Below are 55,369 nucleotides of genomic sequence, written 5' to 3' on the forward strand. Positions count from 1 at the left end.
CTCAGTCACCGGAGCTCTCGCGCAGGTGCGCGCGAAACCGCTCGAGGGCCTTCGCCACGCCGGTATGGCTGAGACCGCAGAGTTCGGCCACCCGCCGATTGCTGGGCACGTCCCCGGTCGTCTCGATCTGGTCCAGCAGGCAGGTGGCGACCCGGAAGGCCGTCGCATCTCCGCTCCTCCGCACAGCCGACAAGGCCGAGCGAACGAGATCCACCGTGGCGCGGCGCTCGAGTTTCGCCACGACTTCGGCATCAGCGAATTTCTCCGGCAGGTGCTCGGGCGAGACGGTGAACTCCCGCCCGTGCCGGGCGCTCTTGATGTGGTCGATCCCCCCGTGTCGCACAGCGGTCATGAGGTATCCCGGCACCTGCTCGGGGTCGACGCGCGCCTCGGCGACCTTACGCAGTACACCCACAACCGCGTCCGCCGCGATGTCACGCGCGTCGTCGTCTGCGATCGTCGGAAAGCGACGCCGCAAGTATCCCTCCAGAAACCGGAGAGCATCGGCCGTGAGGGCTCGGTCCGGGTCTGGACCGCCGGCGAGCGCCTTGCTGAAGTCCGCCAGACGATCCTGCGTCGCGAAGGGCCCCCTGCCGACCGGATTCTCGTCAGCCACGGACGTTCACCGCATCCTCCGCCATGGAGCGCGCGAATTCCTCGACCGCCGCTCTGACCGAATCGGCGGTGATGGGTCCTAGCCGGTACTGCCGTTCGCGCGCTCGGAGTTCCTCGGCGAGTTCCTGCCAGCTCACGGTGACCATCTCGTCGACCCCGCCCTCGAGCCGATCCAGGAAGTGGGTCACGGCCAGATACTGGAGCTTCTGCGCGGGGTGCAGCGGCCTGGCCGACCGCAGGGCGCCGAGGGCCTCACGCACGGCCGCGACCGACGACTCCGTCCCGAACGCACGTCGGACCAGATGACGATCCCGCGCCTCGGTGCGTGCGAGACTCGCCCTGTCCGACGAGCACGAGTGGCCGAAACCGCAGTCCTCCGACGCCCAGCAACCTCTGGCGATCATGCATTGCCGCTGCCGGATCGCCTCGTTGTCAGCGTCGCTCAGGAGAGCATCCGCGTTGATGGACCGGGGTTGCCGAGCGTAGACCGGCGCGATGAACTCGACCGTCGTGCGCCAGGCGATGCGCTGCACGCTCTGCGTCGGGAGGATCACACCGAAGGCGTCCGCGAGGTACCGCTCCACCGCTTGGATCAATTCATTGCACGCGTGTCGGACCGTGGCTTGATGGTGTCGGCGCATAACACGTACGGAGTAGGCGCGCGAGTTCACCCTCGCGACAGAGGCACGGACCCGACGCCGCGCGACATCTGATCTCCCTCCTGATTGCATCTCGGTCCGCCGCGCCTGAATATCCGTCAGCGCGAGTTCCCCCGTAGGAGACTGATCTTCTCCCATCGGCGGCCCCCCTTCGGACCGCACGTGCTCTATTGGGCAGTCCACCGCTCGGTGATACGGTACGCACACAACGACCGCGACGTGTTAACCCATAAGGGTGACCGTGTTGACCGGGGGCAGCTATGTCGTTGCTGGCAGCAATCATGACCTCCTCGGTCTTCGCATTCTTCGGTTTTCCATTTCGTTACTACGCCTGCTGGTGGTCGTTCTCCCGGCTCGGCTCGACGACGCTGGTCTTGGTCTATTTCTTCGTCGCCGGCGCCGGCGGCGGCTTTCTCGGCTGGCTCCTGGGACGGGCCGCGAACCTGCACCCCACGTCCAGCCTTGCTGCAGACGGCATCTTCTACGGCCTGGCGGGCGCCATCGCTCTGCGGGCCGACTTCGGACCACGGAAACGGCGATCACCGACGGACAGGACCGACCCGGTCCTTCAGGATGTGCGTTCGATCCTCGGGTTCGCGGTGACGTGGGTCGAAAAAGCCTTGGATGACCTGACGGAGATGAAGGCCGGCAACTGGCTGAACAGAATGACAGACGAGAACCTGAGCGAGCAGGCCAACGCGATCCAGTCCCGCATCAAAGGTCGATCCGACGTTCCCGCCAAGGCCAAGAAGCAGATGCGCGAACGGCTCGTCTCCAGCCTCGAGAGCCTCGGGTCCGCCAATGGCGCCGAGGCGCGTGGAGACATCGTGTGGTTCTGCGCCGAGTACTATTCGACTTCACACATCCCTCGTCTGGAGAGTCGATTGCGTCCGCAATCGCGCCGGGTATCGACCACGGCTTGAAACGAGAGGCGTGCTCCGACGAACCTCCAGCGACCGTCGTCCGACCCCCGGGGTCGGCTGATCGCACCGCGGGACACGGCGGAACCTCGCCCCGCGATGACCGTCGAAGGAGGTGACACCGCGACGACGAGCCAGTGGCCCGATCACCTCGACGCCAGGGCGCGGGCGGCGGCGCCCGCGACAACCCCGGCCGGCGGTGCCACCCTGAGGGATGTCCGCAGGGAGGCAGCGCATGACGACGATCTCCGGCGCGCGGGTGTTCGACGGGACCGATGTCCTCGGCACGGCGAGCGTGTCGTTCGAGGACGGCGTCATCACCGAGGTCCGCCCCGGATCGGACCACGACGGGGACGTCGACGGCCGCGGGATGACGCTGCTCCCGGGGCTCATCGACGCCCACGTGCACCTGCGCGGTGCAGGCAACCTCGGGCAGGACATGCGCTACGGCGTCACCACCGTGCTGGACATGTTCTCGGCGCCCCCGCAGTTCACCGCCATGCTGCGACGTCGCGCGGCGCGGCACACCGAGGAGGCCGACCTGCGCAGCTCCGGGCTCATGGCCGGCGCGGTCGACGGCTGGCCCGCGGTCATCCTGCCGCCCGACCCCTCGGGCTGGCGGATGCCCGGGCTCTCGGGTCCCGAGGACGCCGAGCAGTTCGTCGCCGACCGCGTCCGTGAGGGCTCCGACTACCTCAAGGTGTTCGTCGAGAACAGTGCCGACGTCGATCGGCCGGTGCTCAGCCCGGAGACGGTCGCCGCGGTGTGCGCGAGCGCGCGCTCGCACGGCCTGCAGACCGTCGCCCACGCGCCGACCCGCTGGGCTTTCCGCACCGCGATCGAGGCCGGCGTCGACGTCCTCACCCACGTCCCGCTCGACGGCCCGATGGACGACGACCTCGACCTCGCCGGCCTCGTCGTCTGCCCGACCCTGACGATGATGCGGGCCCGCGCCGACGCCCGGAGCACCGACGAGCTGCTCGCCGACCCGCGCCTGCTCGCCGGCCTCGACAAGGAGGTCACCGACGCGCTGCGCGCCGGCGACCGGGGCCACCTGCCGGTCAGCAAGCGCCCCGGCACCGACTACGCGCACGCCGCCGAGAACCTCGCGCGGCTGGCCGAGGGCGGCGCCACGGTGCTCGCCGGCACCGACGCCAACGACGTCCCGGGCCACGCGGCGGCCGTGCTCCACGGCGCGTCGATGCACCTCGAGCTCGCGCTGCTCGCCCGCGCCGGCATGACCCCGCGGGAAGTGCTGCGCGCCGCGACGTCGGTGCCCGCCGCCGTCTTCGGGCTCGCCGACCGCGGCCGCATCGCGCCCGGACAGCGCGCCGACCTGCTGCTCGTCGCCGGCGACCCGCTCACCGACATCACGGCGACCCGCGACGTGCGCGGCGTCTGGCGGTCCGGTGTCCGGTTCTCTGACGATCCCTAGCGCTCTCTCGCGTCCGCGCTAGACAGCGCGAGAATGGGCGAGGAACACGCGCATCCGGGTGTATCGGGCCGTCTCGCGATCACGCTAGACGACCGGAGACAGTCCGAGATCCGCCAGGACGGGCACGGTCATCGGCCTGAACCGCCGCCCGGTCGACCCCGAGGTCGTCGACCAGGAGCCGCTGCTCGACCTGCTCTCCAGCCTCCTGTCCTCGGTGCTCGAGGCCGACACGGCCGCGGTCGACTCGGCGCGGGCCCCTCGAGCGCGCGGTCAGCGAGAGCGAGTCCGACGCGCTGACCGGGCCGTGAGCCGCCGGACCTGCCGACGCTCTAGCCCGTGAGCTGGGCGGTCGCGGTCTCGGCGGCGTGGCGGATGTGCAGGACGCACGCCTCGGCGGCCGCGTCCGCGTCGCGGGCCTCGATGGCGTCGACGACCGCGCGCAGCTCGGCGGCCGCGCGGGCGGGGCGGCCCGGCGCGGACAGCGAGGTCGCGCGCAGCAGCCGCACCCGCGCCTGCAGGCCGGCGAGCGTCTGCTGCAGCGGCCCGCTCGCCGAGCCCTCCATGAGCACCTCGTAGAAGCGGTCCTTGGCGCCGAGGTGGTCCCCGTCGCCGTCGGCGCTGCGCGCGATCTCGTCGACGGCCGCCCGCAGCGCGCGGACCTGCTCCTCGCCCGCGCGCTGCACGAACCGGCGCACCGCGAGCGCCTCGAGCGAGGCCCGCATCTCGTAGATGTCGGCGGCGTCGGACGCCGACAGCGAGGTCACCTCGGCCCCGCGCTGCGGCACGACGGTGACCAGGCCCTCCGCCGCGAGCTGGCGGATCACCTCGCGCACCGTGGCCCGCGACACCCCCAGGCTCTCGGTGAGCTCGCGCTCGATCAGCCGCTCGCCGGGCTTGAGCCGCAGGTCGAGGATCGCCGCGCGCACCCGGTCGGTGACCTGCTCGCGCAGCGGCGCGGCCACCCGCGGCAGCGGCTCGGATCCCCAGACCGACGACCTCACGCGTCGATCGTGCCATCCGCTCCCGCGAGCTCGGCGAGGATCGGCGCGGCGGTCGTCGCCGCGTGGATGCCGACGAGGCTGGCGATCTCGAACATCTCGAGGATCTCGGCGACGGTCGCGCCGTGGCCCAGCGCGTTGCGCAGGTGCAGCTTCAGCCCCGGCACGTAGAGGTGGGTCGCCGAGGCGTCGAAGGCGCAGTAGACGAGCTCCTTGACCTTCGGCTCGAGCGTGCCGGTGTGCCAGGGCACCGAGGAGAACGCGACGTAGGCCTCGAACAGGTCCGGGTCCAGCTCGAGGATCTCGTCCCAGAAGGAGTGCCAGTAGCCGCGGGTCGCGGTGAACTCGGCCTTGAGCCGCTCCTGGCGCTCGTCGAGCGGCGCCGGCCCGTCGCGCAGGCCCTCCTCGACCAGCACCTCGACCAGCAGCGGCACCCCGATGTTGGCGGCGTGGATGCCCAGCGTGCTCGTGAGCTCGAGGACCTCCATGATCTCGGCCGGCGTCGCCCCGGCGTCGAGCGCGGCGGCCACGTGCTGGCGGACCCCGGGCGTGTGGAGGTGGGTCGCGGCCGCGTCGACGGCGATGTGGAGCAGCTCGCGGACCTTCGGGCTCAGAGCGCCGGGCTCGCGGCGCCACGGCACCGCGGCGAAGTCGAGGTAGGCGCGCACGAACGCCGGGTCGAGCTCGAGCATGCGCTCCCAGGGCTCGCCCCAGGTCCCGCGGACGCGGACGAACTCGTCCTTGATGGCCTGTTGCCGGTCGGTGAGGGTCACGCCGTCTCCTTGCGCTCGCGTAGCCAGCGGGCGATCTCGGTGTGGTCCGCGGCGGGACCGAGGGCGGCGAGGGCCTCGTCCCAGAGCGCGACGGTCGCCGCGGCGTGCCGGGTGGGGACGCCGGTGCTCCCGGCGAGGTCGAGGGCGATGTGGATGTCCTTGACCATGAGCCCGATCCCGAAGCCGGCCCCGTACGTGCCGGGCAGGATGTGGTTCGGCCACTTGTTCTCCGTCGAGCCGCTGCGCCCCGACGACCCGTTGACGACCTCGAGCATCACCACCGGGTCGAGCCCGAACTCCTCGCCGACGAGCACCGCCTCGGAGCTCGCGACCAGGTGTGCGGCCGACATGAGGTTGTTCAGCGCCTTGAGCGCGTGCCCGGCGCCGACCGGCCCGACGTGGCGCGGCCGCCCCATCGCGGCGAGCAGGGGCTCCAGCTCGCCCACGACCTCCTCGGGGCCCCCGACCATGATCGCGAGCGTGCCGGCCCGGGCGCCCGAGACACCGCCGGAGACCGGCGCGTCGACCAGCACGCGGCCGGTCTCGGCGAGCTGTGCCGCCAGCGCGCGGGTGCGCAGCGGCTCCGACGAGCTCATGTCGACGACCACCCGTGCGGCGTCGAGCTCGGCCACCACCGCCTCGACGACGTCGGAATTCGGCAGGCAGAGCAGCACCGCCTCGGCGCCGGTGGCCGTCTCCCCCGCCGACCCCACGACCGTCGCGCCGGGCACCGCCGCGGCGAACGCATCACGGGCGTCGGGCGACGCGTCGTACGCCCGGACCGTGACCCCGGCGTCGACCAGCCGCGACGCCATCGGCGTGCCCATGTGCCCGAGGCCGACGAACCCCACGGTGCGCGTCACAGCCGCCCCTCCTCGGCCAGCACCTTCTCGGCGACCCGGAACGCCTCCAGCCCCGCCGGCGCGCCGCAGTAGACGGCCGCCTGGAGCAACGCCTCCTGGATCTCCCCGGTCGTGCACCCGGTGCTCAGCGCGCCCCGCACGTGCACGGCGAGCTCGTGCGAGCGGCCGAGCGCCGTGAGCATCACGAGGTTCAGCAGGCTGCGCGTGCGCCGGTCGAGACCCGGCCGGTCCCAGACCTCGCCCCAACAGGCGCGGGTCACCCACTCCTGCATGGGCCGCGAGAACTCGCTGACGTCGGCCATCGAGCGCTCGACGTGGGCCTCGCCGACGACCTCCTTGCGGACCGCGAGACCGCGCTCGAAGCGGGGATCGCTCCCGTTGCCGTCCCGATGGTCCAGCTCCCCCCTCGGCGTGCCCCCCTGATCGCTTCGTGTCCCGCCGCTCATCGCCCGGCCTGCCCGTACTCGTCGGTGGACACCTCGTGCAGCCAGGTCGTCGTGCCCAGCGAGACGGCGAGGTGGGTCATGATCGAACCGGGGCCGGCGCCGTGCCAGTGCTGCTCGCCCGGCGGCACCCAGACGACGTCGCCGGCCGTCAGCGGCTGCGGCGCCTCGCCGTGCGTGCACACCCAGCCCGTGCCGGCGGTGACGTGCAGGATCTGGCCGCCCTCGTGGTGGTGCCAGAACGTGCGCGCGCCCGGGGTGAACGTCACCGAGTTGATCGTGGTGCCGTCGGTGGTGGGCAGGACGGGGTCGCCCCAGACCGTGCCGGTGAAGGTGGCGCTGCGGGCTTCGGTCGTCGCGCCCTCGGCGCGGCCGTGGACGATCTTCACGAGGCCTCCTCGCTGGTGGACGGCTGCTGGATGCGGACGCCGCCGGCGAGGTCGCCGAGGGCGTCCACGACGCGGTTGGAGATGAGGTCGCCGTAGCCGAGGTGGGCGGCCATCCCGAACGAGGCGACCGGTCCGGCGGCGTTGAGCGAGGGCACGCCGAGGCGGGCGAGCAGCTCGGTGTAGAGCGTGACGTCCTTGGTCATGAGACGGCTGGTCAGCCCGCCCTCGAGGTAGTCGCCCTCGACGATGCGCGGGAAGCGGTTGCTCGACGCGAACGACTGCCCGCTGCCGCCGTTGATCGCCGCGAGCAGGGTGCGCAGGTCCAGCCCGGCGCGCTGCCCCGCGACCATGACCTCGGCGGTCGCGGCGAGCGTGACCGCGTTGAGGAAGTTGTTGAGCAGCTTCGCCGTGTGCCCGGCACCGACCGGCCCGAGGTGGTGCACGGTCGCGGCCAGCGGCGCGAGCACCGGGCGGACCGCGTCCAGGGCCGCGGCGTCCCCGCCCGCCATGATCACGAGCGTGCCCTTCTCGGCCGCCGCCGCGCCGCCGGAGATGCCGGCGTCCAGCACCGTGACGCCCTGCGCCGCGGCCTCGCCGGCGAGCGCGACGGTCGACTCCGGGGACGCCGTCGAGAGGTCGACGACGGTCGTGCCGGCGCTCGCCGCGGGCACGAGCTCGCGCACCACCGGCTCGACGACCGTGGAGTCGGGCAGCGAGAGCAGCACGGTGGAGCACCGCCCCGCCACCTCCACGGGTCCCGCGACCGCCTCGACGCCGGGGCACTGCGCCACCGGGTCGTAGCCGACGACCTCCCACCCGGCGTCGACGAGCCGGCGCGCCATGCGCCCGCCCATGTTGCCCAGCCCGATCATGCCGACCGGCGTCATCGCGGGCTCCCCTCCACGTCGAGCCGGATCACGAGATCGTCGATGCCGGTGCCCTCCAGGCGCCCGGGGAAGCGGCGGCCGACGTCGACGTCGTGCCCGGCGACCAGCACCCGGCCGGGCGCCTCGGTGAGGTCGCGCAGCGTGTCGAACCCGGCGTACATCGCCTCGAGGTCGGCGACGACGAAGAACGGCCGGTCCTGCGTCAGCTCGTCGTAGAAGTGCAGCGCGTCGGCCGCGAGCACGACCTCGCCGCCCGGCACGTCGACCCGGCCGATGAGCTGACCGGGCGTGTGCCCGCCGACCTCGGCCAGCGAGAACCCGTCGCCCACCCCGCAGAGCCCGGAGAACGTCGTCACCCGGCCCTCGGCGTCGGCGCGGGCGAGGGTGGCGATCTCGTCGGCCTCGGTGGAGTGCGCGAACTGCACCCGCCCGGCGTGCGGCCCGGTCCAGAAGTCGAGCTCCCGGGCCGTCATGACGATCTCGGCGGCGGGGAAGTGCGCCAGGTTGCCGATGTGGTCGTAGTGCGCGTGGCTGACCACCAGCCGGTCGACGCCCGCGGGGTCGACACCGAGCGCCCGCAGCGCGTCGACCGGGTCGACGAGCACCTCCCGGCCGCGCCGCCGCCCGACCTCCGGGTCGAAGCCGCAGTCGACGACCGTCGTGCGCCCGTCGCCGCGCACGATCCAGAAGAAGTAGTCCATCCGGAACCAGGCGTCCGGCTCGCCGTAGACGTGCCAGTTCAGGTACGACTCGCCGCGGGTGGTGACGCGGGTGCCGTAGCGGACGGCGAGCACCTCGTTCATCGCAGCTTCTCCAACACCGGCAGCAGGTACTCGAGGAGCCCGTGGGGGTCCTCGGCCATCGGGAAGTGGCCGCGGCCGGTCATCACGACGAGCTCGCCGCCCAGCTGCTCGGCGGCGCGGCGGCTCATCTCGGTGGTGGCGGAGTAGTCGTACTCGCCACTGAAGACGGTCAGCGGGCAGGTCGCGCGGCCGAGCTGGGCGGCGATCGGCGGGAAGTCGATCGAGTAGAACGCCGTGTCGCCCTGGTAGACGCCGGGGCCGTTGCTCGCGTAGCCCCAGAGGGTCTGCGCGCGCGGGCCCTCCGGGCTGGCGGGGGCGATCAGCCCGCCGACCCAGCTGGGCAGGAAGCCGGAGTGGTCGACGTCGGCGCGGTGGGTCCACTCGACGAAGCGCCCGGGGCTGCCGAGCCCGCCCTCGAGCGCGCAGACACCGCGGAACCGCTCGCCGTGCTCGGCAGCGAGGTAGAGCGCGATCGCCCCGCCCATCGAGCACCCGAGCAGGACCGGGCGGTCGAGCTCGAGGGCGTCGGCGACCGCGAGCACCGTCGCGGCGTAGGTCGCGGTGTCGAGGGTGTAGCGGCGGTGCGCCCAGTCGTCGGGCGGGTCGGAGCGCCCGTGCCAGGGCATGTCGAACGCGATCACCTGGTGGTGGTCGGTGACGCGGTGATCCTCCAGCAGCCCGCGGAACTGGCGTGAGTCGGCGCCTGCGGTGTGCAGGCAGAGCAGCGGCGGCCCCTCGCCCGCGGTCTCGACGAAGATCCTGCGGCCGTCCTCGAGATGGAGGTAGCGGCCCACGCTCGGCCCGAACCCCGGCGGCGGCGGCGTCGGGTCGGGGCGGCGCCGGCGCGAGCCGGGGCGCAGGGCCTCGAGGAACCGGTCGACCGCCGGGGCCGCGCGGGCCCAGACCTCGCGCCGGCCGGTGATGCGCTCGCTGCCCCGCGTCGCGACGAGGGCCTGCGCCGACGTGGCGCCGCGTGGGGGCGGGTCGGCGCAGAAGTCGGCCCACTCCTCGTCGGACACGGCGAACCCGACGTCCCAGGTGGCGTTGATGCCCGGCGCACCCTCGTGGCGCAGGGAGCCGTCGACCACGCGGAGGAGGTGGCGCTCGGACCCGATCTCCAGCAGCAGGCTCCAGTCCGGGCCGGGTGGGAGCCCGGCGAGCAGGTCGTCGGTCAGCGAGTCAGTGATGCGTTGCGAGTCCAGCCCCATCGCGCCTCCTCGTCGAGCCCCCGGGTGGTTGACGTCCGGGTACGGCCGACCCTACGTTGCCGATTGTCTGACAGCCAGACATGAGGAGTGGTCTCGATGGCGAGTCACGAGCAGGCCGGGTCGGTGACCACCGCGGCGCCGGAGACCCCGGAGCGCGCGGCCAAGCGGAAGTCGGCGACCCGCGGGGCGTTCTTCGCCGAGTTCGTCGACATGTTCGACATCTACCTGCCGACCGTGGTCCTGACGCCGGCGCTGCTCTACTTCCAGCCCGCCCGGCTCGACCCGGGCACGGCGGCGATCTTCACCTCGCTGGTGTTCGTCACGACGCTCGTCGGGCGCCCGATCGGCGCGGCGGTGTTCGGGGCGCTCGCCGACCGCGTCGGCAGGCGGCGCAGCACGATCATCTCGGTGACCGGGTTCGGCGTGATCACGCTGCTCATCGCCCTGGTGCCGGGCTACACGACGATCGGGATCGCGTCGTACTGGCTGCTCATCCTGCTGCGCTTCCTCGACGGCATCTGTCTCGGCGGCGGCTACACCGGCGCGCTGCCCCTGGCCATGGAGTACTCGACGAAGAGCCGCCGCGGGCTGCTCGGCGGGATCATCCTGTCGGCGTTCCCGCTGGCCTACATCGCCATCACCCTCGTCGCCCTGGCCGGCTTCGCGCTCTTCCCGCTGGCCGGGCCCGACTCGCCGTACGCGGTGTGGGGCTGGCGCGTCCCGTTCGTGCTCGGCGCACTGCTGGCGTTCGTCCTGGCCGCCTACTACGTCCGCAGCGTGTCGGAGTCGGAGATCTGGGAGGCCGCCGAGGCCGCGAAGTCCGAGGGCACCTCGCAGGGCGGGGCCGGGCGCCCGCTGCTCGCCGTGCTGCGCAGCCCGACGTTCCTGCAGGTCTTCGCGATGATGACCGGGTTCTGGCTGACCCAGAACCTCGTCACGCTCTTCCTGCCGACGACCGTGCTGCGCAACCTCGTCGGCCTCACCAACACCCAGCTGACGGTGACGCTGCTGCTGGCCTACGTCTGCCTGGTCGGCAGCTACATCGGCGCCGGCGTGCTGGGCCAGCGCATCGGGCGGCGGCGGTTCTTCGTGATCGGCGGGCTGCTCATCGCCACCGTCGGCGTCGCGCTGATGGCCGTCCTGGTCAACGCGAAGGGCCTGCCGCTCGGGCTGATCATCCTCGTGGTCTGCCTGTTCTCGGTGGTGGTCACGGCGCCGTGGGGCGTCGTCCTGCCCTACATCACCGAGCGGTTCCGCACCGACGTGCGCGCCTCCGGCTTCGGGCTCGGGTTCAGCGTCTCGGTCGTGATCCCGTCGTTCTACGCGTTCTACCTCGAGGGCCTCGGCGCGTTCATGCCCTACGCGACGGCCGTGCTCGTCCTGCTCGCCTTCGGCGGCCTGCTCGGGGCCGGCGGCGCCGCCGCCGGCCCGGAGACCAAGGACGTCGACTTCGAGTGACTCAGGCGTCCCGGTAGGCGCCGGCCGTGATGTCCGCGAGCAGACCGGGGCCGGTCGGCGTCCAGTCGACGACCGCGCGGGTGTGCTCGCTCGACGCCGCGAGGTCCATGGCGAAGAACCCGCCGATGAACCCGAAGTGCTCCACCGCGTCCTCGGGCGCCACCGAGGTGACAGGCACACCCAGCGCGTCGCCGATCGCCTGCGCGATCTCGCGGCTGGGCACCGCCTCCTCGGCGACCGCGTGCAGCCGCGTCCCGGGCCGGGCCTGCTCGAGCCCCAGCCGGACGAGCCGGGCGGCGTCGGACACGTGTACCGCCGACCAGCACGTCGTGCCGTCGCCGACGTACGCGGACACGCCGTGGCGCCGGGCGGCGGCGGTGATCAGGGCGATGAAACCGTGGTCGCCGTGGCCGTGGGTGGTCGGCGCGAACCGCGCGCTGACGGCGCGCACGCCGCGGTCGACGTAGCCGAGCGCGAGGTTCTCCGCCCCGCCGCGCGGGGAGCCGGGCCCGATCGCCGGGGACGGGTCCGCCTCCGTCCCGGGCCTGCCCACGGCGAGGCCGGCCACGCCCGACGCCATGACCAGCGGCTTCCCGGAGCCGACGAGCGCCTCGGCCAGCGCCTCGACCGACGCCCGCTCCGCCCGGTTCGACTCCGCCGGGTTCCCCCAGTCGTGCTTGTTCGCGAGGTGGACGACGCCCTCGGCGTCGGCGGCACCCCGGCGCAGCGCGTCGAGGTCGTCGAGGTCGCCGCGCAGGACCGCGACGCCCTTGGTGTCGAGGGCGGACGCCGACCCGTCGGACCGGGCGAGGCCGACCACCTCGTGGCCGGCGGCGAGCAGCTCGTCGACGGTGGCGGAGCCGATCCAGCCGCTGGCTCCGGTGACGAACACACGCATCGCGCGTGCCTCCTCTACGCTCATGTCAGGTACTGACATCAGCGTACGCCGTGATGTCAGCCGCTGTCATCAGTACGCTGTGGCCATGGTCCGCTGGCAGCCCGGGGCGCGCGAGCGCCTGCAGGCCGCCGCCCTCGAGCGGTTCGCCGCGGAGGGCTTCGACGGCACCACCGTCGCGGAGATCGCCGCCACCGCGGGCCTCACCGAGCGGACGTTCTTCCGGCACTTCGCCGACAAGCGCGAGGTCCTCTTCGCCGGTCAGGACGAGTTCGAGCGCCTGTTCGTCGCCGGGATCGAGGACGCTCCCGACGCCGACCCGATGACCGTCGTCGCGACCGCCCTCGAGGGCGCGACCGCGTTCTTCCCCGAGGACCGGCGGTCCTGGTCGCGCGCGCGGCAGGGTGTCATCGACGCGGACCCGGGCCTGCAGGAGCGCGAGCTGCTCAAGCTCTCGGGGCTCGCCGTCGCGATGACCGACGCCCTGTGCCGCCGCGGCGCCGACCCGATCGCGGCGGCCCTCGCCGCCGAGAGCGGCGTCGCGGTGTTCAAGGTCGGGTTCGCGACGTGGATCGCCGAGGGCGAGCAGCGTCCGCTCGCCGCGATCCTGCGCGCGGTGCTGGGCGAGCTGCGGTCACTGCTCGCTTCCTGACCGCTGCTGCTCGGCCAGGAAGTGCGCCGCGTCCACGGTCGCCGGATAGAGCGCGCGGTAGTGCTCGTGGAAGGCGTCGTAGCGGGCGGTGCGCTCGGGGTCGGGGACGACGGTCGCGACGATCGGGTTCCAGGTGCCGACGTCCGCGGGCAGCCCCAGCGCCTGCGCCGCGAGCAGCGCGTCGCCGAGCGCCGCGCCGGTCGTGTCGGCGGGCACCTGCTGCTCGCGGCCGGTCACGTCGCTGACGATCTGCGTCCACAGCCCGCCACGGGTGCCCCCGCCGACCGCCACGAGCCGCGGGTCCGGGCCGCCGGCGTCGCGGAACGCCTCGAGGTTGTGCCGGACGCCGTGGGCGATCCCCTCCAGTGCGGCGCGGTAGAGCTCGGCGCGTCCGTGCCCCGTGGTCAGGCCGAGCAGGAGCCCGCGGGCGTCGGGGTCGAGGATCGGCGTGCGCTCGCCCGCGAAGTAGGGCAGCAGGAGCAGGCCGCGCGCGCCGGGCGGGACCTCGGCGGCCTCCGCGACGAGGGTCGCGTAGTCGGCGCCGACCAGGTCGCGCAGCCAGGCGGTGATCGCGCCCGAGGTCGCCATCCCGGCCGCGGTGGTGAACGAGCCGGGCGGCACGCCGCGCGTCGCCCACAGCGCCGGGTGCCGGGCGGGCACGTCCGTGACCTGCACCAGGAACATCGTCGTGCCGTACATGACCATGGTGTCGCCGGGCGCCCGCACGCCGACGCTCGCGGCCTCGGCCCAGGCGTCGATCGTCCCGGCGATGACGGGGGTGCCGGCTCTCAGGCCCGTGGCCTCGGCCGCACCTGCCGTCACCGTCCCCGCGATCTCGCCGGGCCACAGCAACCGGGGCAGCCGGAGGCCGGGCGCGACGGCCTCGGCGAGGTCGGGCGCCCAGTCGGCGGCCTCGAGGTCGTACATCGGGTCGCACTGGCTCGCCGAGTGGTGGTCGAGGACGTACTCGCCGGTCAGCCGGTGCACGAGGTACGAGCTCGCCATGAAGAAGTACCGCGTCGCGTCCCAGACCTCGGGCTCGTGGCGCTGCAGCCAGCGCCACTTCGGACCGACGGCCTGGCTGGACAGCGGCGTGCCCCCGCGCGCGACGATCTCCTCGGCGCCGATCTCGTCGGTGAGCTCGGCGATCTCGCGGGTGGCCCGGGTGTCGACGCCGTAGAGGATCGCGGGCCGCAGCGGACGCCCGTCGGCCTCGGCAGGCAGGAGCACCGGCCCGATGCCGCTGAGGCCGACCGCGTCCGGCGTGCCGTGGGCCAGCAGCTCGCGGGTCAGGGACGCGAGGTCGGCCCACCAGACGCCCTCGGCGTCGTGCTCGACCCACCCGGGACGCGGGAACGACGTCGCGTGCTCCACCTCGGCCCGCGCGAGCACCCGGCCGTCCTCGGCGTCGACGAGCACGCCCTTCGACGACGACGTCCCGATGTCGATCCCGAGCACGAGCGTGGCGTCCGGCACGGTTGCCGACGATAGGGCCGCCCTCACCACGCCAGCGGCAACCGGTGCAACCCGTAGATCAGGGTGTGATGGCGGAACTCCGGCTCGCCGGCGAGCCGCAGCCCCGGGAAGCGTTGGAGCAGCGCCGGGAATGCCACGCGCATCTCGATCCGCGCCAACGGTGCGCCCAGGCAGTGGTGGATGCCGTGCCCGAAGGCCAGGTGCGCGACCGGCGGACGGGTGATGTCGAGCGTGTCGGCGTCGTCGACGAGCGCCGGGTCGCGATTGGCGGCGGCGAGCGAGGCGATGACGAGGTCGCCGGCCGCCACCGGATGCCCGCCGAGCGTCGTGTCCTGCATCGCGGCACGCGGGAAGCCGCCGTGCACCACCGTCAGCCACCGCAGCAGCTCCTCGACCGCCCCGTCGACCGCCACGGGGTCGTCGCGGACGCGGGCGAGCTGGTCGGGGTGCTCGAGCAGCGCGAGCGTGCCGAGAGACAGCATGTTCGACGTCGTCTCGTGGCCCGCGACGAGCAGCAGGTTGCCGATGCCGATCAGCTCGTCGTCGGTGACCTCGTCGGAGTGCTCGCGGATGAGCATGCCGAGCAGGTCCTCGCCCGGCGCGGCGCGGTGCCGGGCGACGAGGTCGGCCATGTAGGCGCGGGACGCGTCGGCCAGGCGCATCCGTTCGGGCGCGGAGATCGTGCTGTCCAGCGAGCGGGCGCTGCGCTCGGTGAACTCGGCGCGGTCGTCGTACGGGACCCGAGCAGCTCGCAGATCACCATCGAGGGCACGGGCAGCGCGAAATCGTCGACCAGCTCGGTGAACGGCCTCCGGCGCGTCAGCTCCGCTTCGCTGCGTGCCGCCTGGTCGGCCCGCCGCTCCATCGCGTCGAGGTGCTCGGTGACGATCTCCTCGACCCGCGGGACCAGCCGCTTCATCCGCTTGACCGTGAACTCGCCGGTGAGCATCCGGCGCAGCCGGGTGTGATCGGGCGGGTCCTGGCCGAGCAGGTTGCCGGCCTGGCGACGGCGGAACTCCGCGTTGTCCCGGCCCGCCGCGATCAGCGCCGGCGGCGCCCCGACCGCGTCGAGGCGGAAGCGCTGCGGGTCGCCGTGCAGCTCGCGGGCGTCGGCGTAGCGGCTGACCATCGTCGCCTGGTGCCCGAACGGCGTCGTCACCCGCGCCGTCTCCCCGGACTCGCGCAGGGCCTCGATCTCGCGCAGCAGCGAGAAGCCCTCGCGCTGCTCGGACACCTCACCGGTCCACCCCTCGGCCATGCCTCGATGGTGCTCCTCGCGGTCAGGCTCCGCCCGTCCCCTGACCGGATCCTCCGGAATGCACCCGGACGGCGATCCCGTCGAGGTAGGCGCCGACCGCGCGCTCGAGGATCCCCTGCTCCTCCAGCACGTCGTCCCTGTCGAAGCCGCCCGCGTACCAGAGCCGGGTCATCGCCGGATAGCGCCGCTCGTCGAAGTAGCGGCCCCAGAAGACCGCGTTGACCGAGCGCCAGTGGTCGTCGAGGCCGACGCCGGTCCGCCGGGCCTCGTCCTGCTCGCTGCGCGAGTCGCGGGCGATCCCGGTCACGAGGGAGCGCAGCGCGATCGCCGCGTTCGCGGACTCGACGGGCGCGAGCCCGATGTCGAGGAACACCGCGAAGAAGGCGTCCTCCATCGCGAGCACGTGCGGCCCCATCGGCAGGCGGCTGCCGTGGTCGAGGATCCACGGGTGGCGGCCGTAGAGGTCCCACAGCGCGCGCGCCTGGCGGGCCGCGGCGTCGCGCCAGTGCTCGCCGGCGTGGGGGTGGAGGTCGCCGGTGATCTCCGCGAAGGCGTGGTCGGTCATGAGCGCGACGAGCCCGTCGCGGCTCTCGACATGGGTGTAGAGCGACATCACCCCGACGCCCAGGTCGGCGGCGACCGCGCGCATCGACAGGTCGGCGAGCCCCTCGGCGTCGGCCCGCGCGATGCCCGCGGCGACGACCTGCTCGCGGCTCGTGCGCGCCGGCCGCCCGCGCCCGCTGCCCGTGCCGTGGCCCCAGAGCAGGTCGAGGTGGTGCTCGAGGCGGGCCTGGTCGTCCATCGCGACCTCCCTTGCTTTTCCGGACAGCGTCAGCTTAATCTAGCCGGACTTTCCAGACGGTGTACCGAAAGGATCGGGACCGTGATCCTCACCGAGGACCTCCGACGGACCTTCCGACGACGCGGCGCGGTGGTCGAGGCGGTCCGCGGCATCTCGCTGCGGGTCGAGCGCGGCGAGCTCGTCGCGGTGCTCGGGCCCAACGGGGCCGGCAAGTCGACGCTGCTGCGGATGCTGACGACGCTGCTCGCGCCGACGAGCGGGTCGGCGCGGGTCGCGGGCGTCGACGTCGTCGCCGACCCCACCGGCGTGCGGCGTCGGATCGGCTACGTCGGCCAGGGCAACGCCGGCGGCCACAACCACCGGGTGCTCGACGAGCTGGTCACCCAGGGCGCGCTCTACGGCCAGACCCGCGCCGCGGCGCGCCGGCGGGCCGGGGAGCTGATGGAGACCCTCGACCTGCGCGGGCTCGAGCGCCGCACGGTGTCGTCGCTGTCGGGCGGCCAGCGCCGGCGCATGGACGTCGCGATCGGCCTCATGCACCACCCCGAGCTGCTCTTCCTCGACGAGCCCACCACCGGGATGGACCCGCAGGCGCGCGCCAACCTCTGGGAGCACATCACGGCGCTGCGCGCGGCGACGGACACGACCGTCGTGCTGACCACCCACTACCTCGAGGAGGCCGACGCGATGGCCGAGCGGATCGTGGTGGTCGACCACGGCGAGGTCATCGCCGACGCGGGCAGCGACGACCTGCGCGCCCGCCACGCCGAGGACCGGATCGTGCTGGAGGTCGAGCGCCCCGCCGAGGTGGTGGCGCTGCTGGGCGAGGGATCGGTGGCCGGCGCGCGCGTCGAGCTGCGCCTCGCCGACGCGGCGCGCCGGATGCCCGGCATGCTCGCCCGCCTCGACCGCGCCGGCGTCGCCGTCCACGCCGCGCACCTGCACGAGGCGAGCCTCGACGACGTCTTCCTCGCCCTCACCGGACGCAGCCTGCGCGAGGAAGGAGCGGCGGCGTGAGCGTCACCGTGGCCGTGCGACCCGAGACCGACACCGTGCCGACCGGCTTCGTCCGCGACACCGTGACGATCTTCCTGCGCGAGTTCCAGCTGGTGCTGCGCGACCCGTTCTCGCTGATCTTCTCGCTGCTCCAGCCGCTGGTGTTCCTCGGGCTGTTCGCGCCGCTGCTGGCGGGCTCGCTGTCGGCGGACCAGCTGGGCGGCGAGTCCCCGCTGACGTGGTTCCTGCCCGGCGTGGTCGTGATGATCGCGCTGTTCGGCACCGGGAGCACCGGCGCGAACCTGCTCTACGAGCTGATGACCGGCAGCTACGAGCGGGTGCTCGCCACCCCGGTGTCGCGGCCGGCGATCCTCGTCGGGCGGGCGCTCAAGGAGCTGGCACCGCTGGTGGTCCAGGCCGTGATCATCACGCTGGCGGCGCTGCCGTTCGGGGTGACGTTCTCGCCGGCCGGCGTGGCGGTCGGGCTGGCGATTCTCGGCGTGTTCGGCGTCGGGCTCGGCGCGCTGTCGTACGCGCTGGGGCTCGCGTCCCGCAACCGCGAGTGGCTGTTCTGGGGCGTGCAGCAGACGCTGATCTTCCCGCTGCTCATCCTCTCGGGGATGATGCTGCCGCTCGAGTCCGGGCCGGCGTGGATGCAGGCCGCGGCGACGGTCAACCCGCTGACCTACGTGGTCAACGCCGAACGCGCCGCGTTCACGGGCGCCCTGACCGACCCGGCGATCCTCCACGGCGCGATCGCCGCGGCCCTGACCTGCGCACTCGGCCTCATCGTCGGCGTCCGCGCGGTCCTCCGCAGCGCCGGCTGAGAAAGGTGTGCCCCGGTGCGAGCGATGCGGCATCGCTGGCATGTGACGCCAGGATCGCCACATGCTCGCCTACGCGACACGCCGGTGTGCGGGAGTCGCAGCGTGGCGGCCACGCACACGCTGAACGTCGGTGTCGCCACCAGCTCGATCAGCTCAACGGTCGCGCGTGGTCCCGGAGGTCGACCCACGGGTCGGCCTTCCGGGCCAGGCGGCGCGGGATCGACCGGACGTCGTGCTGGTCGGGGGTGACGCGGGAGAGCTCGTCCCAGTCCAGCGGGGTCGCCGTCGGTCCGCCGGGGCGGGCGCGCGGCGAGTACGGCATCACCGCGGTCTGCCCGTAGGCGTTGCGCCCGACGTCGAGAAACGTGCGGCCGTGGCGGGCGTCCTTGCGGACCTCTGTCGTGAGCTCGTCGGGATGGTCGGCGGCGACGGCGTCGGCGATCTCGGTCGCGGCCTCCTTCACCGAGTCGTGCCCGGCGCTGCCGTCGAGGGGTGCGACGACGTGGTAGCCGCGGCTGCCGGTGGACTGCAGGTAGGCGACGAGGCCCCGCCCCTCGACTGCCGCCCGCACGGCGCGCGCGACGTCGCGGATGCCGGCGAGGTCGATGTGCTCGCCGGGGTCGATGTCGACGATCAGGCGGTCGGGGTGCTCGAGCGACCCGGCGACGGCGTTCCACCCGTGCAGCGCGACGGTCCCGAACTGGACGAGCCGGACGAGATCCGCGACCTCGGCGACCTGCGGGTGGTGGACGACATCGTCGCCGCCCTTGTGCTCGCGGCGCGGCGTGTCCACGGTGTGCAGGCCCTTCGGCGCGCGCTTCCCGGCGTCCTGCTGCACGAACCCGCCGGCGTCCAGACCGTCGGGGAAGCGCTGGAGGGTCAGCGGGCGGCCCGCGAGGTGCGGGAGCACCGTGCCCGCGATCGTCGCCCAGTAGTGCGCGAGGTCGGCCTTCGTCACGTCCTCGCCGCCCTCGCGCGCGGGCAGGAGCACCTTGTCGGGGTGCGTGACGTCGACGCCCTCGACCGTCTCGCTGCTCATACCCGGGCGTTTGCCTCCGACCGCCGCGCGACAAACCCCGCCCCCGTGGACAGGGTGCGCCTCTCCAAGCGCATGTCACGCGCGGTGCGCCACGACCCGGCGCGCGTCGGGCTGGTCCTCGACGCAGCGGGCTGGACGCCGGTCGACGCGCTCTGCCGGGCGCTCGGGGTGTCGGCCGGCGAGGTCGAGGACGTCGTGGCCAACGGGTCGAAGCAGCGCTACGAGCTCGCCGACGGGCACATCCGCGCCCGCTACGGGCACTCGCTGCCCGGGCACGTGGACATGCCGCCCGCCGCCCCGCCGCCGGTCCTCTTCCACGGCACGGGCGAGAGCACGGTCGAGGCGATCCTGCGCGAGGGTCTGCACGCGGGCGGGCGGCAGTACGTGCACCTGTCGCCGTCCGAGGCCACGGCCTGCGAGGTCGGTACGCGCCACGGCCGTCCCGTGGTCCTGACCGTCGACGCCCGGGCGGCGGCCGCCGACGGCGCCGTGTTCCGCCGCGGCAACGACGACACCTGGCTCACCGACGACCTCGACCCGCGCTACCTCCGGCGCACCTGACGGTGCGAGCGATGCGGCATCGCTGGCGTCTTGAGCCAGGCGCGCCACATCCTCGCCGGCACGACACGCCGCGCTCAGCGCAACGCCTGCACGAGGTCCGCGAGCGCCCGCGGCCGGACGTCGACCGCGTGCAGGCCCTCGACCCGGTGCCACCCGGCCGCGAGGTGCGCCTCCTGGCTGACCGGGTCCTCGATATCGATCGTCACCGCGAAGACGTGGTTGATCTCGTGGTGCTCGTCCCAGACGTTCTCCAGCTCCCCCAGTCGCTCCCCGACCGTCGCGCCGACGTCGAGTTCCTCGCGCAGTTCGCGCACCAGCGCCGCCTCCGGCGTCTCGCCCGCCTCGATGTGCCCGCCGGGGAAGAACCAGTAGCCGACCGCGAGCTCCTGCATCAGCAGCACCCGACCGTCCCGGACCACGACTCCGCGAACGATGACCTCCACCGCCCCGTCCTCCCCAGATCACGAAAAGGTCACGGCGTCACTGAACGGCACCAGCGCCTCACGCCGCGTCCCTAGCGTCCGCAGCCATGACCGAGCGCGGACGGGCGTGGGCGATGGGGCTGGCGATGCTCCTGCTGATGCCGCTCGTGGCCCTCCTGCTGTCCGTCGCGTCGCCGCGCCTGGGCGATACCGTCACGTGGGCCAGCGCGTTCGGGCTGGTCGGCGCGGTGCTGATGGCGCTGATCGTCGCCCTGGTGTCACGCGTGCGGGGCCTGACCCGACTGCTCGGCGTCGAGATCAGCAACCGCCTCCACCGCCGCGTCGGGGTCGCGGCCGCCGCCTTCACGATCGCCCACGTCATCACGGCGGTGGCGCACTCGCCGCGCGGTGTCGCGATGCTCGACCCGTTCGCCGTCGGCTGGCCGCTGAAGACGGGCATCGCCGCGACGGCGCTCCTGCTGGTCGGGGCCGTGGTGCTCCCCCTGAAGTCGGTGCGCCGGTACGGGCAGGTCGCGCGGGTGCACGCGGTGCTCGGCGTCCTCGTGCTCCTGCTGACCGGCGCGCACGTGTGGCTGTTCGGCAGCCTCGCCGTCAACCCGCTGATCGGCGTCCCCGCCGCCTGCCTCGGCGCCGTGGTCCTCGTGATCCTGGTGCGGCGCTGGATCGTCCGACCGGCCCTCGGCCGCGGCGCGTACCTCCTCTCGGCGGTCCGCCCGGAGTCCGGGAACACCTCGACCGTCGTCCTCGCGCCCGCCGGGCCCGCCCTCGACCCGCCGCCCGAGCCCGGTCAGTTCGTGTGGGTGCGGCTGCGGCGGCTGCCGGTCGCCGAGGAGCACCCCTTCACCATCGCCGCCTCGACGCGCTCGGGCGTGCTGGAGCTGACCGTCCGCGACCAGGGTCCGTTCAGCGGCGGCCTCCTCGACCTCGAGCCCGGCCGCACGGTGTGGGTCGACGGCCCGCACGGCGCGTTCGTCCCCTCGCCGACGACCGCGGACGGCGGCCTCGTGCTCATCGCCGGCGGCGTCGGCGTCACCCCGATCATGAGCATCCTGCGTGCCCACGCCGCCGCGTCCGACCCCCGCGCGCACGCCCTGCTGCTCGCCGAACGCGAGGGCGAGGCGCTGTTCGCCGCCGAGATCCTCGCACTGTCCCGGCGCCTCGACCTCTCCGTCCTGCGCACCGGCGGCCGTCGCCTCGACGCCGGCATGCTCCGGGCCGTCCTGCCCGCCGGCACCCCGCCCAGCCACCAGTACTTCGTCTGCGGTCCCCCGCCCCTGGTCGGGGCGGCGATCCACGGCCTCGGGAGCCTCGGGGTCCCCGCCGGCGCGATCACCACGGAACGCTTCGGTTGATCAGCCCGGCAGCTGACCGAGCTGCCCCATGATCGTCATGTTGTCCCAGGTGACCCACAGCTCGGCGAGCTTGCCGTCCTGCACCCGGAAGATGCCGCCGAAGTCGAACGACACCTTCCGGCCCGTCGGCGGGATCGGCCCGAGCGGTCCCTGCTGGGTGCCCTCGTAGGTCACCCAGATCCCCGCACGGTCACCGTTCTCGACGATCTGGACGAACGTCTGCACGTTGTCGGGGAACGACGCCGTGTTCGACCGCAGGAAGTCCTTGAAGTCCTCGCGGCTGCGCACGTCGAAGTCGGGCGTCGCCTGGCAGTGCCGGACGAAGTCCTGGGCGACGATGTCGTCGAGCAGATCGAGCTCCCGCGAGTTCATCGCGTCCTCGAGACGCTGGAGAAGATCGCGGATGGATACGGCGTCCGACATGGCCCCTGTCCCCCCTCGCCGAGCAGCGACCTTCAGGGTGAGGCCACTCCCCCGCCCGGTCGATCGGCCACGAGGCGGCACCGCTTGCACCGAGAACTCCGCGCCACCGGTCGGTGGGTCCGACCCGATCGGGCGACCGCGTGCACGAGGATGAGTGCGTGCGGCAGTGGCGGCGGGCGCTCGGCGGGCTGGCCGTCGTCCTCGCCCTCGCCACCGCGTGCGGCGACCCGACCCCACCGCCGCCCCCCGATCTGCGCGTCATGACCTGGAACGTCCAGACCGGCGCGCACGACCCCGACGAGTGGGCGCCCGTCGTCGCCGACCTCCGCCCGGACGTCCTCGGGCTCCAGGAGGTCTGCACCCGCGATGCCGAGGAGCTCGCCGACCTCCTGCGCCGCGACCACGGGCTCGACTACCAGGTGGCGCGGGGACCGATCCGCCCGCCGACGTCCGGCGAGGCGTATGCGCCGGTCAACGCCGCACTGGGCCCGGCGTGCGACACCGGCCCGACCGACGTGCTCTACGGCGTCGCGGTGCTCACCCGGCTGCCGATGAGCCCGCCGCGCGTGGTCACGTTCCCGCCCGACCGGCGCGACGAGCAGCGCGGCTACCTGGCGATCGACGTCACCACCTCGTCCGGGCCGGTGACCGTCTACAACGCCCACATCGGTCTCGACGGTGTTCAGGCCGACCAGCTGCGGCGTCTCGCCGACAGGGCCGCCCGACCCGGGCCGGCGGTCGTGCTCGGCGACCTCAACGTCGGCCCGACCCGACCGGAGCTGGCGCCGCTGAGGCAGGGATTCACCGAGGTCGACCCGGCGGGGCAGTACGCGACCTCCGCCCACGGGAAGATCGACTACATCTTCCTGCGCGGCCTGGTCCCGCTCGGTCCGCCGCAGATCCCGGAGGTCACCGCGTCCGACCACCGACCGCTGGTCGCCGACCTCGGGCGGTGACGCGTCAGGACGGGAGCGCGCCGATCCTCACGCACGACCCACTCCTCGACGAACGTCCCGTTCTCGATCCGGCTGAGCAGCTGGCCCTCGAACATCACCGAACGCCCGGTCGGGGCGGTGTTCTCGATCTCGCCAGGCGTGCGTGCCGCGCAGCGACCAGAACGACTCGACCAGGTCGCCCTCGGCGAGCTGCACCGTTCCTACCGGTTGCGGGGCCGCGTCCGTTCGTCGTTCCCGCACCATGGGGACATGGCGAACCGGTTCGTCGTCCAGCGCCACCACGCGTCGAGCCTGCACTTCGACGTGCGGCTGGAGATCGACGGCGTCCTCGTGTCGTGGGCCGTACCCAAGGGCCCGTCGACCGACCCGGCGCAGCGCCGCCTCGCCCGCCGCGTCGACGACCACGCCCTCGACCACATCGACGTCGAGGGCCGCCTCGGCACCGGCACCGTGATCGTCTGGGACACCGGCACCTACGAGCAGCGCACCGAGGGCACCGCCGCCGACGCCCTCGCGGCCGGCCACCTCACCGTCGTCCTGCACGGCGAGAAGCTCGTCGGCGGCTACGCGTTCATCCGCACCGGCGGCGACGACTGGCTCCTGATCAAGACCCGGGACGACGAAGCCGGCCCGGCGACCCCCGACGACCGGTCCGTGCTCACCGGCCGCACCAACGACGACTACGCCTGAGCCGGCACCACAAAGACCTCGGACACCGGCGTCGCCGGCCGCCCGAGCAGGCGGGGCAGAGTCGGGTCGACCGTCGCGAAGTCGCCGCGCCGGCTCGCCGCGAACATCCCGAGCAGCATGTCGGCGCCGCCCTCCGGGACCCCGCGCTCGACCAGCGCGGCCCGGTACTCGGCGTCGGGCACCGTGACGTGGCGGATCGTGCGACCGGCCGCGTCCGCCGCGAGGTCGGCGAGCTGCTCCATCGTCACGGCCTCGGGCCCGGTGAGCGGTGGGGTGATCCCGTCGAGCACGTCGTCGGTGAGGGCGAGGGCCGCGACGGCGGCGAGGTCGCCGTGCGTGGTCCACGCGAACGGCCCGGCGTCGGGGACGCGGAGCTCGCCGGTGTGCCAGGCGCTGCTCAGCAGCATCGGGATGGTCGAGGCGTAGAAGCCGTGGCGCAACGCGGTGTACGGCGCCCCGCAGCCGCGCAGGACCTCCTCGTTGGCGGCGTGCTGGGGCATCGGCGGGAACGGCGAGTCCGGGCGCGCGCCGGCGTGGCTGGTGTAGAGCACGCGCTCGGCGCCCGCCACGACGGCGGCCTCGATCGCGGCGCGGTTCTGCCGGAGGCCCTCCTCGCCGAGCGTGTTCGCCGAGACCACCAGCACGCGTGACGCCCCGTCGAACGCCTCGGCGAGGCTCGCGGGGTCGGCGTAGTCGCCGCGGCGGACCCGCACGCCGCGCTCCGCGAGATCGCGCACGCTCGACGGGTCGCGGACGCTGGCCCCGACCTGTTCGGCGGGCGCGCGGTCGAGCAGCCGCTCGAGGACGGCGTGGCCGAGCTGACCGCTCGCGCCGGTAACGATGATCATACCAACTCCGTTCCAGTGATAACACCGGCACGCTATCACCGGAAACGCCGTCGCGTTATCGTTGTCCCGTGGACACCGACGACGGCCCGCGAGGGCGGATCGTCGCGGCCGCCCTGCGGCTCCTCGAACAGGACGGCCCCGACGCGGTGTCGACGCGCGCGGTGAGCGCCGCCGCCGGCGTCCAGGCCCCGACGATCTACCGGCTCTTCGGCGACAAGCAGGGCCTGCTCGACGCGGTCGCCGCGCACGGCTTCGCGGCGTACCTCGCGAACAAGACCGCCGCCGAGCCAGGCGACGACCCGGTGCAGGACCTGCGCGCAGGCTGGGACCAGCACGTCGGCCTCGGCCTCGCCCACCCCGCGCTCTACCGGCTGATGTACGCGCGCACCGCGCCCGGGTCTCCGGCCGCGGCCGCCGCCGTCGACGTCCTGGGCAAGCACATCCGGCGCATCGCCGAGGCCGGGCGCCTGCGCGTGCCCGAGGAGCGCGCTGTCGGACTCGTCCGCGCGGTCGGCGAAGGGACGACGCTGACGCTCATCGCCACCCCCGAGGACCAGCGCGACCCCCAGCTCGCCGAGTCCGCGCGCGAGGCCGTCATCGCCGCGATCACCACCGACGCCCCGGCGCTGCCCGACCCCGGACCCGTGCCGGCGGCAGCGGCCCTCCGAGCCGCGCTCCCGGACGTCGACGCCCTGAGCCCGGCCGAGCTGGGCGTCCTGCGCGAGTGGCTCGACCGGATCGTGGCGGCGGCCGACCGTCGATGACGCCGTGCCGCCCTGACTCGATCTGCAGCACGCTGGAACCATGACCGCCGACTACGGCCCCCACGGATCGAGCCTGCGCGACCTGCCCCGTCTGCGGCGCACCCGCCGGCGCCGGTCGTCGAGCTGGGACCGCACGGGCGGCAACGACGACCGCGCGACCCTGCGCCCCGGCGAGACCGCGACGCTGCTCGACGTCGCGGGCGCCGGCGTCGTCACCCACATCTGGGTCACCGTGGCCACGTCGCGCAGCCTGCGGAACCCCCTCGGGAAGGCCGACGACCTGCTCCGACGGCTCGTGCTGCGCGCCTGGTGGGACGGCGAGGAGCACCCCAGCGTCGCGGTGCCCCTCGGCGACTTCTTCGGCGTCGGGCACGGCCGCACCACCAACTTCGTCTCGCTGCCGCTGCAGATGAGCCCGGAGGACGGCAAGGCGTTCAACTGCTGGTTCGCGATGCCGTTCGGGTCCGGCGCGCGGATGGAGATCACGAGCGAGGTCGACGACGCCGACGTGCTCGTCTACTTCTACGTCGACCACGAGGAGCTCGACGCCCTCGACGACGCCATCGGCCGCTTCCACGCCCAGTGGCGCCGGCAGAACCCGACCGCGGGCGTGACGCCCGGCCCGTCGAACGCCGCCTACCAGTTCCACGGCACGAACCTGACAGGTTCTGACAACTACACGATCCTCGAGGCCGAGGGCCACGGGCACTACGTCGGCTGCGTGCTCAACATCCAGAACCGGCGCCGCACTCGCCGCTGGAACTGGTACGGCGAGGGCGACGACATGATCTTCATCGACGGCGACGTCTGGCCGCCGACGCTGCACGGGACGGGCACCGAGGACTACGTCAACACCGCCTGGTGCCCGACGCAGAGCTATTCGGCGCCGTACCACGGGGTCACGCTCGCGGGCGGGAGGAACTGGCGCGGGCCGGTCAGCCTGTACCGCTTCCACGTCGAGGACCCGGTGGTCTTCGAGCGCTCGATCCGCGTGAGCATCGAGCACGGGCACGCGAACAAGCGCAGCGACGACTGGTCGTCGGTCGCCTACTGGTACCAGGCCGAACCCCACCGCACCTTCGATCTCGTCCCGGTGGAGGATCGACTGCCGATCCGGTGAGCGGGAGGTCACTGCCCATTTGGGCAGGGTCACACCCCTCTGCACTGGCAGGGCCGGCCCTGCTGCTCGCACCATCGGGCATCGACCACGGAGGTACGCGATGAACGACCAGGAACGCTACGACCGCTTCCTCTCCGCCCTCGGCTTCCGCGCCCACCTCGACGGGACCCCCGCCGACGGCGTGGACCTCACCGACCTCGACGGCGAGCCCGTCGACCCGGCCGTGCGCCTGCACGTCTGCCCGCAGCGGCTCGCGCGGCACGTCTCCGACGACGAGGGCGTCGCCCCCAGCGCCCGACCGACGCTCGACGACGACCCGGACGCGCTCGACGAGGCCGAGGCGGCCTCGCTGCAGTCGCTGCTCGCGCAGATCGAGGAGGCGATCCTCGTCCGCGAGCCCGGGCACGACCACCTCGTGCTCGTCGACGGCGCCGTGCGCGCGGTGGCGGCCGACCAGGTGCCGGCCTGACGTCGCCCCCTCGCGGGGGATCATGACGCGGTGCCCGCAGGCCTGACGAGGACCCGGCAAGCCACCGAGATCGGCGAGGGCCTCGCCGTCGGGTGTCTCGTGGCCGGTGTTCACGCGATCGGCACCGCGGCGGCGCTCGACACCGCGCTGGTGCGCGCGCTCGAGCCGTGGCCGTGGGCCGCGCGCTACCCCGCCATACGTCGCACCCCGCGACTCGACGACGTCCTGCGGCGTAGCTCTGGCCGCCGGTCGAGCCGCATCGCCCGCTGGAGCTCGTCGAGCGGGCAGTTCGTCCCGCAACTCTGCGATGACGAGTGGGACCTGCCCGCCGCCTGCTCCGAGCTCGAGGACGCGACCGCCGTCCCGGCCCGTCGTTGGTGCGAGCTGGCCGAGGTGTTCCTCCGCGGACTCGACGAGGACCACGTGTGGCGCGGCCGGCCGCTCGATGGGCTCGAGGGGTTCTGACGTGCCTCAGGCCTCGTGCGGGATCTCGACGAATGAGGTCGGACGCGCATCCCGTCAGCCGACGAGCAGGGGGGTCGACGTCGGGCCCGGAGTCACGTGACGTGACACGCTGACGGCATGGTCGAGGCGGTCGCTCGCGTGGCGTCCCTGACGGTCTTCCCGATCAAGGGCTGCGCGGGGATGGCGGTGGAGCGCCGCGAGGTCACGACGACCGGGCTCGCGGGCGACCGACAGTTCATGGTCGTCGCGCCCGACGGGCGCTTCAAGACGCAGCGGCGGCATCCGCTCCTGGCCACGGTGCGGCCGCACCTCGACGGCTCCCGCCTCGCGCTGTCGGCGGACGACCGGGGCCCCTGCACCCTCGACGTGCTCGACGACGGCCCGCGCCGGCAGGTGGAGATCTTCAGCAAGTCGCACCCGGCCGTCGATCAGGGCGAGGACGCCGCCGGGTGGCTCTCCGAGGTGCTCCGCGTCGAGAGCCGGCTCGTCGGCGTGACACCCGAGCACCACCGCGCCACCGACGGCCTCGTGCCCGGCCTGTCCGGCTGGGCCGACAGCGGCTCACTGCTGCTGCTCTCCCGCGCCGCCGCCGACGACCTCTCAGACCGTGCCGCCGAACGCACCGGCGAGCCGATCCCCCTTGAACGCTTCCGCGCCAACGTCGTGCTCTCCGGCTGCGACGCCCACGCCGAGGACGAGCTCGACCGCGTCACCCTCGGCACCGCCGGCCTCGCGTTCTCCAAGCGCGCGGTGCGCTGTGCCGTCGTCACCGTCGACCAGCGGACCGGCGCGCGCGTCGGCCCCGAACCGCTGGAGACCCTCGCGACCTACCGCCTCACCGACAACGGCATCGTGTTCGGCGCGAAGTACACGGTCTTGACGCCAGGCGTAGTCGCGCTCGGCGACGAGCTGTCTGTGGGGCCGGCCGAGGTCCGGGTTGTCTGCGACCGCTCCTGACCGCCCTGCTCCCGGCACAGCTTCGACCGGTGGCTCCCCCTCTGGCCAGCGCCAAGCGTTGAGCCAGCCGACGCACATGCACACGCTTGGAGATTATGCACATGCACCACCTGAAGTCGCACCCCGAAACAGTCACGGCTCACCCGTAAGGCACGATCAGATCCACAGTCAACGGAGCGGGACTGGAGGGTCGACGCGCACCGCATCCATTCCTTCGGACACATCGAGCATCGCGCAAGACCTCGCAGCCACACCTGGAGGCCTGATCGTCTTGTCTCAAGCGCCCACAGCTCCTGAGACCGTCTCAGTTCGACCGGGAGTCGGCATGCTCGCCCTCTTCCCTTCCATGAAGTACAAGCCGTGGTACGCGCTCGGCGAGCTCGTGGACAACGCCATCCAGAGCTACGTCGAGAACCGCGACCGACTTCGGGCCATCTACGGCGACTATCGACTGCAGATCGACATCGAGGTCGGGCCCGACTCCATCAAGGTCTCGGACAATGCCGCTGGCATCCCGGCGACCGAGCTCGCGCGAGCGCTAACCCCCGCACAACCGCCCCCCAACTCATCGGGCCTGTCCCAATTCGGAATCGGAATGAAGAGCGCTGCCTGCTGGTACGCCCGCAGGTTCAGCGTCACGACGTCCACCTACGGCGAGAACGAGTCGAGGCGGGTTCTCGTCGATATCCCGAGAATTCTCGAGACCAAGACCGATGAAGTCGGTGTCGAGCGACACTACTGCGACCCACCGGTGCACGGCACAACCGTGCTGCTTGAACATCTGAACCAGCCGTCCCCTACGGGCCGGACTCTCGGGAAGATCCGCAGCTACCTTCGAAGCATGTATCGCGTATTCCTGCGATCGGGCGAACTTCAGTTAACCGTCGCGAACGTGCAGCTGGAGTATGTCGAACCGAAGGTGCTCGTATCTCCGCGATGGGATCAACGTCGCGGCCAAGAACTCCGCTGGGCGAAGAACATCGACGTCTTTCTCCCTGACTCGGGGCGGCGGATTCGAGGATGGGTCGGCATTCGCGAGAAGGGGTCCACATCAGAGGCCGGCCTAGCGCTTCTCTACCGAGGCAAGGTCGTCGTAGGGGCCGGGAGCATGGCGCAGGACGCCGAGGGCAGTTACCGCCCGGAGGAAGTCTTTGGAAGGACCAACTCCTTCGCCTACCAGCGAATCTTCGGTGAGCTCGACGTCTCGGAGCTCAACGTTGCTTACTCCAAGGACGAACTCATCTGGGGTGGCGAGGAGGACGAGTTCCTCAGGATCCTGCGCCACGAACTCGACTCCGAGCCTCTTCCGCTCCTCAAGATGGCCAACGGCTACCGCAAGTCCGAGCACGGCCAAGACGTCGATGTGGTCAATGAGGTCCGAAAGGCGGTGCAGGCGACAGCCGCAGCTGCGGCTGCGGGCTTCGTTGCCCAGAACGGTCGCACCGGATCGCCAGCTCCCACTCCGCAGCCACCGCCTCGGGCCGCGGACCACGTCGCTACACCGCCGATCTCGGTTGGACTGGCCATTCCGGCTGCCTTCGGCGACGACATCAGACTCGAGCTGGTGGACGAGAGCTTTGATGCGAAGCTCCTGAAGATCAAGCGGGCAGGCAGCGTCGAGACGATTCAGATCAACAGAGCTGCGCCCTTCATGAACTCCTTTGCCAACTTCCCAAGCATGGAGATCGAGCCAGTAATGAGGCTGGCACTGGCCGTAGGACTCTCCGAGATCGAAGTCAGGCGCGCAGGGGTTCCGCAGGCCGCCATGTTGCGCTCACGCCTGAACGAGCTCCTGCAGGGCCCTCTCGCTCATCGAACGGTGGAGAATTAAATTGCGCGACATGGTCAGCGCCTCTGTGATCAACGAGCCCAGCGACGTTCCGCTCTACATCGGCGCCAATGCAGACCGTCTCCTAACCGGAGTTCCGCCAACTGCCCGCCCCGGAATACAGGAGGAGTCTCTCCGAGTGTTGACCCGGGCTTCGGTCACCGGGAACACCGAAAACCCGCGGGCGTCAGCACAGTTGGTGGTCGGCGAGGTCCAGAGCGGGAAGACGCTATCGTTCACTACAGTCATGGCGCTGGCCCGCGATAATGGATACCCGCTCCTCGTCGTCATCGCCGGCACCAAGACGAACCTCCTTCAGCAGACAGAGCGGCGGCTTCGAAACGATCTCCGCATGTCGGGCGACGGTGGTCCGAATCCGTGGCGGACCTGGACAAACCCGAGCGCGGCAGACGCAGACAAGCTCCACCAGCTTCTGTCCGCATGGTCAGATCCGCATGTCCCGGACCAGTTTAAACAGACTGCTGTCATATTCGTTCTGAAGCATTCTGGTCGTGTCGAGACGGTGGCAGACCTGCTCCACTCCGTCTTCGGTGAGCGGCTCGCCGCTCCCGTCAAGGCGCTGGTAATCGATGACGAGGCAGATCAAGCGAGTCTCAACCTCAAGGCTGGAAAGGACGGAGAGAGTTCCGTCTATGCCGCAATTACCCACCTGCGCGCCAACTTGAGCAACCACACCTATCTCATGTACACAGCCACCCCGCAGGCGCCGCTGTTGGTCTCGATCGAGGACGCGCTCGCGCCCGACAAGGTAACGGTTCTGACGGCAGGCGGGGATTACGTCGGCAGCAAGGAACTCTTCAGCGCGTCCCGGGAGAAGTACCTACGGGAGATCACATCAGGAGAGCTCGAGACCGCCCTCGACCCTGAGTCCGACGCTCCACCGCGATCGCTCCTCGATGCACTCGCCTTCTGGACGTTGGCCCTCGTTCTCGCCCACGAGAGGGGCAAACCGCGGCCGCTGACGATGCTCGTCCACCCTGCTTCAGCCCAAGATCTGCACACCAAGTACGACGGGTGGGTTCGGGGCATCCTTGACGGCTGGCGGGCGGTCCTCAAGGACCGAGACGACGTCGCGTACCACGACCTGGTCGCGGACGTTTTCGAGGCAGCCTACGAGGATCTGAGACGGACGGTGCCGGAGCTGCCCGACGTCAACGAGTCGCCGCAGAGGTTGAGTGACATGCTCGCGGTCGCCCGCTACTACTTGAACCAGATAGAGCAGCGTGTCGTCAATAGCTCGACGCAGGCGGAGATTCCCGAAGAGGAGTGGCTACAATACCCGGGCTGGATCGTGATTGGAGGCAACAAGCTCGACCGAGGCTTCACGGTACAAAATTTGGGCGTTACCTACATGCCCAGGGGCAAGGGCGTCGGGAACGTTGACACCATCCAGCAGCGTGGTCGATTCTTCGGCTACAAGATGCCGTATCTTGACTTGCTCCGCGGATGGTTCTCTGCTGAAGTCGCACAAGCCTTCACCGCTTACGTGGAACACGAGAAGACCATGCAGTCCGAGCTGCGCAAGGTAGACGCGAGCGACAGTTCACTTAAGGAATGGCGCCGGAAGTTCCTCCTGGCTCCTGAACTCAAGCTCACTCGCCGCCAGGTCATGACGCTGCCAACCGTCAGCTCGGTGGTTCGACAAGGCTGGGTCTTTCGGCAAGCAGAGCTCTTTGAACCCGGCTTGAGCGAAAAGAACTCTGAGATCGTCGCTGCCATTCGCGAGACGGTGAAGCAGAGAGGACAACGTCATCCAGCCGACCTGCGGTCGGGAGACAGAGTCCATCACATCGCGTCATGTACCTACGAAGAGTTGACGAGCTACATCTACCAATGGGCATGCTCGGCCACCGAACGCGAGGACCTGGACAAGGTACTGTTCCTGCTCGCCAACATCCTCGACGAAGAGCTTGATGTTCCACCAGTAGACGTGATCGTCATGGATAACTACCAGAAGCGTGATCGGCGTGCCATCGAGCCCCGAGGTACGCGACGGATGGCGCCAGCGCGCATCAACAATCTCTTCCAGGGCCGTGGCTCCACCAGCAACTATCAGGGCGACCAGGCCTTCCTCTCTGACAGCGCCATCACTCTACAACTTCACGCGGTGCGTCCGTTGCGAGAGGGAGCTGATGAATGCGAACCCCTCGTCCCGGCGCTTGCAATGGCACTTCCTCTAAGCTCGGAGCGACGAATCGTCTGGGAGACATCCGAGTGATCGACGAAGCCCTGCTACGGTCAGCGTTGAAGGACGCGCGCCAGCTGCAGACCCACTCCAGCAGTTCAGGAACAGTTGCCTTCACCCTCTCGCCCGAGCTGGGGACGAGCAGCTGTCGAATAGGCCTCAACTCAGACGGCCACATCGTGCTCCTGGTTCCAGCGCAGCAGACACACGGAGTGAAGCTCGCCAGGTTCCACTATATGCCCGCCGCTCCGATCAGTTTTCAGGACCTAGCCCATGGATCGTGGAGCGGCTCATACGGCTTCGTCGCGTGTGATGTCGAGAACGCAGCGCAGGAGCGGGTACTGCTCGGCATCTTTGTCCAGATCGTCAATGCTCTCGACTCGGGGCAGGATGCCAAGATCGTCACTGGATACGTTGGAGCGGTAAGGGCGCTATTTTCTGCTCTCGAGCGACCGTCGCAACGAGCAGAGCTCGGGCTCTGGGGCGAGCTCTTCGTCATCGCTCGATCGCGCGAGCCGCTCACGCTCGCAAGCGCTTGGGTCGACGATGCCAACAGTGTCTTCGACTTCGCGACCTCCGGCCACAGGCTCGAGGTCAAGACGACCACGGGCGCATGGCGTCAGCACATCTTCTCGATCACGCAGCTCGAGCAGGCACAAACCGCCGACACCGCCGTAGTGTCCGTCATGACGACCGAAGTTGAGTCCGGCACCAGCGTGCCCGAACTTCTCATGAAGTCGCAGAACAGGCTCAGGCACAACCCAGAGCTTCAGCACGCAATGCTCGAGAAGACCGTTCGCATTGCCGGCAGCTCGCTTGGCAATCCCCGCCGCTGGGACGAGGACCAAGCGATGAGCACGGCGCGTGTCCTGGCCTTCGACAGCATCCCACGTCCCGGTCTCGAGCCCGGCATCATCGACTTGAGCTGGACCGCTCGGCTTGCCACAAAAATGGAGTCAGACGTCGTTACCGACAATCCGTTGGTGGCAGCCTTCCAGCTTGAGGCCGCGTCCTGATGGCGGTCGTGCGCAGCTTCGAGAACGTCGAGAGCTCGGGCCGGGTTCACCCGACAGTCGTTGACTGCGGTTTCTCTGTCTTCGTCAGCGACGGTGCGCCCTACCTCCAGCTTCAAACGTACGGGTCCGAGAACCGCGTCAGCGACAGAAAAGTCAGTCAAACTATTCAGTTAGACAGACGGGCGATGCTAACCCTTCTCGGGATCTTGGCGAGCACACTTGCCGCACAGGACGGCACGCCTACGTAGGCACTCCTCAGCGCTCGCTCGTCGAGGACCTGGCTAGCGGGCCGAGTGCCGCTAGTGGCTGCGGCCAGTCGTTGAGGCCGGTGCCGCCCACCATTCAGGTGGGCCGGCGCTCGAGCACCGCACACTGGATGCGTTGGGCAGCCTCCTCTGGGTCCTCGTGCTCCCAGATGCGCACGACCAGCCAACCGACCTCCTCGAGACGTCGGTCCGTGTCGGTGTCGCGCTCGCAGTTGCGGGCAATCTTCGGTGCCCAGTAGTCGGTGTTGGTTCGTGGGATGTTGCCGTGCAAAGGACACCCGTGCCAATAGCAACCGTCGATCATGACCGCCACTCGCGAGCTCGGGAACAGCAGGTCAGCTCGTCGGCGAGGCATGCCGGGCAGCGGATGGTCGACCCGGTAACGGAAGCCACGCGAGTGGAGGAGGCCTCGAATCTTCAGTTCAGGCGCAGTACCCCTCCGCCGCTGCGCGCTCATCCGCTGCCGCCGTTGCGGGGAAGTCTCGGGAAAGACTCTCCGCCCTGCTCCGTCCGCGTCGCCGGCCATCTCGACCTGCTTAGTTGATAGCGGCTGCGGCCATGAGGGCAACTTGTCGGCCGAGCTCTGGAGGGACGGAGTTACCCAGCTGAGCCTGGGCACTCCGTCTCGAGCCGACGAGTTCAAAGTCGTCGGGGAAGGTGAAGAGCCGTTTCACCTCTGCGAGACGAAGCCGTCGGTTGTCCCAGTGGAAAGGCCCTACATTTGGACCAGGCTGAGCCTGAATGGTGGGACTGGGCTTGGCCGGATCGAGCTTTAATAGAAAGCTCCAATATCGACTGCGCCAGCGGAATAGCGGCTCAGGATAATCTCTCTCGGCGGTGTAGTGCAGATAGTTCTTCCCCGGTGGGATACCAGGAAGGAGATGCGCGAATTGCCCTCCAACTACCTCCTCGGGTTCCGGATCTGAGACCAGTCCCTCGAGTGCGGCGCCGGCGCTGATGTGCGCGCGGTCAGAGCTGCCTGTAGTCCGACGTTCCCAGACTCCGCCGTGGGTCGGCCGCAGAGGATCGGGTAGGTCGGTACCTTTAGGTACGCCGACGACGAAGAGTCGCGGGCGAGCTTGTGGAACACCGTAATCTGCTGCATTGAGGACCATGTAGCGGCAGTGGTATCCGGCTTGCTCGATCTCGCGGCGCAGTCGCTCGTACGATGGTCGCGATGCCTTGTTATTATACGTAAGAGCGTAGACATTCTCCAGAATGAAGCTTCGAGGGCGCGCTTCACGCAGGACCCTCGTGTAACTCTGCAGCAGGCTTGCCGTCGGATCGAGTCCGTCGCGCTTCCAGTCCAACCAGAAGCCGGACTTCGAGAACGGGGTGCAAGGCGGGCCCCCAATAAGGAGCTCTGGCGTCGAGGAACCAGTCAGCCCAGCCGCCGCAAGAATGTCGGCCGTCGGTACATCAAGAATGTCCTTCCGGATGACGGGGCTGACAAGTGTCGGGAAGTTCTTCTCCAAAGTCGCTGCCGCATCGGGAGCGCGCTCGACAGCCGCCGCCACTTGGAAGCCCGCCTGTTCGGCGCCCAAGTCGAGTCCGCCCGCGCCCGAGAACAGAGAGATCGCGACGCCCGCCTGCCCTGACATGAGGAGCAGCATGCCACGGGCGGCCGACACGCCCTGACAGCTGGCGTCGCTGCGCGGACACTTTAACCAGAGGCCCTAGTAGGCGCGCGGGCCCTCGCCCCGGTACCGCTACCTCTTCCGAGGTCGTCGGCCGCGGCAAGGAGAGTGGCCGCCGTCTCGCCAGGACGAGATCGTGCCGTGGTGGAGGTCCCCTTCAATGGGTGGCCGCTGCATACCGGCGGCCGGACGTAAGGTAGGCATTCCCTGTCTCGAGGAGGGGGAGCGCGTGACTGTGGAGCCCTACGGCATGACGCCAGATGACGAGCGGCACTGGCGGACCGTTCAGGAGTGGAAGGCCAAGAAGCTCAACTCGAGCACGCGCGAGATAGTCCCTGCGAAGTGGCGAGAGAAGGCCTCAAAGGCGTCCAGCAAGGCTTGTGAGCAGTTGGGCGCCGCCGCATCGAAGGTCCCGAACGCCGAGGAAGCACGGCCACGCCGTCGAGTCGATCACCGACGTCCGCAAGCTCGAGATTGCCGACATGCACAAGGCTAAGCCACGACTCGACATCGCCTACTCGCGGGCTCCGCCGCGCAGGGCGCGGGCACCGGTCTTGTGGCCTCGGGCGGCACAATCCTCGCGGCCGGCGGAGCAGTCGGCTCAGGCGGCGTCGCTGCCGCACCCGGCGTGGGGACCGTCGTCGGCGCTATGGCGGCGGACGCAGCGGCGAGCATCGTGACCAGCAATCGCGCCGTCGCTCACATCGCCGCCTACTACGGCTACGACATCGACGACCCGGCAGAGCGCATCTACGCCCTCGGCGTGCTCAACATGGGGCTGGCCGAAGACGCGGGCAAGATCGTCGCGTACCGCGAGCTGAACAATGTCGTGCAGGCGCTGGCACGTCGCCAGACCTGGAAGCAGCTCAGCGGCAACCAGGTGACCAGGGTCGTGAGCGCGGTCTACAAGGCGCTTGGCATGCGCCTGACGCAGCGGAAGCTGGCGCAGGCGGTACCCGTCGTGGGGGTCGTCATCGGGGCGGGCCTCAACGCCCGAGCACTCTCTCGCGTGGTCGACGAGGCCGAGCACCTATACATGGAGCGCTTCCTCCGCGACAAGTACGGGATCCCCCTCGAGGCCGAGGAACTACCGGAAGCCGGCGCTCTTGTACAGGTCATCGAGGCAGAGATCGTCGAGCGCGGCGACGACGAAGACCTGGACCACACGGGAACGGGCTGACGTCGGGCGCTACGACCAGCTCGTCGGCTACCTCGCGGCCGAGGGCGCCGTGGACGAGGACCGCGAGCAGGGACTCGTCGTCCTGATCGCGTTCGATCACCGGCCGCTCCCGGTGCCTCTCCGCCTGCACATCACGCCGGAGTCGTTCGACGACCACCTGCGGACGCTGGCTCCCGACGCCGCTCTCCTCTTCCCCGACGTCGATCCACTCGAGGCGGCCTGGCGCCTCTTCCTCATCCACCTCGACGAGGCCGTGCAGACGGTGGAGCCCGACGAGACCGAGCTCCTCGTAGCCGCCAACGGAGTGCGCTCCCAGCGTCGTTGAACGCTGCGGAGCCGGTCCCTGACCCGCTGCAACGGACCTGCACTGCCGCAATCGCCTCACCACCCGCTCGTAGCCGAGATGTGACCCACGTCACTCGCGAGACGGCAAGGCTGCTCCGCGGGCGTACGACTCGGAGGGGGAGTCATGGGCAGGTTGGACGGCAAGGTCGCGATCATCACCGGTGGCGAGAGCGGGATCGGGCGGGCATCGGCGAGCGCGATGGTCGACGAGGGCGCGCAGGTGCACCTCATCGGTCTCGACGCCGACGCGCTGAAGCGGGCGGTCGCCGAGCTCGGCGACGACAAAGCCGCGTCCACCCAGGCCGACGTCACCGATGAACAGGCGGTGCAGACGGCCGTCGCCGAGGCGGTCGAGCGGTTCGGGCACCTCGAGGTCGTCTTCAGCAACGCCGGCAACACCGGGGCGGTCGCGCCGATCGAGGAGTACCCGTCGGACGAGTTCGCCCGCACGCTCCAGATCCACGCCCTCGGCGCGTTCCACATGATCAAGCACACCTCGCCGCACCTCGGGGAGGGCGCGAGCATCATCATCACCTCCAGCGTCGTCGGGCTCATGGGCTTCGGCGGGATCAGCGGCTACGTCACCGCGAAGCACGCGCAGGTCGGGATGATGAAGGCGGCAGCGAAGGAGCTCACGCCGCGGAAGATCCGCGTCAACTCCCTGCACCCCGGGCCGACGTCGACCCCGTTCCAGGACTCCATCGAGATGCGCGCGACCGGGCTCGAGCAGCAGGAGGCGGCCGCGGCGTTCGACGAGCTCGTCCCGCTCGCCCGGCACGCGACGCCGGCCGAGATCGCGAAGACGGTCGTGTACCTCGCCTCCGACGACAGCGCCTACATGACCGGCGCGACGGTCGCGGTCGACGGTGGCCTGACGATCTGACACGAACGGGCGGTCTTCGTCCTCGCGGTCTGTCACCCGGCTGCTCCGTCCCGCTGCAATGTGCCGGCCGGGACGGCCGACCGAGGGGGCGACATGGCGAGCACGGAGACCAAGATCGGCGGAGCGTGCGGGATCCTGGCCGCGGTGGCCATGATCCCGGCCTACATCGTCGGCACGCCGAACCAGCCGCGCACGCTCGAGGAGGCGGCCGGCTACTACGAGAGCGCGGCCTTCTTCGTGACGGCGAACGGCTCGCTGCCGCTGCTGCACGTCCTCCTGGGCCTGGTGTTCCTGGGCGTGCTCGTCCACGTCCTGCGCCGGGCGGCGGGCCCGTCGGGCGCCGTCTACGTCGCCCTCGCCGGCGGGGTGCTCTTCTTCGCCCTGACGTCCGCGGGCTTCGCGGCCGAGGTGGCCTACCCCGCGGCGGTCGTCCGGTTCGGCGAGATCGTCCTGCCCGCCCTCGCGCAGCCCCTGCTGGCGCTGTCGGTCTGGAGCTACCACTACGCGCAGATCGGGGCGGCCGCGATGATCCTCGCGACCTCGCTCGTCGCGTTCCGGTCCACGGCCCTCCCGACCTGGGTCGCGGGCGCCGGCGTGCTCGGCATCCTGCCGCTCCTGCACCTCTGGCTGCCCCTGGTCGCCGCCCTGAGCAGCCTGCTCTGGTTCGCGGTGATGGGCGTGGCGCTGCTCGTCGCGCCCACCCCGAGCACCACCACGGACAGGCCGGCCGCCCCGGCGACCGTCTGACGAGTCGACGCCCGGGAGGCGTGGCCACCGGGACCGTACGGGTACTGGCGCGACGGAAGCTTGCCGTCGAGAAGGAGGCCACGACCGTGTCCCACCAGCCGCCCGACCCCTACGAGTTCCTGCCCGACGTCGCGTCGTTCACCGTCACCAGCACCGACGTCGCCGACGGGCAGACGCTCCCGAACGCGCAGGTCAGCGGGATCATGGGCGCCGGGGGCGAGGACGTGACGCCGCAGCTGGAGTGGTCCGGCGCACCCGAGGGCACGAAGAGCTACGCCGTCACCTGCTACGACCCCGACGCGCCGACGGCCAGCGGGTTCTGGCACTGGGCGGTCACCGGCATCCTCGCCTCCACCACCAGCCTGCCCGCCGACGCCGGCGACCCCGAGAAGGGCTTGCTGCCCGAGGGAGCCATCACGCTGGCCAACGACGCCGGCGCCAAGCGCTACATCGGCGCCGCCCCGCCGCCCGGGCACGGCGCGCACCGCTACTTCTTCGTCGTGCACGCCGTCGACGTCGAGGACCTCGGGGTGGGCGCCGACGCCACGCCGGCGTTCCTCGGGTTCAACCTCTTCTTCCACAGCATCGGGCGCGCGATCATCACCCCGACCTATGAGATCCAGGGCTGAGATCGAGGGCTGAGCACGACGGGGGGCGGCGGTGGAGGGTGACGACGGCCGGCCGCTGCCCTCCCTCGACCGCGTGTCGGCGCTCAGCGACGGCATCTTCGCCATCGCGATCACGATCCTGATCCTGCCGCTGACCGACGTGCAGGTCCGGGACGGGCAGGTCCTCGGCGACCTGCTCGCCCTGGGCCACCAGTTCCTCGCCCTCGTGGTGAGCTTCGCAGTGATCGGGGGCTTCTGGATCCTCCACCACGACGACCTGACGGCCCTGACCGGTGCGAGCCGCCGGCTGCTCGTCGCCAACCTCGTGTTCCTGTTCTTCGTCGTCATGCTCCCGTTCCCCACCGCCCTGCTCGGGGACGGGGACAGCGTCACCGCGACGATCATCTACGCCGGCTCGATCATGGGCACGGCGCTGAGCTCGCTGGCGCTGTGGCGGATGGCGGAGCAGGACGGCCTGGTCAAGGAGGGGTGGGCGCGGCGCTGGGGTCACGGCAAGTACTGGGGGACGGCCGCCGTCGTCGCCGGGTTCCTGCCGTCGATCCCGCTCGCCTTCGTGTCGCCGACGTGGGCCCGGGTCAGCTGGGCCCTCGCGATCCCGTTCGGCATGATCGCCGACCGGCTCGAGGCGCGGACGGCGGTGGACCGGTGACCGACCAGGTCCACCCCGACGACGTCGACGCCTGGCGCGCGTGGCTCGCCGAGCACCACGACCGCGGCGAAGGCGTCTGGGTTCGTCAGCTGGAAGGCCCGCACCGGGCGCCCGACGGTGAGTTACGAGGAGGCCGTCGAGCAGGCGCTGTGCTTCGGCTGGATCGACAGCACCGCCCGCTCGATCGACGACGAACGGTCGATGCTGTGGTTCAGCCCCCGCCGGCGCGGCAGCGGCTGGGCCCGGTCGAACAAGCGGCGCGTCGAGCGCCTGGAGGCCGCGGGCCTCATGGCGGAACCCGGGCGGGCGATGATCGACGCCGCCAAGGCCGACGGCAGCTGGACGAAGCTCGACGACGTCGAGGACCTGGTGGTCCCGCCCGACCTCGCCGCGGCGTTCGACGCCCACCCCGGCTCCCGGGAGCAGTGGGACGGCTTCTCCCGGTCGGCGCGGCGGGCGATGCTCGTGTGGCTCGTCGAAGCCAAGCGCCCGGCGACGCGCAGCAACCGCGTCACGCAGATCGCCGCACGCGCGGCCGTCGGGGAGAAGGCGCACCCGAAGGCGTGAGGCACGGACCCGCCGGGGTAGCCGGGCGCCCATGATGACCGTCATCACCCACGTCACCCTCACGCCCGGCCGCGAGCCGGAGTGGGACGCGGCGATGCGCGACCGCCTCGAGACCGCCCGCGAGAAGGAGGGCTGGGTCGGCAACCAGCTCGTCATCCCGCTCGACGCCCCGCACGAGCGCACGGTGATCGGTACCTGGACCACCCGCGCGGCGTGGGAGGCGTGGCACTCCGACGAGACGTTCCTCGAGACCCGCGAGCGCATGGAGGGGCTGCAGGACGGGCCGAGCGACATGAGCTGGTACGAGGTCGTCTCGGACGAGCGCGCCTGATCAGGGCACGTCGACCCGACGCGACACGATCACGCGGTCGCTCTCGTTGCCGCGGGCCCGGCGCAGGTCGGGCGGGCGGGGGCTGAAGTCGGGCACGGTGAACAGGCCCACGCTCTGGTCGTCGACGACCAGGCTCGCCGGGCCCGCGAGCTGCAGGTCCACGAGCGCGCCCTCGCGCGGGACGTCGTCGAGCTGGAGCCGCAGCGGGCCGCCCGTGAGCGGCACCGACACCGGCGGGCGCCCCGGGTACGCCACCGTGACCGCCGAGGCCGGGGTCGAGGAGCGCACCGCGATCGTCGGCGCGCCGCGCGGGGACGACACCTGCAGGCGCACGCCCCCCGGGGTCCTCTCGGCGACGGCGGTCGGCCCCGGGGCCGGCAGGACCGGCGCCGGCCCCGTGCTCACCGGCTCGTCGAAGCCCGGGAGCGCGGTCGGCGGGCCGGGCGCGTAGCCCCGCGTCCAGTCGGCCGGCGCGGTGTCGGGGGTGACCCACCGGGCGACGCCCGTGTCCGCGTCCAGCGCGTACGACAGGCTCGCGCCCTGCGGCGTGCGGGCGTCGGGGCGGTCGAGGAACAGCCCGCCCGCGGCGAGGATCAGCACCCAGACGAACGCCAGGATCGGCAGCGCGTAGCCCCGCACCTGCCCGGGCCGCGGCAGCGCCGAGAGCCCGGCGGCGACCGGCACCCCGACCAGCGTGAACAGCGCGACCGGCAGCCCGTCGGACACCCCCGCGACGCCGTAGGACGCGACCGCGAACGGGATCAGCAGCGCCACCGCCGGCACCGCGCCGAGCACGAAGAACGGCCCCGCGAGCCACGGCCGTTCCCCGGCCAGCGCGACGACGATCAGGCCGAGCGCGAGGCCGATCACCGGCCACGCCAGCATGAACACCGAGCCCGGCGCGACCACCGCGAGCCCCACCGCCAGCAGCGCGAGCACCAGCAGCGACCCGGCCGCGAACGCCAGCCCGCCGGGCCGGCGCCGCAGCAGGCTCACCATCAGGGTGATCACGACGAACGCCGCGATCCCGGCGGCGATCTCGTACATGAGCGGGCGGCCGACGAAGGGGCCGGTGTCGGCGTAGGACGGGCGGATCGCGACCAGCGACTGCCAGAACCCGATCCCCACCGCCAGCGCGAGCACCAGCGCGAGCACGTAGCCGAAGAACCCGCCGACCACCCCGCCGAGCGTCGCCTTCCGCCGCGCCCGCGCCACCACCACCAGCGCGACCGCGAGCAGCAGCGCCAGTCCGGCGACCGGCCAGGCCCACCCGCTGTCGTAGGTCACCGTGCGGCCGAGGACGGTGAAGTAGGTCGCGTCGCCGCTCGGGGGCAGGCCGGAGGCCAGCGGGGCGAGGTCCTCCGACCCCAGGGTCCGGGTCAGCGCGAGCGCGTTGCCGCCGTGGTTCTGCAGCGAGGCCCGGCTGAGGTTCGGCGGGACGTCCCCGGGGGTGTGGTACTGCTCCGCGCCGTCGATGAACGCCGAGTTCATGCCCGGCCGGCCCGCGTCGAGCACGGGGGTGAGGTCGGTGTCGTTGGGCAGGAACCGGTAGATCTCGACCTGCGACGAGTCGCCCCGCGGGTGGGGGACGGACCGGGCCCAGGCGTCGACGAGCCCGGCGTTGCCCGGCGAGGTCTGGAACAGCATCGACGGTCCCGAGACGCCCCGCGCCTCCCAGTTGAGGACGACGGTCGGACGGTCGCTGTCTCCGGCCTCCGGCGCGGCAGCTCCGCTGCGCTGCGTGCCGCCCTGCAGGGCGTCCCGGACCCAGGCCCGCGCCCCGAGCAGGCCGGCCTCCTCGCCGTCGGTCAGCACGACCGTGACGTCGTTGCGCAGCGGCGGGCCGGCCCGCAGGGCCCGGACGGTCTCGAGGATCGTCGCGACGCCGGACACGTCGTCGGCGGCGCCCGGACCGGCGGTCACCGAGTCGTAGTGCGCCATGAGCACGACCGCGCCCGTGGGGTCGGTGCCCGGCAGGGTGGCGACGACGTTCTCGACGCGCGCCGCCCGCGCCTGCCCCTCCTCGGCGGCGATCGACGCCGTCGCCTCGACCCGCGGGGCCAGGCCCTCGGCGGCCAGCCGCCCGACCAGCGCGTCGCGGGCCGCGTCGGAGGCCGGGCTGCCGATCGGCCGCGGCTCGCGCGCCAGGGTGTCGACGACGCCGAAGGCCCGGTCGGCGCTGAACTCCGCCGGCGGCGCCGACGCGGGCACGGGCTCGGGCGGCCCCTCGAGGACCACGGCGTAGACGCCGACGACCGCGAGCAGCACCACCGCCACCAGGCGCCCGATCACGGTGAGCACGCTGCCGTACGCACCCCGCGCCCGCCAGCGACGGTCCGCGGCGAGCAACAAGATCGGCCGTCCGGCCGTGGCGTGATCGTCGTGGTGTGCGTCACGGTAGGGGGACGACGTTGTCGAAAGCTAAGGAGCCGCGAGCATGGGACAGCTCGACGGGAAGGTCGCCTTCATCACCGGAGCCGCCCGCGGACAGGGCCGCAGCCACGCGCTGCGCCTGGCGCAGGAGGGCGCCGATATCATCGGTGTCGACCTCTGCCAGCAGGTCGAGACGGTGCAGTACGCGATGTCCACGCCCGCGGACCTCGCCGAGACCGCGAAGCGGGTCGAGGACCTCGATCGCCGGATCGTCACACGCCAGGCCGACGTCCGCGACCGCGGCGCCCTGCAGGCGGCGTTCGACGAGGGCGTCGCCGAGCTCGGCCGGGTCGACATCGTGCTGGCCAACGCGGGCATCGCCAACCAGGTCGGCGGCGAGCCCGACGACGAGGAGCGCGGCTGGCAGGACGTCATCGACATCAACCTCACGGGCGTCTACCACACGGTGCGGGTCGCGGCGCCGCGCATGATCGAGCAGGGCGACGGCGGCGCCATCGTGCTGACGAGCTCGACGCAGGGCCTGTCCGGGCGCGGCGGCGACGGCGGCGGCGCGATGAGCGGCTACGCGGCGGCGAAGCACGGTGTCGTCGGGCTGATGCGGACGTTCGCGCACTGGCTCGCCCCGCACAACATCCGCGTCAACACCGTGCACCCCACCGGCGTGAACACGCCGATGGTCGTGAACCCGCAGCTCGAGGCGTGGATGAACGAGAACCCGGAGAAGGGCGACGCGCTCGCGAACCTCCTGCCCGTCGAGATGGTGGAGGCCGTCGACATCTCCAACGCGATCCTCTACCTCGTCAGCGACGCGGGCCGCTACGTCAGCGGCGTCACGCTGCCGGTCGACGCGGGGTTCAGCGTCAAGTGATCGACGATCTCGCCGACGTGCGGGAGAAGCTCGCCGCGCGGATGGTCGGCCGGGAGCGGGAGCTCGACCTGCTCCTGGCCGCCGTCGCGGCCGGGCGCGACGTCCTGCTCGAGGGCCCGCCGGGGACGTCGAAGTCGACGATCCTCGCCGCGATCACCGCGGAGTGGGGCGTGCCCATGGTGTTCGTCGAGGGCAACGCCGACCTGACCCCGACGCGGCTGGTGGGCCACCACAGCCCGGCGCGGGTGCTGCGCGAGGACTACTCGGCCGAGACGTTCGTGCCCGGGCCCCTGGTGGAGGCGATGCGCGGGGGCGGCTTCCTCTACGTCGAGGAGTTCAACCGCGCGCCCGAGGACACGCTGAACACGCTGCTCACGGCGATGGCCGAGCGTCGCCTCGCCGTGCCGCGCGTGGGCACCGTGGACGCGACGCCGTCGTTCCGCGTGGTCGCGACGATGAACCCGTACGACACGATCGGCACGACGCGCCTGTCGACCTCGGTGAGCGACCGGCTCTGCCGCCTCGCCGTCGACTACCAGGACGCCGACGCCGAGCGGGCGATCGTCGAGGCGCGCACCGACCTCGACGCGCCGCGCCTCGTCGCCGACGCCGTCGCCCTCACCCGCGCGACCCGCGCCCACGAGGCGATCCGCCAGGGCAGCAGCGTGCGCGGGGCGATCGACCTGGCGCTGGTGGTCGACCGGCTCGCCCGGCTGCGGGGGGTGGACATCCCGGACGACGGGTCGCTGCGGGACCTGCCCGCCGCGTACACCGAGCTGGTCCTCGACGGGATGCTGCTCGCGCTCTCGGGCCGCGTCCATCTCGACGAGGTCGTCGAGGCGACGCCCGAGGCCGTGCTGCGGTCGATCTGGGAGTCGTACTACGTGCTCGACCCGGCCCGCGCCGAGCCGGGTTGAAAGCAGGTCGCGGCGGACGGTCCGCTCGTGCACCGGTCGACGCGCCCGCTGCGCCGGAAGCCGAAGAAGCTCACCGACGAGCCGGCGCTCTACGAGCGTGCCGGCGCGGGCGGGGGGCTCGTGCTCTCGGAGGGCACGCGGCGGCGCCGGCGCGGTGACCGGTCGGTCGGCGGGCCGACGGCGCCGGGGGCGTCCGACGAGCCGGCCGAGCTCGTGGCGCTGGAGGACCTGGGCTCGTCCCGCGTCGATGATGTCGCCCGCGCCCGGTCCCGGCGGATCGCCCGGCGCCTGAGCCTGCGCCCGCCGACCGCGGAGGACCGGCACACCGGGGTGGCGGGCGAGCTGGTCAGCACCCGCTGGCACGGCGCGGGCGACGACCTCGATCTCGACCCGACCGTCGAGGTGCTCGCCACCAACCCGCTGCCCGAGGACGAGGACCTCATCGTCCGCGAGCGGCTGCGCACCGCGCGGACGGTGGTGCTCGCCGTCGACGTCTCGGGGTCGATGACCGGGGAGCGCGCGCTGACCGCGGCCGCGACCGTCGGCGCGCTGGCCGGCGAGCTGGGGCGCGACCGGCTGGCGGTGGTCGCGTTCTGGTCCGACGCCGCGGTGCTCGTGCGGCCCGGCGAGCGCGTGGCCCCGCTCGCGGTGCTCGACCTCCTCCTGCGCGTCCCCACCCGCGGGCTGACCAACGTCGCGTTCGCGCTGACCACGGCCGCGCGGCTCATCACGCAGGCCGGGTCGGGCGACGCGCGGGTGCTGCTGCTCTCCGACGCGGTGCACAACGCGGGCCCCGACCCGCGCGGGATCGCCGGTCGCCTGCCGCGGCTCGACGTGCTGCTCGACGTCTCCGGCGAGCGCGACGTGGAGCTGGGGCGCGAGCTCGCCCGCGTCGGGCGGGGACGCTGCCGGCTGGTGCGCGACCACCGGGACGTCGCGCCGGCGCTGTCAGCGCTGTTCAGCCCCATGTGAGCGAACTTCGGGCCGATAACCCCGAAGTTCGCTCACATGGGCGGCGACCACGACCGGCCAGATCGCCTGGGCGAGGATCACGATCCGCTGGGAGAGGCCGTACCAGGTGCCGTTGGTGACGAGCTGGGCCGTGAACCACACGACGAGCGCGGCCAGGACGACGGTCGCGATCGCCGAGGCGAGGCGCAGCCGCCGGTCGAGGGTCGGCGCGGCCACGAGGCCCAGGGGCCAGAGCGTGTAGGCCGCCCAGGCCAGGCCGCCGGCGACCATGTGCACCGCCGAATAGCCACCGACGGGCTGCGGGCTCAGGCCCGCGACCACGAGGAACGCGCCGCCCGCGGCGAGCAGGCGCCACGACGTCGACGGGACGCGGGGGCGCAGGCCCAGGGCGGTGAGCACCGTGAGGGCGCCGACCAGCACGAGCGTGCCGGCCATGATCCAGCGACTCGTCGCGCCGAGGCTCGACAGCGCGCTCGCCGACTGGTTCCACGGGTCGGGCAGCGGCTGGGCCGCCTGCGCGGCGAGGAGGCCGGCGACGAACACGACGGGGCCGAGCACCGCGAGGACGGCCGGCGACGGGCGGACACGGCGCACGGGCCACCCCACGACGACGATCGGCCACACGGTCTCGCCGAGGATCAGCGCGCGCTCGGCCACCCCGAGCCAGGTCCCGTCGGTCCAGGCCTGCGCGCACAGCCACGCGAGCAGCCCCAGCATGCCGGAGACGGCCACCGCGGAGCCACGCCGCAGCGCGGGGTCGAGGCTGCGGTCGGCGATCAGCGGGACGGGCCAGAGCACGAACGCGACGGCGGCGGTCACGGTGCCGGCCATGTGGATCGTCGAGCTGCCGTGCGCGGGCTGGACGGCGAGCGCGGCGACGATCACGGCGACCCCGCCGCCGCCCAGGATCGCCCGCGCCGCGGTGGGGACGCCACGCAGCCCGGCGGCGATCAGCACGTAGAGCACGCCGAGCAGGGTCAGGGCGGCGCCCATGATCCACCGGTCGGTCGCGCCGCGGCCCGCGAGCGTGCTGATCGTCTGACCGACCGCGTCGTAGGAGCCGACCGGCTGCACGGCCTCCGCGACGAGCGCGCCGGCGATCAGCACGACTGGGGCGGCGAGGGCCAGCGCGACGAGCGTCGGGCGGCGCCGACGGCCGAGCGCCTCGGGCATCAACGTCACGATCGGTCCCCCCTCGCGAGATCCTGTCAGGCCACCTCGCGGAGCATCAGCCACGTCCGGGGACCGGCGGTGTCCGGGACGGCCTCGCGCGCGACCGTGAAGCCGACCCGCTGGTACCAGGCGACGTTCGCCTCGCTCGTGGTCTCGAGGTACGCCGGGAGGCCGCGACGATCGGCGTCGGCGAGCGTCGGGGCCAGGAGCGTGGTGCCCACCCCGCGGCGCTGCCACACGGGATCGACACCGAGGGCCAGCAGGAACCAGTGCGGGTCGGGGACGAGCGCCCGGCGCTGCCCGTCGAGCCAGGACGTGTAGGCGGCGAACCGCCGGAACGCGCCCGGCCCGAGTGTCACGGGGAAGGCGAGCATGCCGGCGCGGGCCATGCCGACCAGGGACATGCCCGTCGCGCCCGGCGGCAGCCAGATCGCGACGCCGGCGCGCTCGGGTGTCGTCAGCGCGCGACCCGCGAGGCGGCCGTAGCGGACGGCGCCGCGGAAGAAGCGGTCGAGCTTGGCCGGACGCGCGGCCGCGTCGGGGAAGACGAACGTGAACATGCCGTCGTCGGCGAAGGCCCGCGCCGCGGCGGCCGCGGCTCCGGCGACGTCGTCCTCCCCCACCGGTACCGCGTCCCCCATGTCCCGGATGGTGCTCCGGGGAGGGCATGGGGTCCAGATGCCGACCCGTGTCCTCGGGACGCGGGTCAGCGACCCAACGTCGTGCTCGGCGCCTCCCCGAACCGTGTCCGGTACTCCGCCGCGAAGCGTCCGGCGTGCGCGAAGCCGTGCCGGTGGGCGACGTCGGCGACGGTCGTGGCGCCCGCCGGGTCGAGGTCGACGAGCTCGCGGTGGACGGCGTCGAGGCGCCGGCGGCGCAGGTAGGTCACCGGCCCGACACCGAACTCCGCGTGGAAGATCGTGCGCAGGGTCCGCTCACTGACGCCGGTCAGGCGCGCGAGCTCCGGCGCGGTCGGGGGGCGGGCGGGGTCGGCGGCCGCCCGGTCGAGCACCCGGCGCACCACCGTCGACGACGCCGGCGGGGCGGGCGCGCGCAGGGCGTCGGTGAACGAGTGCGGGTGCCCGAGCAGCAGCGCGGTCGACGCCGCGTTCTTCAGCGCCGCCCAGACCCGCGGCGGCGGGCCCTCGGGACCGGCGGCGGCGCACGTGCTGCGCACCAGCTCCGCCGCCCCGCTCACGGTGCCGCCGGCGCGCGGCATCTCGAGGTCGAAGGCCAGCGGGCCGTCGGGCGGCCGGCCGAGCAGGGCGCCGAGCTCGCGCTCGAGGTCCGCCCGGTCGATCTTGAGGACGAGCAGGTCGAGGCCCGCGTCCCACCGCATCGTCAGCGGTCCGGACGACGAGAACACCGCGCCGTACGCGGTGTCGGCGCGCACGCGCATGCCCCGGTGCTCGGCGCGGAAGCCGCCGCGCACGGGCAGGTGGACGGTGGCGAAGGCGTCGAGGGGATGGGAGCGGATCTCGACGGCAGCGCCGTAGGAGAACCGCAGCAGCCCCAGACCCTCGCCGGCCACCCACCGGACGTCGGCGCCGAACGCGGCCCCGTCGCGGCTCACGGTCATCCGGTGACCGGTCATGAGCTGCTCTGTGCGCTCGTGGGCCTCATCGGGGTGGCTGGTGCGGAAGCCCCCGCGGAGGACCGCCGTCGCACCCGCCATGCCCCGCACCTCCTCGTGCCGCGCCCGACGCTGGCCGGGCCCGGAGAGGGTGTCAAGGGCCACAGCCACGCGGCCGGAACCGGACGCCCTCGCCGGAAGCGGCTACCGGCCATCGGTGACCCGCTCCTAGCGTCCGTCGGCACCGCACCCCCAGCACGAGGACGTGAGCCGGTGACGACCACGGAAGAGTCGACCACGGTCGTGCCCCTCGGCGAGTACGCCGACGGCGACTTCTACCCCGGGTACGAGCCGCGGCTGGAGTCGCGGCCGTTCCTCGCCGAGCCGCTCGCGCCGTTCACGCGCGCCGACGAGGGCCGCTTCTGGATGCGCGACTCGCAGCACTTCGCCGAGGGCATCACGCCGGCGAGCATGGGGCTGCTCGAGGACGCGCAGACCTGGGGCACCCAGTACGGCGCCGAGATCGTGGGCATCCCGCCGACCGCCGGCATGGTCAACCGGATCGCCGGCGTCCACGTCTACCTCGGCCAGTGCCCGATCACCTCGCTGTGGCAGATGGGCGCCCGCGCCGAGCGCTTCGGGGCGTTCGCCGGACCGCGCCTGGCCGACTTCGCGGGCTACTGGGCGGGCTACCGCGCCGAGCTCGAGGCCGCCTACGCGCACTTCGACGCTCTCGACGTCGAGGCCATGGGGCGCGACGAGCTGCACGCTGCGCTGGTCGACGCGATCGCCTTCCACCGGCGCGGCTGGGGCGTGCACTTCGAGGTCATGTACCTGCTCGCGGCCAACTACGTCGCGCTGTTCCAGCTGGTCACCGACCTCGGGCTCGAGACCGGACAGATCCCCAAGTGGCTCGCCGGCGAGGAGACCGCGTACCTGCAGACCGACGAGGGGCTCTGGCGGCTCGCCGGGCGCGCCCGCGAGCTCGGTGTCGACGGGGCCCTCGCCGAGCCCACCGTCGAGGGTGTGCGCGCGGCGCTGGACGGGACGCCCGGCGGCGCCCGGTGGTGGGCGGAGCTCGAGGCGTTCCTCGCGGTCTGGGGCCAGCGCACCGACGAGACCGCGACGATGGACCGGCCCTCGTGGGCCGAGCACCCGGCGACGCCGCTGGGCACGATCCGCGAGTTCCTCACCCGGCCCGAGGGCCACGACTTCGCCGCGGCCCGGCGCGAGGTGCTCGCCGAGCGCGACCGCCTCGTGGACGCCGCGCGCGCGGCGATCGCCGAGGAGGACCGTGCCCGCTTCGACGAGGCGCTCGCCTCGAACCGCTCCGCGAACTTCGTCTGGTGGAACGAGGAGCACAACTTCCTCATCGACCGCCGCATCCACCTGCCGATCCGGCGCCTGACCCTCGCCGCCGCCGACCGGCTGGTCGCCGACGGGGGGCTCGACGCGCGCGAGGACGTCTTCTTCCTCTTCCGCCACGAGCTGCTCGACCTGCTCACCGGCGGCGGCCCGGCCGACTGCCGCTCGCTGGTCACCGCGCGCCGCGACTACTACGACCACTGGTCGGCGCGCGGGAGCGAGCTGCCGCCCGTCGTCGGCACCGTGCCCGACGCCGTCAACGACCCGATCATGACCGAGCTGTTCGGCCTCACCCCGGACTACTTCGCGACGATCAAGGGACAGCAGGCGACGGCGACGCTGTCCGGGTTCGCCGCCGCGCGCGGCACCGTCGTCGGCACCGCGCGCGTGATCCGCGCCGCGCAGGACATCGACCAGGTCCGCGACGGCGACATCCTCGTCTGCGGCGGCACGACCACCGAGTGGACGCCGGTGTTCGGGCTGGTCCGGGGGTGCGTCACCGACACCGGCGGCACCCTGTCGCACACCGCGATCATCGCCCGCGAGTACGGCCTGCCCTGCGTGGTCGGCACGGGGGTCGCCACCTCGACGATCAGGACCGGCGACCGCGTGCGCATCGACGGCGACCGCGGCGTGGTGGAGGTGCTGGGGTGACGCCCGACCTCGCCGAACTGGCCGGCGTGGCCGAGCGCGCCGCCCGCGCCGGTGGCGCGGTGCTCCTCGAGTACCAGGACAAGATCCTCGAGGTGACGCTCAAGGACACCCGCGTGGACGTCAGCTCCTCGGCCGACCTCGCCGCGCAGGAGGCCGTCATCGCAGCCATCACGGCCGAGCGGCCCGACGACGTCGTGCTCGGCGAGGAGGACGCGCCGGACACGAGCACCCCGGCGGCCGGCCTGCGCTGGTGGGTCGACCCGCTCGACGGCACGCGCGCGTTCATCGATGGCTTCCCGTGGTTCGCGACGGCGGTGTCGGTGACGCTCGACGGCGACCCGGTCGTCGCCGCGGTCTACGACCCGCTGCGCGACGAGCTCTACGCCGCCGTCCGCGGCGGGGGCGCGACGTGCAACGGGCGCCCGCTGCAGGTGTCCCCGGCGACCCGCGCCGCCGAGGTCGTCGTGGTGGTGCAGGCGCAGTCGTCCGACCCGGTCGTCATCGCCGAGTTCGCCCGGCTGATGCGGGCGATGCTCACGGTGTCGGGCGGCGTGCGCTTCCCGGGCGCCCCGGCCCTGGTCATGGCGCACATCGCCGCCGGTCACCTCGGCGGCTACGTCGAGCGCGACATGCCGCCGTGGGACGTGGCGGGCGGGCGGCTGCTCGTCGAGGAGGCCGGCGGGCGCGTCACCGACTTCGACGGGCAGCGCCGCGACGCCTCCACCCGCTACGACGTCGTCGCCAGCAGCGGCGGCGGCGTGCACGACGAGATCGTCGCCGCCACCGGCATGCGCTTCGAGGAGGGCTGATGACCGTCAACACCGAGATCGCGGTGACGACGACCGGCGGCTGGGCCCGTCCGGGCTGGTGGGACGTCGTCGAGCCGGCGGAGGCCGCGGGACGCCTCGGGCCCGACGACGAGCGCGAGCTCTACGACGACTACTGCCGCCTGGCGATCGACGACCAGGAGCGCTGCGGGCTCGACATCGTCACCGACGGGGAGCACCGGCGCCGCGGCTGGATCGAGAACATCACCGCCGCGCTGCCCGGCCTCGAGCTGCAGCCCGCGCCGCGGCGTCTCGGCGCGCTGGGCTACGACATGCTCGACGTCTGGAAGGTCACCCAGCCGCTCGACGAGCTCGCCTGGATGTGGGACTTCGTCGGCGAGTACCGCTTCCTGCGCGCCGCCACCGACCGACGCCCACGCGTCGGGATGCCGGGGCCGTACGGGATGACGACCGAGCTGGACTTCCGCGACGTCTACCCGTCGCGCAAGGCCTGCGCGGAGGCGCTGGTGCCGGCGCTGCGCGGGCACATCCGCGAGCTGCTGGACGCCGGCTGCGACTACATCCAGCTCGAGGAGCCGATCACCCCGGCCGTCGCGGACGACGACCGCAGCCCCGCGTCGATGGTCGAGATCATCAACAAGGTCGTCGACGGGTTCGACGGCTGCACCTTCACCGTGCACATCTGCTTCGGCTCGTTCCGGCGCCTGCCCTACGCCAAGCGGACCTACCGCTGGCTCTTCCCGACCCTGCTCGACGCCCACGTCCACGGGTTCAGCCTGGAGTTCGGCGGGCGGGAGATGGCCGAGATCGACCTCGTCGGCCAGTGGGACCCGGGCCGGATCCTCTCGGCGGGTCTCGTCGACATCAAGACGCACTACGCCGAGACCCCCGACGACCTCGTCGAACGCCTCCGGACGTGCCTGAAGTACCGGAGCCCGGAGGCGCTGGAGATCTCGACCGACTGCGGGCTGCGGCGGGTGCCGCGGAACCTGGCCATCGCGAAGATGACCGCCGCCGCGCAGGCCGCCGAGAGGGTGCGTCGGGATGGCTGACGTGACCATCAGGGCCGAGACGGTCGGCAGCTTCCTGCGGCCGCCCCTGCTCCGGGACGCCATGGAGATCGGCGTCACCGACCTCCGCCCGCTGCAGGACCAGGCGGTGCTCGAGGTGCTCGAGCTGCAGCGATCCGTGGGGCTGCCGGTGGTCGGGGACGGCGAGATGCGTCGGCGCATCTGGCACGGCCCGGTCCTCGACGTCACCGACGGGTTCGACCCCGAGGGCTTCACGCGGACGTGGACGAGCGATGACGGGCGGACCGCCTCGCACACCTCGCCGGTGGTGGCGTCGCGCCTCACCGAGCGCGGCAGCCTCGTCGACGTCGAGGCGGGGTTCGTGCTGACCCACGCCGACCGGCCGGTGAAGGTGACCCTGCCCGTCCCGACCAACTTCCTGAGCTACTGGACCGCCGGCGTCTCCGACCGCGCCTACCCGGACCCGCAGGAGTTCCTCGACGACCTCGTCGCGATCATGAACCGGCAGGCGCGGGCGCTGGCCGACGCCGGGGTGCGCTACCTGCAGCTCGACGCGCCCAAGTACACGTTCCTGGACAACCGGCGGCTCTTCCCCGACCCCGAGCGCTGGCAGGAGCGGCTGGCCGAGTACGTGCGCACCGACCGGCGGGTGTTCGACGGTCTGCCCGACGAGGTCGTCACCGGCATCCACATCTGCCGCGGCAACTACCGCAGCATGTACGAGAGCACCGTGCCCTACGACGAGATGGGCGAGGTCCTGTTCTCGGAGGCGCGCTACGACCGGCTGCTGCTCGAGTACGACGACGCCCGCGCCGGCGGCTTCGGCGCGCTGCGCCACGTGCGGCCCGACAGCACCGCGGTCCTCGGCCTGGTCACCACCAAGCACCCCGAGCCGGAGTCCGTCGACGACCTGCGCCGGCGGATCGACGAGGCGGCGTCGGTCCTGCCCCTGGGGCAGCTGGCCCTCAGCCCGCAGTGCGGGTTCGCCAGCACCTGGGAGGGCAACGAGCTCTCGGCGGACGACCAGCGACGCAAGCTGGAGACGGTCGTGCGGACGGCGGAGCTGGTCTGGTCGTAGGTCGATCGAACGACACGTCTGTGGTTCCAGTGGTCACGATCGGGTCACTGAGGTATTGCGGACAGGGGGTGATGACGCGCGAACGGGTGAGCTATGGTCCGCCTTGTGAGCCAGTCGGGTGACGCCACTCAGATCAATGTGTTCGACCTGACGAAGCGGGGTTACAACCCGAACCAGGTCGACGGACACGTCCAGGCCCTGCTGTCGCGGGTCGAGGTGCTCGAACACGCGCACCAGCAGGAGCAGCAGCGCGCGGACGAGGCCGAGGCGGAGCTGACCCGCCTCCGCCGGAACGAGCGTCCGTCCGACGGCGAGGGCGAGGCCGTGCAGAACGGCTTCGGCCACCGCATCGAGCGCGTGCTGCGCGTCGCCGAGCAGGAGGCCGCGAACGCCCGCGCCACCGCGGCGCGCGAGGCGTCGGCGCTGATGGAGCCCACGCGCAAGGAGGCCGACTCGCACCGCCAGGACATCGAGCAGAACCTGGCCGCCCGGCGGGCCGCGCTCGACGAGGAGGCCGCGCGACGCCGCGCCGACCTCGACGAGCGGGAGCGCGAGCTCGACGAGCAGGCCTCCGCCACCCGCGAGGAGGCCGAGCAGACGCTCGCGGAGGCGCGGATGGGCGCCGAGCAGATCACCCGCGAGGCCGAGGCCGAGGCCCAGCGCCGTCGCGACGACACCGAGTCGAGCATCCGCCGGCGCCACACCGAGGCCGAGAACGAGCTCCAGCGCCTCAAGGGCCTGCACGACGGCGTGCGCACGGACCTCGGCCGCCTCCTCGAGTCGCTGTCGGGCCAGCTCCCGCACCGCGACGGCCAGCGCCACCTCGCCGTCGCCGCGGCACAGGGTGACGCGAACACCGCGGTCCACCCGGTACACGCCGACCACGGCGCGCGGATCGACGAGACCGGGCGGACGTGACCGCCGGGCGGGCGGCGCCCTCGCGGTGGGGCGCGGTGACCGTGCCCGGAGGGTCGCGCGCGTCCGTGCCGGCGAGCGACCGGACGGTCGTGATGGCGCCTGGCGTCGCCCCGCCCCTGGTACGGGCCCAGCAGGCCCTCGAGGGCCTGCCGTCGGTGCAGCGCCGGGCGCTGGTCCTGCGCTGGTCGCACGGCATGGCGGTGCCCGAGATCGCCGCGCTCGACGCTGTCCCGCCCGACGTCGTCGAGCGCCGTCTCGTCCACGGTGCGCTCGCGTTCGCCCACCTCCTCGGTGTCCCGTCCGGGGTGACGAGCCCCGGTGTCGTCGCGGCCCGCGAGATCGCCGCCCTGGGTCCGCGCGCGGAGCTGCCGCACGCGGCGGGTCGTGCTCCCGCGCGCGTGTCGGTCGTGGCCTCGGCACCCGTGGTCGACGCGGCGGCGACCGGACCGGCCACCACCCCGCCCCTCGACGAGTCGCGGGACCGCCGCCTGCCGTTCGCCGCCGCCTGCCTCGCCGCCGCCTCCGCGGCCGCGCTCGGCGTCGCGGCCGCCACGGCGAACATCGACGCGACCGGGCTCGCGGGCGACTCCGCCGGCCCGGCCGCGGGCACCGGCCCGGCGCCCGGGCTCGGCGCCGTGATCCCCGGCCCCGGCGCGGTGGGCGCCGGCCCGGCCGCTCCGGCGATCGACGATCTCGGCCCGGGCGGGGCGCCGCCTGCGACAGACGGCGCGGGTCCCCCCTCGCTCGCGGCGGCCAGCGGGCCGGGACCGGGCGGAGCGGTCGGCGTCGTGCCGGGTGGTGGTGGGCCCGTCGGCAGTGGACCCGCGGGCGCCTCGGCCGTCGGCGGTGGGCCCGTCGGCGGCGCAGCCGCGGGTGGCTCGCCGGATGGTCGCGCTCCTGGCGGTGGCTC

General features: G+C 72.3%; 60 protein-coding genes (1 of these 60 only partly in view). 35 read left to right on the forward strand and 25 right to left on the reverse strand.

From position 1 onward, the window contains the following. Position 1 precedes the first annotated feature (1 nt). Positions 2–616, reverse strand: a complete 615-nt coding sequence (locus PHK61_RS12800; RefSeq protein WP_274281363.1) for a sigma factor — start codon at positions 614–616, stop codon at positions 2–4. After that, positions 609–1,199, reverse strand: coding sequence for a hypothetical protein (locus tag PHK61_RS12805; RefSeq protein ID WP_274281364.1), 591 nt, complete (start codon positions 1,197–1,199; stop codon positions 609–611). Before PHK61_RS12805 ends, PHK61_RS12800 begins: the two co-directional genes overlap by 8 nt. A gap of 356 nt (positions 1,200–1,555) precedes the next feature. Between PHK61_RS12805 and PHK61_RS12810 the strand changes: the two genes are divergently transcribed. Together PHK61_RS12810 and PHK61_RS12815 are read left to right on the forward strand one after the other, a co-directional pair. Further along, a complete protein-coding gene (locus tag PHK61_RS12810) occupies positions 1,556–2,197 on the forward strand; it encodes a hypothetical protein (protein ID WP_274281365.1) in 642 nt (213 codons plus the stop codon). Positions 2,198–2,429: 232 nt separating this feature from the next. Then, positions 2,430–3,629, forward strand: coding sequence for an amidohydrolase family protein (locus PHK61_RS12815; protein WP_274281366.1), 1,200 nt, complete (start codon positions 2,430–2,432; stop codon positions 3,627–3,629). Positions 3,630–3,958: 329 nt separating this feature from the next. On the opposite strand, the gene PHK61_RS12820 is transcribed toward PHK61_RS12815, so the two are convergent. From PHK61_RS12820 to PHK61_RS12855, 8 genes are read right to left on the reverse strand one after another with little or no spacing between them, the layout of a single operon-like run. Next, positions 3,959–4,630, reverse strand: coding sequence for a GntR family transcriptional regulator (locus tag PHK61_RS12820; protein WP_274281367.1), 672 nt, complete (start codon positions 4,628–4,630; stop codon positions 3,959–3,961). Next, positions 4,627–5,400, reverse strand: a complete 774-nt coding sequence (locus PHK61_RS12825) for a carboxymuconolactone decarboxylase family protein (protein WP_274281368.1) — start codon at positions 5,398–5,400, stop codon at positions 4,627–4,629. Before PHK61_RS12825 ends, PHK61_RS12820 begins: the two co-directional genes overlap by 4 nt. Next, positions 5,397–6,263, reverse strand: coding sequence for an NAD(P)-dependent oxidoreductase (locus PHK61_RS12830; RefSeq protein ID WP_274281369.1), 867 nt, complete (start codon positions 6,261–6,263; stop codon positions 5,397–5,399). The genes PHK61_RS12825 and PHK61_RS12830 overlap by 4 nt, the downstream gene beginning before the upstream one ends. Continuing rightward, positions 6,260–6,709 (reverse strand): carboxymuconolactone decarboxylase family protein, encoded by a 450-nt coding sequence (locus PHK61_RS12835; protein ID WP_274281370.1) that lies wholly within the window; start codon positions 6,707–6,709, stop codon positions 6,260–6,262. Before PHK61_RS12835 ends, PHK61_RS12830 begins: the two co-directional genes overlap by 4 nt. Beyond that, complete coding sequence (locus tag PHK61_RS12840; protein WP_274281371.1) at positions 6,706–7,095, reverse strand: cupin domain-containing protein; 390 nt, start codon at positions 7,093–7,095, stop codon at positions 6,706–6,708. Before PHK61_RS12840 ends, PHK61_RS12835 begins: the two co-directional genes overlap by 4 nt. After that, positions 7,092–7,982 carry an NAD(P)-dependent oxidoreductase gene (locus PHK61_RS12845; protein WP_274281372.1) on the reverse strand — a complete coding sequence of 297 codons (891 nt, stop codon included), beginning with the start codon at positions 7,980–7,982 and terminating at the stop codon, positions 7,092–7,094. Before PHK61_RS12845 ends, PHK61_RS12840 begins: the two co-directional genes overlap by 4 nt. Next, on the reverse strand, positions 7,979–8,785 hold the full coding sequence (locus tag PHK61_RS12850; protein WP_274281373.1) for an N-acyl homoserine lactonase family protein: 807 nt from the start codon (positions 8,783–8,785) through the stop codon (positions 7,979–7,981). The genes PHK61_RS12845 and PHK61_RS12850 overlap by 4 nt, the downstream gene beginning before the upstream one ends. Continuing rightward, positions 8,782–9,993 (reverse strand): alpha/beta fold hydrolase, encoded by a 1,212-nt coding sequence (locus PHK61_RS12855; protein WP_274281374.1) that lies wholly within the window; start codon positions 9,991–9,993, stop codon positions 8,782–8,784. Before PHK61_RS12855 ends, PHK61_RS12850 begins: the two co-directional genes overlap by 4 nt. Positions 9,994–10,089: 96 nt before the next feature. Between PHK61_RS12855 and PHK61_RS12860 the strand changes: the two genes are divergently transcribed. Continuing rightward, positions 10,090–11,451, forward strand: coding sequence for an MFS transporter (locus PHK61_RS12860; protein ID WP_274281375.1), 1,362 nt, complete (start codon positions 10,090–10,092; stop codon positions 11,449–11,451). A gap of 1 nt (position 11,452) precedes the next feature. Here the strand turns inward: PHK61_RS12860 and PHK61_RS12865 are convergent, their stop codons facing one another. Continuing rightward, positions 11,453–12,349 carry an SDR family oxidoreductase gene (locus PHK61_RS12865; protein WP_274281376.1) on the reverse strand — a complete coding sequence of 299 codons (897 nt, stop codon included), beginning with the start codon at positions 12,347–12,349 and terminating at the stop codon, positions 11,453–11,455. Between the two features lie 85 nt (positions 12,350–12,434). Here PHK61_RS12865 and PHK61_RS12870 point away from each other — a divergent pair, with 85 nt between their 5' ends. Further along, on the forward strand, positions 12,435–12,998 hold the full coding sequence (locus tag PHK61_RS12870; RefSeq protein WP_274281377.1) for a TetR family transcriptional regulator: 564 nt from the start codon (positions 12,435–12,437) through the stop codon (positions 12,996–12,998). On the opposite strand, the gene PHK61_RS12875 is transcribed toward PHK61_RS12870, so the two are convergent. From PHK61_RS12875 to PHK61_RS12890, 4 genes are read right to left on the reverse strand one after another with little or no spacing between them, the layout of a single operon-like run. Beyond that, the gene (locus PHK61_RS12875; protein ID WP_274281378.1) at positions 12,981–14,474 is read right to left on the reverse strand and encodes an FGGY-family carbohydrate kinase; all 1,494 of its coding nucleotides are present in this window, start codon (positions 14,472–14,474) and stop codon (positions 12,981–12,983) included. The genes PHK61_RS12870 and PHK61_RS12875 overlap by 18 nt on opposite strands. Positions 14,475–14,497: 23 nt before the next feature. Then, positions 14,498–15,052 carry a cytochrome P450 gene (locus tag PHK61_RS12880; protein WP_274281379.1) on the reverse strand — a complete coding sequence of 185 codons (555 nt, stop codon included), beginning with the start codon at positions 15,050–15,052 and terminating at the stop codon, positions 14,498–14,500. Beyond that, positions 15,007–15,732: a cytochrome P450 family protein gene (locus tag PHK61_RS12885; protein WP_274281380.1), complete on the reverse strand. Its 726-nt coding sequence runs from the start codon at positions 15,730–15,732 to the stop codon at positions 15,007–15,009. The genes PHK61_RS12880 and PHK61_RS12885 overlap by 46 nt, the downstream gene beginning before the upstream one ends. A 22-nt stretch (positions 15,733–15,754) precedes the next feature. Continuing rightward, positions 15,755–16,534 carry a TetR/AcrR family transcriptional regulator gene (locus PHK61_RS12890; protein ID WP_274281381.1) on the reverse strand — a complete coding sequence of 260 codons (780 nt, stop codon included), beginning with the start codon at positions 16,532–16,534 and terminating at the stop codon, positions 15,755–15,757. An 81-nt stretch (positions 16,535–16,615) separates the two neighbouring features. On the opposite strand from PHK61_RS12890, the gene PHK61_RS12895 reads away from it, so the two are divergent. Continuing rightward, the gene (locus tag PHK61_RS12895) at positions 16,616–17,551 is read left to right on the forward strand and encodes an ABC transporter ATP-binding protein (protein ID WP_274281382.1); all 936 of its coding nucleotides are present in this window, start codon (positions 16,616–16,618) and stop codon (positions 17,549–17,551) included. Further along, positions 17,548–18,357, forward strand: a complete 810-nt coding sequence (locus PHK61_RS12900; RefSeq protein WP_274281383.1) for an ABC transporter permease — start codon at positions 17,548–17,550, stop codon at positions 18,355–18,357. The genes PHK61_RS12895 and PHK61_RS12900 overlap by 4 nt, the downstream gene beginning before the upstream one ends. A gap of 148 nt (positions 18,358–18,505) precedes the next feature. On the opposite strand, the gene ligD is transcribed toward PHK61_RS12900, so the two are convergent. Then, complete coding sequence (gene ligD, locus PHK61_RS12905; protein WP_274281384.1) at positions 18,506–19,396, reverse strand: non-homologous end-joining DNA ligase; 891 nt, start codon at positions 19,394–19,396, stop codon at positions 18,506–18,508. Positions 19,397–19,441: 45 nt separating this feature from the next. On the opposite strand from ligD, the gene PHK61_RS12910 reads away from it, so the two are divergent. After that, positions 19,442–19,957: an RNA 2'-phosphotransferase gene (locus PHK61_RS12910; RefSeq protein WP_274281385.1), complete on the forward strand. Its 516-nt coding sequence runs from the start codon at positions 19,442–19,444 to the stop codon at positions 19,955–19,957. 74 nt (positions 19,958–20,031) lie between these two features. On the opposite strand, the gene PHK61_RS12915 is transcribed toward PHK61_RS12910, so the two are convergent. Continuing rightward, positions 20,032–20,400: an NUDIX domain-containing protein gene (locus tag PHK61_RS12915; RefSeq protein WP_274281386.1), complete on the reverse strand. Its 369-nt coding sequence runs from the start codon at positions 20,398–20,400 to the stop codon at positions 20,032–20,034. An 86-nt stretch (positions 20,401–20,486) separates the two neighbouring features. Between PHK61_RS12915 and PHK61_RS12920 the strand changes: the two genes are divergently transcribed. After that, a complete protein-coding gene (locus tag PHK61_RS12920; protein WP_274281387.1) occupies positions 20,487–21,752 on the forward strand; it encodes a ferredoxin reductase family protein in 1,266 nt (421 codons plus the stop codon). Here the strand turns inward: PHK61_RS12920 and PHK61_RS12925 are convergent, their stop codons facing one another. Then, positions 21,753–22,175 carry an ester cyclase gene (locus tag PHK61_RS12925; RefSeq protein WP_274281388.1) on the reverse strand — a complete coding sequence of 141 codons (423 nt, stop codon included), beginning with the start codon at positions 22,173–22,175 and terminating at the stop codon, positions 21,753–21,755. Between the two features lie 158 nt (positions 22,176–22,333). Between PHK61_RS12925 and PHK61_RS12930 the strand changes: the two genes are divergently transcribed. Continuing rightward, entirely contained in the window at positions 22,334–23,131 is a 798-nt protein-coding gene (locus PHK61_RS12930) for an endonuclease/exonuclease/phosphatase family protein (protein WP_274281389.1), read from the forward strand. A gap of 249 nt (positions 23,132–23,380) precedes the next feature. Beyond that, complete coding sequence (locus PHK61_RS12935; RefSeq protein WP_274281390.1) at positions 23,381–23,821, forward strand: DNA polymerase ligase N-terminal domain-containing protein; 441 nt, start codon at positions 23,381–23,383, stop codon at positions 23,819–23,821. Here the strand turns inward: PHK61_RS12935 and PHK61_RS12940 are convergent. Beyond that, positions 23,812–24,669 carry an NmrA family NAD(P)-binding protein gene (locus tag PHK61_RS12940; protein ID WP_274281391.1) on the reverse strand — a complete coding sequence of 286 codons (858 nt, stop codon included), beginning with the start codon at positions 24,667–24,669 and terminating at the stop codon, positions 23,812–23,814. The two genes, PHK61_RS12935 and PHK61_RS12940, sit on opposite strands and share 10 nt — an antisense overlap. Positions 24,670–24,737: 68 nt before the next feature. On the opposite strand from PHK61_RS12940, the gene PHK61_RS12945 reads away from it, so the two are divergent. From PHK61_RS12945 to PHK61_RS12980, 8 genes are all read left to right on the forward strand, one after another. After that, the gene (locus PHK61_RS12945; RefSeq protein WP_274281392.1) at positions 24,738–25,433 is read left to right on the forward strand and encodes a TetR/AcrR family transcriptional regulator; all 696 of its coding nucleotides are present in this window, start codon (positions 24,738–24,740) and stop codon (positions 25,431–25,433) included. Between the two features lie 40 nt (positions 25,434–25,473). Next, positions 25,474–26,553, forward strand: coding sequence for a glycoside hydrolase family 172 protein (locus tag PHK61_RS12950; protein ID WP_274281393.1), 1,080 nt, complete (start codon positions 25,474–25,476; stop codon positions 26,551–26,553). A gap of 100 nt (positions 26,554–26,653) precedes the next feature. Next, on the forward strand, positions 26,654–27,022 hold the full coding sequence (locus tag PHK61_RS12955; protein WP_274281394.1) for a hypothetical protein: 369 nt from the start codon (positions 26,654–26,656) through the stop codon (positions 27,020–27,022). A 30-nt stretch (positions 27,023–27,052) separates the two neighbouring features. After that, entirely contained in the window at positions 27,053–27,487 is a 435-nt protein-coding gene (locus PHK61_RS12960; RefSeq protein WP_274281395.1) for a hypothetical protein, read from the forward strand. A gap of 117 nt (positions 27,488–27,604) precedes the next feature. Further along, positions 27,605–28,444, forward strand: a complete 840-nt coding sequence (locus PHK61_RS12965; RefSeq protein ID WP_274281396.1) for an MOSC domain-containing protein — start codon at positions 27,605–27,607, stop codon at positions 28,442–28,444. A gap of 325 nt (positions 28,445–28,769) precedes the next feature. Further along, a complete protein-coding gene (locus PHK61_RS12970; protein ID WP_274281397.1) occupies positions 28,770–30,275 on the forward strand; it encodes an ATP-binding protein in 1,506 nt (501 codons plus the stop codon). 10 nt (positions 30,276–30,285) lie between these two features. Next, complete coding sequence (locus tag PHK61_RS12975; protein WP_274281398.1) at positions 30,286–32,511, forward strand: Z1 domain-containing protein; 2,226 nt, start codon at positions 30,286–30,288, stop codon at positions 32,509–32,511. Further along, a complete protein-coding gene (locus tag PHK61_RS12980) occupies positions 32,508–33,494 on the forward strand; it encodes a PD-(D/E)XK motif protein (protein ID WP_274281399.1) in 987 nt (328 codons plus the stop codon). Before PHK61_RS12975 ends, PHK61_RS12980 begins: the two co-directional genes overlap by 4 nt. A gap of 342 nt (positions 33,495–33,836) precedes the next feature. On the opposite strand, the gene PHK61_RS12985 is transcribed toward PHK61_RS12980, so the two are convergent. Together PHK61_RS12985 and PHK61_RS12990 are read right to left on the reverse strand one after the other, a co-directional pair. Beyond that, positions 33,837–34,286 (reverse strand): very short patch repair endonuclease, encoded by a 450-nt coding sequence (locus PHK61_RS12985; protein ID WP_274281400.1) that lies wholly within the window; start codon positions 34,284–34,286, stop codon positions 33,837–33,839. Between the two features lie 10 nt (positions 34,287–34,296). Further along, entirely contained in the window at positions 34,297–35,361 is a 1,065-nt protein-coding gene (locus tag PHK61_RS12990; protein WP_274281401.1) for a DNA cytosine methyltransferase, read from the reverse strand. A 592-nt stretch (positions 35,362–35,953) separates the two neighbouring features. On the opposite strand from PHK61_RS12990, the gene PHK61_RS12995 reads away from it, so the two are divergent. From PHK61_RS12995 to PHK61_RS13030, 8 genes are all read left to right on the forward strand, one after another. Next, positions 35,954–36,577 (forward strand): EcsC family protein, encoded by a 624-nt coding sequence (locus PHK61_RS12995; protein ID WP_274281402.1) that lies wholly within the window; start codon positions 35,954–35,956, stop codon positions 36,575–36,577. 49 nt (positions 36,578–36,626) lie between these two features. Beyond that, a complete protein-coding gene (locus PHK61_RS13000) occupies positions 36,627–36,902 on the forward strand; it encodes a hypothetical protein (protein ID WP_274281403.1) in 276 nt (91 codons plus the stop codon). Positions 36,903–37,046: 144 nt separating this feature from the next. Continuing rightward, positions 37,047–37,805, forward strand: coding sequence for an SDR family NAD(P)-dependent oxidoreductase (locus tag PHK61_RS13005; protein WP_274281404.1), 759 nt, complete (start codon positions 37,047–37,049; stop codon positions 37,803–37,805). 93 nt (positions 37,806–37,898) lie between these two features. Further along, positions 37,899–38,552 carry a hypothetical protein gene (locus PHK61_RS13010; protein ID WP_274281405.1) on the forward strand — a complete coding sequence of 218 codons (654 nt, stop codon included), beginning with the start codon at positions 37,899–37,901 and terminating at the stop codon, positions 38,550–38,552. An 86-nt stretch (positions 38,553–38,638) separates the two neighbouring features. Beyond that, positions 38,639–39,181 carry a YbhB/YbcL family Raf kinase inhibitor-like protein gene (locus PHK61_RS13015; protein WP_274281406.1) on the forward strand — a complete coding sequence of 181 codons (543 nt, stop codon included), beginning with the start codon at positions 38,639–38,641 and terminating at the stop codon, positions 39,179–39,181. A gap of 31 nt (positions 39,182–39,212) precedes the next feature. Then, the gene (locus PHK61_RS13020) at positions 39,213–39,830 is read left to right on the forward strand and encodes a TMEM175 family protein (RefSeq protein ID WP_274281407.1); all 618 of its coding nucleotides are present in this window, start codon (positions 39,213–39,215) and stop codon (positions 39,828–39,830) included. A 117-nt stretch (positions 39,831–39,947) separates the two neighbouring features. Next, on the forward strand, positions 39,948–40,397 hold the full coding sequence (locus PHK61_RS13025) for a YdeI/OmpD-associated family protein (protein WP_274281408.1): 450 nt from the start codon (positions 39,948–39,950) through the stop codon (positions 40,395–40,397). A gap of 31 nt (positions 40,398–40,428) precedes the next feature. Then, positions 40,429–40,728, forward strand: a complete 300-nt coding sequence (locus PHK61_RS13030; protein WP_274281409.1) for an antibiotic biosynthesis monooxygenase family protein — start codon at positions 40,429–40,431, stop codon at positions 40,726–40,728. Here the strand turns inward: PHK61_RS13030 and PHK61_RS13035 are convergent, their stop codons facing one another. Further along, complete coding sequence (locus PHK61_RS13035) at positions 40,729–43,029, reverse strand: M20/M25/M40 family metallo-hydrolase (RefSeq protein ID WP_274281410.1); 2,301 nt, start codon at positions 43,027–43,029, stop codon at positions 40,729–40,731. It lies immediately after the preceding gene. 136 nt (positions 43,030–43,165) lie between these two features. Between PHK61_RS13035 and PHK61_RS13040 the strand changes: the two genes are divergently transcribed. From PHK61_RS13040 to PHK61_RS13050, 3 genes are read left to right on the forward strand one after another with little or no spacing between them, the layout of a single operon-like run. Then, on the forward strand, positions 43,166–43,990 hold the full coding sequence (locus PHK61_RS13040; protein ID WP_274281411.1) for a mycofactocin-coupled SDR family oxidoreductase: 825 nt from the start codon (positions 43,166–43,168) through the stop codon (positions 43,988–43,990). After that, on the forward strand, positions 43,987–44,907 hold the full coding sequence (locus PHK61_RS13045) for an AAA family ATPase (RefSeq protein ID WP_274281412.1): 921 nt from the start codon (positions 43,987–43,989) through the stop codon (positions 44,905–44,907). The genes PHK61_RS13040 and PHK61_RS13045 overlap by 4 nt, the downstream gene beginning before the upstream one ends. Before the next feature lie 27 nt (positions 44,908–44,934). Continuing rightward, positions 44,935–45,879: a vWA domain-containing protein gene (locus tag PHK61_RS13050; protein ID WP_274281413.1), complete on the forward strand. Its 945-nt coding sequence runs from the start codon at positions 44,935–44,937 to the stop codon at positions 45,877–45,879. Here PHK61_RS13050 and PHK61_RS13055 read toward each other — a convergent pair. From PHK61_RS13055 to PHK61_RS13065, 3 genes are all read right to left on the reverse strand, one after another. Continuing rightward, a complete protein-coding gene (locus PHK61_RS13055) occupies positions 45,856–47,052 on the reverse strand; it encodes a DUF998 domain-containing protein (protein ID WP_274281505.1) in 1,197 nt (398 codons plus the stop codon). The two genes, PHK61_RS13050 and PHK61_RS13055, sit on opposite strands and share 24 nt — an antisense overlap. Before the next feature lie 35 nt (positions 47,053–47,087). Then, the gene (locus tag PHK61_RS13060; protein WP_274281414.1) at positions 47,088–47,693 is read right to left on the reverse strand and encodes a GNAT family N-acetyltransferase; all 606 of its coding nucleotides are present in this window, start codon (positions 47,691–47,693) and stop codon (positions 47,088–47,090) included. 65 nt (positions 47,694–47,758) lie between these two features. Then, entirely contained in the window at positions 47,759–48,727 is a 969-nt protein-coding gene (locus tag PHK61_RS13065; RefSeq protein WP_274281415.1) for an AraC family transcriptional regulator, read from the reverse strand. Between the two features lie 171 nt (positions 48,728–48,898). Here PHK61_RS13065 and PHK61_RS13070 point away from each other — a divergent pair, with 171 nt between their 5' ends. From PHK61_RS13070 to PHK61_RS13095, 6 genes are all read left to right on the forward strand, one after another. Continuing rightward, positions 48,899–50,644 carry a PEP-utilizing enzyme gene (locus PHK61_RS13070; RefSeq protein ID WP_274281416.1) on the forward strand — a complete coding sequence of 582 codons (1,746 nt, stop codon included), beginning with the start codon at positions 48,899–48,901 and terminating at the stop codon, positions 50,642–50,644. Further along, the gene (locus PHK61_RS13075) at positions 50,641–51,453 is read left to right on the forward strand and encodes an inositol monophosphatase family protein (RefSeq protein ID WP_274281417.1); all 813 of its coding nucleotides are present in this window, start codon (positions 50,641–50,643) and stop codon (positions 51,451–51,453) included. Before PHK61_RS13070 ends, PHK61_RS13075 begins: the two co-directional genes overlap by 4 nt. Next, positions 51,453–52,484, forward strand: coding sequence for a cobalamin-independent methionine synthase II family protein (locus tag PHK61_RS13080; protein ID WP_274281418.1), 1,032 nt, complete (start codon positions 51,453–51,455; stop codon positions 52,482–52,484). Before PHK61_RS13075 ends, PHK61_RS13080 begins: the two co-directional genes overlap by 1 nt. After that, positions 52,477–53,541 (forward strand): cobalamin-independent methionine synthase II family protein, encoded by a 1,065-nt coding sequence (locus PHK61_RS13085; RefSeq protein WP_274281419.1) that lies wholly within the window; start codon positions 52,477–52,479, stop codon positions 53,539–53,541. The genes PHK61_RS13080 and PHK61_RS13085 overlap by 8 nt, the downstream gene beginning before the upstream one ends. A gap of 105 nt (positions 53,542–53,646) precedes the next feature. Then, positions 53,647–54,459, forward strand: coding sequence for a hypothetical protein (locus PHK61_RS13090; RefSeq protein WP_274281420.1), 813 nt, complete (start codon positions 53,647–53,649; stop codon positions 54,457–54,459). Further along, positions 54,456–55,369, forward strand: partial view of a sigma-70 RNA polymerase sigma factor region 4 domain-containing protein gene (locus PHK61_RS13095; protein ID WP_274281421.1) — the 5' portion only. 292 nt of this gene lie beyond the right edge of the window; the window shows 914 of its 1,206 coding nt (coding positions 1–914); its start codon is at positions 54,456–54,458; its stop codon lies beyond the right edge, outside the window. The genes PHK61_RS13090 and PHK61_RS13095 overlap by 4 nt, the downstream gene beginning before the upstream one ends.

It is taken from the genome of Actinomycetospora lutea (assembly GCF_028737205.1).
In the GTDB taxonomy this organism is placed as follows: domain Bacteria; phylum Actinomycetota; class Actinomycetes; order Mycobacteriales; family Pseudonocardiaceae; genus Actinomycetospora; species Actinomycetospora lutea.

What these genes read in the sequence shown, in the direction of transcription:
- PHK61_RS13080 (WP_274281418.1), top strand. Translation starts at nt 51,453, where the DNA reads ATGACCGTCAACACCGAGATCGCGGTGACGACGACCGGCGGCTGGGCC.
- PHK61_RS13065 (WP_274281415.1), bottom strand. Translation starts at nt 48,727, where the DNA reads ATGGCGGGTGCGACGGCGGTCCTCCGCGGGGGCTTCCGCACCAGCCAC.
- PHK61_RS12855 (WP_274281374.1), bottom strand. Translation starts at nt 9,993, where the DNA reads ATGGGGCTGGACTCGCAACGCATCACTGACTCGCTGACCGACGACCTG.
- ligD (WP_274281384.1), bottom strand. Translation starts at nt 19,396, where the DNA reads ATGAGCAGCGAGACGGTCGAGGGCGTCGACGTCACGCACCCCGACAAG.
- PHK61_RS12870 (WP_274281377.1), top strand. Translation starts at nt 12,435, where the DNA reads ATGGTCCGCTGGCAGCCCGGGGCGCGCGAGCGCCTGCAGGCCGCCGCC.
- PHK61_RS12965 (WP_274281396.1), top strand. Translation starts at nt 27,605, where the DNA reads ATGGTCGAGGCGGTCGCTCGCGTGGCGTCCCTGACGGTCTTCCCGATC.
- PHK61_RS13030 (WP_274281409.1), top strand. Translation starts at nt 40,429, where the DNA reads ATGATGACCGTCATCACCCACGTCACCCTCACGCCCGGCCGCGAGCCG.
- PHK61_RS12835 (WP_274281370.1), bottom strand. Translation starts at nt 6,709, where the DNA reads ATGAGCGGCGGGACACGAAGCGATCAGGGGGGCACGCCGAGGGGGGAG.
- PHK61_RS12815 (WP_274281366.1), top strand. Translation starts at nt 2,430, where the DNA reads ATGACGACGATCTCCGGCGCGCGGGTGTTCGACGGGACCGATGTCCTC.
- PHK61_RS12850 (WP_274281373.1), bottom strand. Translation starts at nt 8,785, where the DNA reads ATGAACGAGGTGCTCGCCGTCCGCTACGGCACCCGCGTCACCACCCGC.
- PHK61_RS12865 (WP_274281376.1), bottom strand. Translation starts at nt 12,349, where the DNA reads ATGCGTGTGTTCGTCACCGGAGCCAGCGGCTGGATCGGCTCCGCCACC.
- PHK61_RS12990 (WP_274281401.1), bottom strand. Translation starts at nt 35,361, where the DNA reads ATGTCAGGGCAGGCGGGCGTCGCGATCTCTCTGTTCTCGGGCGCGGGC.
- PHK61_RS13060 (WP_274281414.1), bottom strand. Translation starts at nt 47,693, where the DNA reads ATGGGGGACGCGGTACCGGTGGGGGAGGACGACGTCGCCGGAGCCGCG.
- PHK61_RS13010 (WP_274281405.1), top strand. Translation starts at nt 37,899, where the DNA reads ATGGCGAGCACGGAGACCAAGATCGGCGGAGCGTGCGGGATCCTGGCC.
- PHK61_RS12985 (WP_274281400.1), bottom strand. Translation starts at nt 34,286, where the DNA reads ATGGCCGGCGACGCGGACGGAGCAGGGCGGAGAGTCTTTCCCGAGACT.
- PHK61_RS12890 (WP_274281381.1), bottom strand. Translation starts at nt 16,534, where the DNA reads ATGGACGACCAGGCCCGCCTCGAGCACCACCTCGACCTGCTCTGGGGC.
- PHK61_RS13040 (WP_274281411.1), top strand. Translation starts at nt 43,166, where the DNA reads ATGGGACAGCTCGACGGGAAGGTCGCCTTCATCACCGGAGCCGCCCGC.
- PHK61_RS12920 (WP_274281387.1), top strand. Translation starts at nt 20,487, where the DNA reads ATGACCGAGCGCGGACGGGCGTGGGCGATGGGGCTGGCGATGCTCCTG.
- PHK61_RS12940 (WP_274281391.1), bottom strand. Translation starts at nt 24,669, where the DNA reads ATGATCATCGTTACCGGCGCGAGCGGTCAGCTCGGCCACGCCGTCCTC.
- PHK61_RS12935 (WP_274281390.1), top strand. Translation starts at nt 23,381, where the DNA reads ATGGCGAACCGGTTCGTCGTCCAGCGCCACCACGCGTCGAGCCTGCAC.
- PHK61_RS12970 (WP_274281397.1), top strand. Translation starts at nt 28,770, where the DNA reads ATGCTCGCCCTCTTCCCTTCCATGAAGTACAAGCCGTGGTACGCGCTC.
- PHK61_RS12860 (WP_274281375.1), top strand. Translation starts at nt 10,090, where the DNA reads ATGGCGAGTCACGAGCAGGCCGGGTCGGTGACCACCGCGGCGCCGGAG.
- PHK61_RS13005 (WP_274281404.1), top strand. Translation starts at nt 37,047, where the DNA reads ATGGGCAGGTTGGACGGCAAGGTCGCGATCATCACCGGTGGCGAGAGC.
- PHK61_RS12925 (WP_274281388.1), bottom strand. Translation starts at nt 22,175, where the DNA reads ATGTCGGACGCCGTATCCATCCGCGATCTTCTCCAGCGTCTCGAGGAC.
- PHK61_RS12880 (WP_274281379.1), bottom strand. Translation starts at nt 15,052, where the DNA reads ATGCTCATCCGCGAGCACTCCGACGAGGTCACCGACGACGAGCTGATC.
- PHK61_RS12885 (WP_274281380.1), bottom strand. Translation starts at nt 15,732, where the DNA reads ATGGCCGAGGGGTGGACCGGTGAGGTGTCCGAGCAGCGCGAGGGCTTC.
- PHK61_RS13085 (WP_274281419.1), top strand. Translation starts at nt 52,477, where the DNA reads ATGGCTGACGTGACCATCAGGGCCGAGACGGTCGGCAGCTTCCTGCGG.
- PHK61_RS12975 (WP_274281398.1), top strand. Translation starts at nt 30,286, where the DNA reads ATGGTCAGCGCCTCTGTGATCAACGAGCCCAGCGACGTTCCGCTCTAC.
- PHK61_RS13055 (WP_274281505.1), bottom strand. Translation starts at nt 47,052, where the DNA reads ATGCCCGAGGCGCTCGGCCGTCGGCGCCGCCCGACGCTCGTCGCGCTG.
- PHK61_RS12955 (WP_274281394.1), top strand. Translation starts at nt 26,654, where the DNA reads ATGAACGACCAGGAACGCTACGACCGCTTCCTCTCCGCCCTCGGCTTC.
- PHK61_RS12845 (WP_274281372.1), bottom strand. Translation starts at nt 7,982, where the DNA reads ATGACGCCGGTCGGCATGATCGGGCTGGGCAACATGGGCGGGCGCATG.
- PHK61_RS12950 (WP_274281393.1), top strand. Translation starts at nt 25,474, where the DNA reads ATGACCGCCGACTACGGCCCCCACGGATCGAGCCTGCGCGACCTGCCC.
- PHK61_RS12810 (WP_274281365.1), top strand. Translation starts at nt 1,556, where the DNA reads ATGACCTCCTCGGTCTTCGCATTCTTCGGTTTTCCATTTCGTTACTAC.